General features: G+C 70.0%; 46 protein-coding genes (1 of these 46 running past the window's edge). 23 read left to right on the top strand and 23 right to left on the bottom strand.

All coding sequences use genetic code 11. The features are described 5' to 3' along the window. Positions 1–87: 87 nt before the first annotated feature. From WMF11_RS40480 to WMF11_RS40470, 3 genes are all read right to left on the bottom strand, one after another. Entirely contained in the window at positions 88–675 is a 588-nt protein-coding gene (locus tag WMF11_RS40480; RefSeq protein WP_437974594.1) for a hypothetical protein, read from the bottom strand. Positions 676–1058: 383 nt separating this feature from the next. Further along, complete coding sequence (locus WMF11_RS40475) at positions 1059–1649, bottom strand: GTP-binding protein (RefSeq protein ID WP_012239857.1); 591 nt, start codon at positions 1647–1649, stop codon at positions 1059–1061. An 11-nt stretch (positions 1650–1660) separates the two neighbouring features. Next, positions 1661–2143, bottom strand: a complete 483-nt coding sequence (locus WMF11_RS40470) for a roadblock/LC7 domain-containing protein (RefSeq protein ID WP_012239856.1) — start codon at positions 2141–2143, stop codon at positions 1661–1663. 756 nt (positions 2144–2899) lie between these two features. On the opposite strand from WMF11_RS40470, the gene WMF11_RS40465 reads away from it, so the two are divergent. The 4 genes from WMF11_RS40465 to WMF11_RS40450 all read left to right on the top strand — a co-directional run bounded on the left by WMF11_RS40465 (position 2900) and on the right by WMF11_RS40450 (position 10399). Then, on the top strand, positions 2900–6709 hold the full coding sequence (locus tag WMF11_RS40465; RefSeq protein ID WP_437974593.1) for a DUF3857 domain-containing protein: 3810 nt from the start codon (positions 2900–2902) through the stop codon (positions 6707–6709). Between the two features lie 207 nt (positions 6710–6916). Then, positions 6917–7114, top strand: coding sequence for a 50S ribosomal protein L35 (gene rpmI, locus WMF11_RS40460; protein WP_012239854.1), 198 nt, complete (start codon positions 6917–6919; stop codon positions 7112–7114). 26 nt (positions 7115–7140) lie between these two features. Beyond that, positions 7141–7500 (top strand): 50S ribosomal protein L20, encoded by a 360-nt coding sequence (gene rplT / locus WMF11_RS40455; protein WP_012239853.1) that lies wholly within the window; start codon positions 7141–7143, stop codon positions 7498–7500. Between the two features lie 1414 nt (positions 7501–8914). Next, complete coding sequence (locus WMF11_RS40450; RefSeq protein ID WP_437545108.1) at positions 8915–10399, top strand: sigma-70 family RNA polymerase sigma factor; 1485 nt, start codon at positions 8915–8917, stop codon at positions 10397–10399. A gap of 158 nt (positions 10400–10557) precedes the next feature. Here WMF11_RS40450 and dacB read toward each other — a convergent pair whose 3' ends face one another. Continuing rightward, positions 10558–12132, bottom strand: coding sequence for a D-alanyl-D-alanine carboxypeptidase/D-alanyl-D-alanine endopeptidase (gene dacB / locus WMF11_RS40445; protein WP_437974592.1), 1575 nt, complete (start codon positions 12130–12132; stop codon positions 10558–10560). A 177-nt stretch (positions 12133–12309) separates the two neighbouring features. On the opposite strand from dacB, the gene WMF11_RS40440 reads away from it, so the two are divergent. Further along, on the top strand, positions 12310–12843 hold the full coding sequence (locus WMF11_RS40440) for a hypothetical protein (protein WP_437974591.1): 534 nt from the start codon (positions 12310–12312) through the stop codon (positions 12841–12843). Beyond that, entirely contained in the window at positions 12840–13322 is a 483-nt protein-coding gene (locus tag WMF11_RS40435) for a hypothetical protein (protein ID WP_437974590.1), read from the top strand. The genes WMF11_RS40440 and WMF11_RS40435 overlap by 4 nt, the downstream gene beginning before the upstream one ends. A gap of 46 nt (positions 13323–13368) precedes the next feature. Here the strand turns inward: WMF11_RS40435 and WMF11_RS40430 are convergent, their stop codons facing one another. Further along, positions 13369–14268 (bottom strand): fumarylacetoacetate hydrolase family protein, encoded by a 900-nt coding sequence (locus WMF11_RS40430; RefSeq protein WP_437545103.1) that lies wholly within the window; start codon positions 14266–14268, stop codon positions 13369–13371. A gap of 460 nt (positions 14269–14728) precedes the next feature. Here WMF11_RS40430 and WMF11_RS40425 point away from each other — a divergent pair, with 460 nt between their 5' ends. After that, on the top strand, positions 14729–16414 hold the full coding sequence (locus WMF11_RS40425; RefSeq protein WP_437545102.1) for a CTP synthase: 1686 nt from the start codon (positions 14729–14731) through the stop codon (positions 16412–16414). Between the two features lie 280 nt (positions 16415–16694). Here WMF11_RS40425 and WMF11_RS40420 read toward each other — a convergent pair whose 3' ends face one another. Together WMF11_RS40420 and WMF11_RS40415 are read right to left on the bottom strand one after the other, a co-directional pair. Next, complete coding sequence (locus WMF11_RS40420; RefSeq protein WP_437974589.1) at positions 16695–17657, bottom strand: acyl-CoA desaturase; 963 nt, start codon at positions 17655–17657, stop codon at positions 16695–16697. Positions 17658–17787: 130 nt separating this feature from the next. Further along, positions 17788–18777: a diacylglycerol/lipid kinase family protein gene (locus WMF11_RS40415; protein ID WP_437904468.1), complete on the bottom strand. Its 990-nt coding sequence runs from the start codon at positions 18775–18777 to the stop codon at positions 17788–17790. Positions 18778–18872: 95 nt separating this feature from the next. Here WMF11_RS40415 and WMF11_RS40410 point away from each other — a divergent pair, with 95 nt between their 5' ends. Next, the gene (locus WMF11_RS40410) at positions 18873–20195 is read left to right on the top strand and encodes a hypothetical protein (protein ID WP_437974588.1); all 1323 of its coding nucleotides are present in this window, start codon (positions 18873–18875) and stop codon (positions 20193–20195) included. A gap of 36 nt (positions 20196–20231) precedes the next feature. Here the strand turns inward: WMF11_RS40410 and WMF11_RS40405 are convergent, their stop codons facing one another. The 3 genes from WMF11_RS40405 to WMF11_RS40395 all read right to left on the bottom strand — a co-directional run bounded on the left by WMF11_RS40405 (position 20232) and on the right by WMF11_RS40395 (position 23535). After that, positions 20232–22247: a DUF6029 family protein gene (locus tag WMF11_RS40405; RefSeq protein WP_437974587.1), complete on the bottom strand. Its 2016-nt coding sequence runs from the start codon at positions 22245–22247 to the stop codon at positions 20232–20234. 88 nt (positions 22248–22335) lie between these two features. Then, positions 22336–22860: a TlpA disulfide reductase family protein gene (locus tag WMF11_RS40400; protein ID WP_437295034.1), complete on the bottom strand. Its 525-nt coding sequence runs from the start codon at positions 22858–22860 to the stop codon at positions 22336–22338. 147 nt (positions 22861–23007) lie between these two features. Further along, positions 23008–23535, bottom strand: coding sequence for a TlpA disulfide reductase family protein (locus WMF11_RS40395; RefSeq protein ID WP_437904465.1), 528 nt, complete (start codon positions 23533–23535; stop codon positions 23008–23010). A gap of 407 nt (positions 23536–23942) precedes the next feature. On the opposite strand from WMF11_RS40395, the gene WMF11_RS40390 reads away from it, so the two are divergent. The 3 genes from WMF11_RS40390 (at position 23943) to WMF11_RS40380 (ending at position 28584) form a co-directional block, all read left to right on the top strand. Next, a complete protein-coding gene (locus tag WMF11_RS40390; protein ID WP_437974586.1) occupies positions 23943–25178 on the top strand; it encodes a hypothetical protein in 1236 nt (411 codons plus the stop codon). A gap of 126 nt (positions 25179–25304) precedes the next feature. Continuing rightward, entirely contained in the window at positions 25305–26405 is a 1101-nt protein-coding gene (locus WMF11_RS40385) for a P-loop NTPase (RefSeq protein ID WP_437545093.1), read from the top strand. A gap of 127 nt (positions 26406–26532) precedes the next feature. Beyond that, positions 26533–28584, top strand: coding sequence for a S1 RNA-binding domain-containing protein (locus WMF11_RS40380; RefSeq protein WP_437904463.1), 2052 nt, complete (start codon positions 26533–26535; stop codon positions 28582–28584). Between the two features lie 90 nt (positions 28585–28674). Here WMF11_RS40380 and WMF11_RS40375 read toward each other — a convergent pair whose 3' ends face one another. Genes WMF11_RS40375 through WMF11_RS40360 form a run of 4 tightly spaced genes read right to left on the bottom strand, consistent with a single transcriptional unit; the run spans position 28675 to position 33379 of the window. After that, complete coding sequence (locus WMF11_RS40375; protein WP_437904462.1) at positions 28675–29907, bottom strand: ABC transporter permease; 1233 nt, start codon at positions 29905–29907, stop codon at positions 28675–28677. After that, positions 29904–31124 carry an ABC transporter permease gene (locus WMF11_RS40370; protein WP_437974585.1) on the bottom strand — a complete coding sequence of 407 codons (1221 nt, stop codon included), beginning with the start codon at positions 31122–31124 and terminating at the stop codon, positions 29904–29906. The genes WMF11_RS40375 and WMF11_RS40370 overlap by 4 nt, the downstream gene beginning before the upstream one ends. Then, entirely contained in the window at positions 31121–31918 is a 798-nt protein-coding gene (locus WMF11_RS40365) for an ABC transporter ATP-binding protein (protein ID WP_437974584.1), read from the bottom strand. Before WMF11_RS40365 ends, WMF11_RS40370 begins: the two co-directional genes overlap by 4 nt. A gap of 6 nt (positions 31919–31924) precedes the next feature. Then, a complete protein-coding gene (locus WMF11_RS40360) occupies positions 31925–33379 on the bottom strand; it encodes an efflux RND transporter periplasmic adaptor subunit (protein ID WP_437974583.1) in 1455 nt (484 codons plus the stop codon). A gap of 82 nt (positions 33380–33461) precedes the next feature. Between WMF11_RS40360 and WMF11_RS40355 the strand changes: the two genes are divergently transcribed. The 7 genes from WMF11_RS40355 (at position 33462) to WMF11_RS40325 (ending at position 37942) form a co-directional block, all read left to right on the top strand. Beyond that, positions 33462–34073, top strand: coding sequence for an FKBP-type peptidyl-prolyl cis-trans isomerase (locus tag WMF11_RS40355; protein ID WP_437904460.1), 612 nt, complete (start codon positions 33462–33464; stop codon positions 34071–34073). Positions 34074–34113: 40 nt separating this feature from the next. Continuing rightward, positions 34114–34344 (top strand): hypothetical protein, encoded by a 231-nt coding sequence (locus tag WMF11_RS40350; protein ID WP_437904459.1) that lies wholly within the window; start codon positions 34114–34116, stop codon positions 34342–34344. Then, positions 34341–34643, top strand: a complete 303-nt coding sequence (locus WMF11_RS40345; RefSeq protein WP_012239831.1) for a DUF1844 domain-containing protein — start codon at positions 34341–34343, stop codon at positions 34641–34643. Before WMF11_RS40350 ends, WMF11_RS40345 begins: the two co-directional genes overlap by 4 nt. Beyond that, positions 34640–35788, top strand: coding sequence for a S1C family serine protease (locus tag WMF11_RS40340; protein ID WP_437974582.1), 1149 nt, complete (start codon positions 34640–34642; stop codon positions 35786–35788). Before WMF11_RS40345 ends, WMF11_RS40340 begins: the two co-directional genes overlap by 4 nt. Positions 35789–35901: 113 nt before the next feature. After that, on the top strand, positions 35902–36702 hold the full coding sequence (locus WMF11_RS40335) for a sigma-70 family RNA polymerase sigma factor (protein WP_437974581.1): 801 nt from the start codon (positions 35902–35904) through the stop codon (positions 36700–36702). Next, positions 36699–37424, top strand: coding sequence for an anti-sigma factor family protein (locus WMF11_RS40330; RefSeq protein ID WP_437974580.1), 726 nt, complete (start codon positions 36699–36701; stop codon positions 37422–37424). Before WMF11_RS40335 ends, WMF11_RS40330 begins: the two co-directional genes overlap by 4 nt. Beyond that, positions 37424–37942 (top strand): hypothetical protein, encoded by a 519-nt coding sequence (locus tag WMF11_RS40325; RefSeq protein WP_437545081.1) that lies wholly within the window; start codon positions 37424–37426, stop codon positions 37940–37942. Before WMF11_RS40330 ends, WMF11_RS40325 begins: the two co-directional genes overlap by 1 nt. 22 nt (positions 37943–37964) lie before the next feature. On the opposite strand, the gene WMF11_RS40320 is transcribed toward WMF11_RS40325, so the two are convergent. The 7 genes from WMF11_RS40320 to WMF11_RS40290 all read right to left on the bottom strand — a co-directional run bounded on the left by WMF11_RS40320 (position 37965) and on the right by WMF11_RS40290 (position 49288). Further along, complete coding sequence (locus WMF11_RS40320) at positions 37965–39164, bottom strand: sensor histidine kinase (protein WP_437974579.1); 1200 nt, start codon at positions 39162–39164, stop codon at positions 37965–37967. Then, on the bottom strand, positions 39161–41182 hold the full coding sequence (locus tag WMF11_RS40315) for a PAS domain S-box protein (protein WP_437904455.1): 2022 nt from the start codon (positions 41180–41182) through the stop codon (positions 39161–39163). Before WMF11_RS40315 ends, WMF11_RS40320 begins: the two co-directional genes overlap by 4 nt. Positions 41183–41300: 118 nt before the next feature. After that, positions 41301–42323: a Holliday junction branch migration DNA helicase RuvB gene (gene ruvB, locus WMF11_RS40310; RefSeq protein ID WP_437545078.1), complete on the bottom strand. Its 1023-nt coding sequence runs from the start codon at positions 42321–42323 to the stop codon at positions 41301–41303. Between the two features lie 80 nt (positions 42324–42403). Beyond that, positions 42404–44323, bottom strand: a complete 1920-nt coding sequence (locus tag WMF11_RS40305) for a sensor histidine kinase (protein WP_437711123.1) — start codon at positions 44321–44323, stop codon at positions 42404–42406. Further along, positions 44320–45882 carry a sensor histidine kinase gene (locus tag WMF11_RS40300; RefSeq protein ID WP_437904454.1) on the bottom strand — a complete coding sequence of 521 codons (1563 nt, stop codon included), beginning with the start codon at positions 45880–45882 and terminating at the stop codon, positions 44320–44322. The genes WMF11_RS40305 and WMF11_RS40300 overlap by 4 nt, the downstream gene beginning before the upstream one ends. 93 nt (positions 45883–45975) lie before the next feature. After that, entirely contained in the window at positions 45976–46551 is a 576-nt protein-coding gene (locus WMF11_RS40295) for a GNAT family N-acetyltransferase (protein WP_437545075.1), read from the bottom strand. A 4-nt stretch (positions 46552–46555) separates the two neighbouring features. Then, positions 46556–49288, bottom strand: a complete 2733-nt coding sequence (locus WMF11_RS40290) for a serine/threonine protein kinase (protein WP_437974578.1) — start codon at positions 49286–49288, stop codon at positions 46556–46558. A 661-nt stretch (positions 49289–49949) separates the two neighbouring features. On the opposite strand from WMF11_RS40290, the gene WMF11_RS40285 reads away from it, so the two are divergent. The 4 genes from WMF11_RS40285 to WMF11_RS40270 all read left to right on the top strand — a co-directional run bounded on the left by WMF11_RS40285 (position 49950) and on the right by WMF11_RS40270 (position 53895). Beyond that, positions 49950–50288, top strand: a complete 339-nt coding sequence (locus WMF11_RS40285; RefSeq protein ID WP_012239819.1) for a P-II family nitrogen regulator — start codon at positions 49950–49952, stop codon at positions 50286–50288. 166 nt (positions 50289–50454) lie between these two features. Continuing rightward, positions 50455–51867 (top strand): type I glutamate--ammonia ligase, encoded by a 1413-nt coding sequence (gene glnA, locus WMF11_RS40280; RefSeq protein ID WP_437545073.1) that lies wholly within the window; start codon positions 50455–50457, stop codon positions 51865–51867. Between the two features lie 436 nt (positions 51868–52303). After that, positions 52304–53389 carry a serine/threonine-protein kinase gene (locus WMF11_RS40275; protein ID WP_437545072.1) on the top strand — a complete coding sequence of 362 codons (1086 nt, stop codon included), beginning with the start codon at positions 52304–52306 and terminating at the stop codon, positions 53387–53389. Between the two features lie 158 nt (positions 53390–53547). Further along, complete coding sequence (locus tag WMF11_RS40270) at positions 53548–53895, top strand: hypothetical protein (protein ID WP_272102879.1); 348 nt, start codon at positions 53548–53550, stop codon at positions 53893–53895. Between the two features lie 162 nt (positions 53896–54057). Here WMF11_RS40270 and WMF11_RS40265 read toward each other — a convergent pair whose 3' ends face one another. Next, positions 54058–55914, bottom strand: a complete 1857-nt coding sequence (locus WMF11_RS40265; protein ID WP_437974577.1) for a permease — start codon at positions 55912–55914, stop codon at positions 54058–54060. Positions 55915–56071: 157 nt separating this feature from the next. Then, on the bottom strand, positions 56072–56524 hold the full coding sequence (locus WMF11_RS40260) for a Fur family transcriptional regulator (protein ID WP_437295011.1): 453 nt from the start codon (positions 56522–56524) through the stop codon (positions 56072–56074). 767 nt (positions 56525–57291) lie between these two features. On the opposite strand from WMF11_RS40260, the gene WMF11_RS40255 reads away from it, so the two are divergent. Next, a protein-coding gene (locus tag WMF11_RS40255) for a zinc metalloprotease (RefSeq protein ID WP_437545068.1) crosses the window boundary here: on the top strand, positions 57292–57671 show its start. 529 nt of this gene lie beyond the right edge of the window; 380 of the gene's 909 nt are visible here — the first part of the coding sequence; it begins with the start codon at positions 57292–57294; its stop codon lies off the right edge, out of view.

The raw sequence follows: 57671 nt of genomic DNA, 5'->3' as shown, positions 1-57671 counted from the left end.
TAGCCCTACGCTCGATCGCGGGTCAAGATTCCAGGCCATCTTGGTGTGACAAGGTGAGGCATCTGCGCGGAGAGCAGACGACGTCGATCAGAAGCAGCGACGCATGCACCGCGTGTACTTGCCGGAGCATCCTTTTTCGCAGACGGCGGATTTGCAGTCGTCCTGGCATTCCTTCCAGTCCGTCTGGCACGACGCGCTGCACTTCGCTCCCGGCGGTGCAACCTCCTCCGCGGTCTTCGACGCCGAGGCCGCAGCGCCGCCGTCGTTCGCGTCTGGGTCTGCGTGGGCCTCTTCCGTTGCCGCCGGCGCGGCCACGTCGGCGGTCAGGAGCCTGGGCGGCGGAGCGAGCGCGCTCGTTGGCTCAGGCACGGCAGGGGCTCGGCTGCTCGGCGGAGTCCACTCGCCTTCGTCAAAATCACTGGCGTGGCTGAGCTGCCCGGCCCGCAGCGTGGCGTACTCCACACGGTCGCGCGTCTGGCCGAACGTACAGAACTGAAGCCACTCGTCCCAGCACGCGCGCCGCAGGGTCGGCTTGACGTCGGCCAGCGAGTCAAGCGCCATGCAGTGCTCGAAGCGTACGTCCCCCTCGTAGACCGCGTTGATGCTCGCGCCGCATGCGGTCACCGAGGCGGCGGCTAGGCAGAGGAGGGTCCTGAACCGCACGTCGTAGAACACCGATAGCAGAAAAGCTCGGCCCTGGTGCCGGGGCCCGTCCTATCCGCCGCGAACCTGCCGGTCGCCCGGTCGAGGTGCTCTCAGGTTGAACTTTGCCTTGTGATGCCGTACGTTGCCGCCCCTTCGCACCGGCGGCGGCGGCACGACGCCCCCGCGCCGGGCGCCTCAACGGAGCCTGTTCATGTTCCTCATGTTGTCGAAAGGTCCTCGGAAGACCACGCGCTCCAAGTCGAAGCGCCACCGGTCCAAGCTGAAGGCGAAGAACCGCAACCGGCGCAACCGCATCTACCAGCGCGCCTGATTGTTGCGCCGAGCGCGAGCGAGTCCACGGACTCGCTCGCTGCGCGTTCTTCGAGCCAATCTTTGGGGCCGGCCCTTGGAACCTAGGGGCCGCCCTTCTTCAGCTCGGTCAGCACCAGCTTGGCGACCGCCTTGAGCGTGTCGAACACCCCGACGCCGGTCCGCGCGACCCCCTCGAAATCGGGGACGTTCGTCGGGTTGAGCAGCGAGCGGAGCTCCTCGACGGTGCCGATCTCCGGCAGATCCCGCTTGTTGTACTGGATGACGTACGGGATCTTGTCCAGCGAGTAGCCCTGCTCGGCCAGGTTTGTGCGGAGGTTCTCCACCGACTCCTGGTTCGCCTCGATGCGGCCGAGCTGAGAGTCTGCCACGAAGACCACGCCGTCGACGCCTTTCAGGATGAGCTTGCGGCTCGCGTCGTAGAAGACCTGCCCCGGCACCGTGTACAGGTGGAACCGCGTCTTGAAGCCGCGGATCTCGCCCAGCGCGAGCGGGAGGAAGTCGAAGAAGAGTGTCCGGTCGGTCTCCGTGGCGAGGGAGATCATCTTCCCCTTCGCGTCCGGGTTGGTGCGCTCATAGATGTACTGCAGGTTCGTCGTCTTGCCGCAGAGACCCGGGCCGTAATAGACGATCTTGCAGTTGATCTCGCGCGCCATGTAATTGATGAAGCTCATCGACCGCGCTCCTAGTCGTTGAAGAGGTTGTCGATGTCCTCGTCGGTGATCTCGGCGAACGGCGAGTCGGCGCCCGGCTCCTGCACCTTCTTGAGCAGCGCTTCGAAGATGTGGTTGAGCTCCTCGCTCGCCTTTCGCACCCGGAGCCTCACCAACCCGAGGCTCGACTTTGAGTCGAAGATCACCACGAGGATGACGCGGTTCCCGACCAGCTGGATGTGGATGTTCGCCTTTTCACCCTCGTGGAACTGAGTGGCGAACTCGTTCTCCTTGAGGAGCTTCGCCATCCCGCCCGTAGCGGCGATGTTCCCCGCCGTCAGCGAGGCGAGCGACGTGGTGTCGAGGTTGTCGACGTCTCCGCTCGCGGCGATCAGTTGCCCGTTTTTGTCAACGATGAAGACGACCTTCGCATTGGCGTCCTTGACGAGGCGATCCACCACGCTCTGGATCTGATTGAATTCCTCCTCGTACATCACCATCTGAGGGTTGACCATCGTTCCTCCGCCAGCGCTCTCGCGATGGGGCCCTGGGCATTGCGGGCTCTGTCGCCCTTGTCATCACCGGGCGCCGCACGTGCGGTCCCCGACCATCGTCATCCAACTGGCTTCCCGCTGCGCGGGCTTGCCTTACCACCGGTACCACGTTCGCGGCGTGACGCTCGCTGCCTTGGGACTTGCATGGCCGGTTCGCAGCGCGCAGTGCGGCTGCTCCTCGACCGTGCACCCGTACATCTTGGGACGTTTCTATCCGAAGCAGGTGCGGCGGAGCAAGGCGGCCCTTTCTGGAAGTTGGAGGATCGCACAGCCGAACCTCGCCGAGCCTTGCCGGACCCCGACGGAGCTCGCTCCCCCCTGCCCCCAGGGGAGGCTTGGTTCCGGACCTTTTCCAGGCGCCTGTCCGCCCGGGTCTCCCAGAAGGCCTGCATGATAAATATCGAAGATTGCTATTGTTTCCTTTGTTGAATGCGGTCGGACGGCGCTGCGCCCTCCTCCGGGGGCGCCGGTGTGGGGCGCGCTGCGTCTCATCGGTCTGTACCCGGCAAAAGATCGACCAAATTCGCGGGATCGGCGCGCGCGGCGGGGCGAGCTCATGAAGGTGCGGCCCGATGAACGCGGCCCGGGGGACGACCTCCTGCCGGCGTGCGTTCCGCCGGCTCGTGGGCAGCTCCCTCTTGACCTCGGCCGGTGCGACGCCTCTCCAGCCATGGCTTGTGCTTGACCGATGGCTTCGGCCACGGGATAGCGCCTCGGATGCGTGACGTGCTCAGCCGGGCCGAGCCCCGTGAGATCGAGCTCAACCCGGGGACGACGAGGGGGCGCTCCTTCTGCGCGCTCACCGTGGGGACGGCGGCCTTGACGTGCGCCATGTCGCTCGGCGCCGACGCGCGCGCGGAGCTCGGCGCGGTTCACCCTGAGGTGCTCTCCGCGCACGCGGCTGTCCGCGCGGCGAGGGGCCCCGAGGTCTACGCCGCGTTACGTGAGCTCTGGCGCACGTGGGACCGCGCGGACCCGACCCAGGTCGAGGAGGCGATCGCGTCGATCGCTGAGGCCGGCGCGACCAGCGCGCCCACCCAGGTCTATGCGGAGCTCCTCTCGGCATACGCGCGCAGGCGTCGAGGTGATCTCGACGGAGCGGTCGCGAGGATCCAGAAGCTCGGGTTCATCGGCCGCTGGGCGACGATCGGACCGTTCGACAACGAGAACAAGGGGGGCTTCGAGCGGGCGTTCGGGCCCGAGGAAGATCTCGAGCAGCCGATGGCTGCGGGCAGGACGTACGACGGCAAGGCGCGCGCGGTCCGCTGGCGCGTGCCCCCCGAGGCGCCGCAGTACGGGTGGTTTGATTTCGGCGACTTCATTCGTCCGGTGGAGAGCGTCTGCGGCTACGCGACGACGTTCGTCCGCGCGAAGGCCGGGACGCGCGCTCCCCGGCCGATCTCGATCTGGGTCGGGGCAGACGGGGCGTTCAAGCTGTTCTGGAACGGCGCGAAGGTCCTGGCCGATCCAGGGTACCGCGAGCTCGACATCGATCGGTTCGCCGCGCCGGTGACGCTGCGGCCCGGCTACAACCGCCTGACGGTCAAGGTCTGCGGAGGCGCGTCGGCGCCCAAGTTCGCGCTGCGCATCGGCAACGAGAAGGGGGCGCCGGATCTCGATCTGGATGTGACCTCGGACATCGGAACCCAGGTCACGGCGCCTCAGGGGGAAGCCGCTGACGCGAGGCGCGCGGGCGGGGCGCGGGCGCAGGCCGGAGGGCCAACCTCCGGCGCGAAGCTCGCCGCGCGCGCGGCTGTGATCGAGGGGCCGATGCAGGCGTTCGAGCGAGCCGCGAGCGCCGCTCGGCCTTCGCCCGCCGTGCTGGAGGCGTTCGCGCGGTACCTCATGCTCACCGGCGGCGACGCCGAGGGGGAGCACAGAGCGCGCGATCTCGCGCGGCGCTCCGCCGAGGCCGAGCCGAGCGTGCGTCGCTACCTTCTCGCCGGTCAGCTCTCCGAGGACAGGAACCAGCAGCGCGCGTGGATCGAGCGCGCCGCCGCGCTCGCGGGCGGTCGTGAGGACATCGACGTCCTGCTCTCGCAGGCTCGGCTCGCGCAGACGAGCCCGAACTGGCGGGAGGCGGCTCCGATCTACGAGCGCATCCTGGCCTCCGATCCCGATCATGTCGTGGCCGTCCTCGGGCTCGTGGACCTCTACGTGGAGGCTGGGCTGAAGCGCACCGCGCTCGCCACGCTGGAGCGGGCGCTCGCGCGCCAGCCGAGCAGCGTCTCGCTCCTCCGCGCCTCGGCGGCGCAGCTGCGCGCGCTCGGGCGCGACACGGAGGCCGCCGAGATGGAGGCGCGCTACGCCGCGCTGCGGTTCGACGACTCGAGCTTCCTTCACCAGCAGGTCGAGCTCGCGGTGGCGCGGCGCGATCCTGCCGGCGCGGAGCGCTGGATCGAGCGCTTCCTCCGCAGCGAGCCGGACTCCGTCTGGGCCCGCACGGTCGCGGCGCGCACGTACCGCGCGCTCGGCCAGGGCGATCGCGCCCTCGCGGCCCATCAGCGGGCGCTCGCCATGGCGCCTGAAGACATCGGAACGCTGCGCGCGCTCTCGGACCTCTACGGCGAGGAGGGAAACCGAGAAGCGCAGCTGGAGATGCTGCAGCAGATCCTGGCGATCAGCCCTCAGGCGAAGGATGTGCGCGAGTACATCGAGCACATCGAGCCGCCGAAGCCGCGCGCCGACGAGGCTTACGCCTGGGCGCCCGACCGCTTCCTCCCGATGCGGCGCAACGCTGACCGGCAGTATCCCAAGCGCACGCTGCGCAACCTGACGGTCACCACCGTCTTCCCGAACGGCCTGGCGAGCCGGTTCCGGCAGGTCGTCTTCCAGCCGCTGACGGACGAGGCTGCGGCGAGCGCCCGGCAGTACGCGTTCGAGTACCAGGCCGATCGCCAGACCGTGAGCCTCCGTGCCGCGAAGGTCTACCGAGCAGACGGCAAGGTCGACGGGGCGATCGAGAGCGGCGAATCAGGGGCGAACAACCCGGCGCTCGCGATGTACACATCGGCGCGCACGTTCTACGTCAGCTTCCCGCGGCTCAACGCCGGCGACGTCGTCGAGCTGCGCTACCGCGTCGATGACGTCAGCCCTCGTAACGAGATCGCCGATCACTTCGGCGAGATCGAGTTCCTCCAGGGGGATGAGCCGATCGCCAGCAGCGAGTACGTGCTGATCACCCCGAAGACGAGGCAGTTCCACCTCTTCGCGTCCGACCTCCCTGGCCTCGTGCGCGAGACCAAGGAGGACGCCGACCGGCGCATCTTCCGCTTCTCTGCCGCCTCGGTGCCGCCGGTGGCGCCCGAGCCGGCGATGCCCGCGTGGTCCGAGATCCTCGCGCACGTCCACGTCTCGACCTTCAAGACCTGGGATGAGGTGGGCTCCTGGTACTGGGGCCTCGCGCGTGAGCAGTTCGATGTGGATGATGAGGTGCGCAAGCGGGTGCGCGAGATCACGAAGAACCTTGCCGACGATCGGAGCAAGGTCCGCGCGATTTACAAGTACGCGACCGAGACGCGCTACGTGGCGCTCGAGTTCGGCATCGAGGGGATTCGCCCGAGGAGGTGTGCGCAGACGCTCGCTCGTGGTTGGGGGGACTGCAAGGACAAGGCGACGCTGATCGTCACGATGCTCCGCGAGATCGGCATCCCAGCGACGATCGTGCTCGTGCGCACCCGCATGCGAGGCGACATCGGGCCGGAGCCCGCGAGCCTTGCGCCGTTCGACCACGCGATCGCGTACGTGCCGTCGCTCGACCTTTACCTCGACGGAACGGCGGAGCACTCGGGCTCGACCGAGCTTCCGATCATGGATCGCGGAGCGATGGCGCTTCAGATCAACGAAGGCAAGCCGAAGCTCGTTCGCCTCCCGGAGCCTGCTCCCGAGGCCTCGGTCGTGCACCGGACCGTCGACATCGCCGTCAGCGCTGACGGATCGGCTCAGCTCGGGGTCGACATCCAGGTGTCCGGCGCATCCGCGCCGGAGTGGCGGACCCGCTACATGGCGGAGGGGACGCGCCGCGACCGCGCTGCTCGTGACCTCGCCACGGACTTCGGGGCGGTCGAGCTGGCGCCTGGGAAGGCCGGGGTCGAGGTGAACGATCTCGAGGACATCGAGCAGCCGGCGAAGCTGCGGGCTCGGGGAAGAGCCGTCGCGCTCGCTCGAAGGGAGGGCGACAGCCTGTCGGTCCCGGCTGTCCCCACGCAGCGCCTCGCCACCGAGTTCGCGTCCCTCTCGGCGCGCACCCGCGACGTGATCATCCCCGCGCTGACCACGCGCCGGGATGAATGGACCCTCCGGATCCCTGCCGGGTGGCGTGTCACGAGGGCGCCGCTGCCCCAGGACGTGGACACCCCCTTCGGCAAGTTCTCGCTCTCGGTCGAGCAGTCCGCGGGGAAGATCGTCGTCCGCAGTCAGATCTCCCTCACGAAGTCCCGGATCAAGCCGTCCGAGTACATGGCCTTCCGAACGTTCTGCGAGACGGCGGACCGCGTCTTCGGTCAGCGGGTGGTGTTCGGAAAGTGAGCGCCTGAGTGAGCGACTGAGCGACGCCCTGACCCCCCGGCCCTCCGGCGCGCCGACCGGCCCCTAGCCGCTGCCTGGACACTTGACAACCCCACGCCGGATCGCCATAAAGCGCCCCTTCTACGCATCCCTGCGGCGCAGAACAGCCTCTCCGGTGGTTCGGAGCGGTGGCCGCCGGGAGCGATAGGCATTCGGATCGAGGGCATCATGCCGAAGATGAAGACCAACCGCGCCGCGGCCAAGCGCTTCAAGGTGACCGGCTCCGGCCGCATTCGCCGCAGCAAGGGCGGGCTCAACCACTGCATGCAGGAGAAGAGCAAGAAGCGTCTGCGTCGTCTCCGCAAGAACGACATGGTCGACTCGGCGATGGAGAAGCGCGTCAAGCTGCTTCTTCCCTACGGCTGACCCTGGAGCAGTGAGGTAAATTACCGATGCCGCGTGTAAAGAGAGGCTTCAAGGCCCGTCGCCGTCGCAACCGTGTCCTCAACCAGACCGAGGGCTACTTCCTCGGCCGAAAGAACCGCTTCCGCCAGGCGGTCGAGGTGCTCCGCCACGCCTGGGAGTACGGCTACATCAGCCGCAAGCTCAAGAAGCGGGATTTCCGTCGCCTCTGGATCACCAGGATCAACGCTGCCGCGCGCCTCAACGGCACGACTTACTCCCGCCTCGTCAGCGGGCTCAAGAAGGCAGGCATCGCCCTCGATCGGAAGATCCTCTCGGAGATCGCGATCCACGATCCTGCGTCGTTCGGCGCTGTGGCGAAGCTCGCTTCGCCCGCCGCGGCGAAGTGACGGCTCCGCGGGGTGGTCTTCGGCCCGCCGTTCGACCACCCCGATGCGGAACGGCCGAAACTGGCCAAGGCCGCTCCCCTTCCCTCGCAAGTGCCCGATTATCGTAGTATTTCGTATTTTTGACTCGCCTCCGCTGCGAGCGATCCCTCGGGTTGCATCGCAGACGTAGAGTTCGGGCGCATCCCTCAGGCGGGGACGTGCGGCTGCCGTCGCTGACGGTGATCAGCATCGTCAGTGTGAGGCGAGTAGGCACCGAGCAGATGCGCAGCGTGCATTTCGTGCGCACCTACTATGCACCGCCGATGGCACCCTATGATCGTGTGATCAGGGTAAACTCCGACCCAGCTCAGTCCGCCAGCGACCGATCGTTGTCTTTACAAGAGGCCCTGCGTCCCCAGCCGAGGCCTGACCAACCTAGGGCGTGATCCCGGTCCCCTCTCCGGGGACAGACTTAGCGATTAATTGCGCTGAGGCTGAAATTGTTGCCGGAATTCCCAACTTTCCAGGCGGTCTGTCGCGAAAAATAACCTTCTCCGCCTTCGTCCGTCGGGTGAGGGCTCGACATTGCCATCGGGAGGCCCAGGTTCAGGAAACATCGAAGCTCACTGAGAGAACGGCCTCAGCGGCTAGGTACGGGCTCCTACACGCTGGATAAGACAGCGAAATTCCCTTGCCTAGGCTGCGAGGGCGGACCCACCGAACCGCGGAACGCTGGCGAACTCGAGGTGTCCCCAAGGAGAGCAGGTTGCCGATGTTGTTGCGTCCCCGGAAGCGTACCCAGCCATGCCGTTCGGCTCGGTCGCAGCGAAACGTCTCGCTCGACAGGACATGGACAGCGCCTTCCGCTCTACATAGCGCACCCAGGTCGAGCTCTCAAACGGGAGAAGCGGGAACGCACGCTAAAAAAGGCACTGTTTTTGCTTCGGGAGCTGAGGTGCTACCGGGGACTGGCGCAGGAGCATCATTCTGCAAGAGCAGACCTGCCTCAGGTGAGAAGAGTTCGACCGGAATCAAAAGAAAGCACCAGCGGTTGCCAGTTTCAACAGGGGCTCCTTCGGTCAGCTCCTCCCCTCTGTTTGGCACGAAATCGTCTCGCCCGCCGTCAAAAGGTGGCGAGACATTTCAATCTCGCAAGGTCAGCCGTTTAGAAGTGAACGCCGACACAAAGACCAAGATGAGCACGTCGACCGCCCGCCGTCCAGAAACTGCGCGGAGAAACGCCAAGTCCTCTGCTGTAGGTGCCTCTGCGCGGCTCGCGGCATCCAAGAGCTCGCAGGGGGCCGAGACCGCATCGGCTCCCCGGCGGGGGGCATCGCAGACCACCGAGGTGGAGGTCTCCGAGGTCGAAGATTTCGGGGACAACCAGTCGCCGCGCTCGCACTTTCAAGGAGCTACCACCGTGGAGGGAGCCGCCATGAGGTCGACCAAGAGCAACGCCACTGTAGTGAAGGGCGACCCGCTCGCTCAGGGTGGGACGGCCACGCCGGAAATCGCAGCGCTCGGCCTTCTGGAAGATGACCAGACGGAGGAGACGGCTGTGCGACCCCGCCCGGCCGAGATCCTCGATGAGGAGCGGGCGGCTGACTTCATCGATCTGGACCTCGGACCGCTCGATCGGCTGCCTCAGCCCGAGCGCGCGCGGAACCAGGATCGGGAGCTGAAGGATGTCGAGGACGGGGGCGGTGACTCGATGCTCGCCCGCTATTTCCGCGACATGGCGCTCCACCCCGTCATGGGGCCGGACGAGGAGCTCGACACCGCGCGGGCGGTCGAGCGCACGGAGGTGGAGCACTGGGTGGCTCTCCTCTCCTACCTGCCTGCGGCCGAGTACATCCTCACCGCGCTCGAGGAGGATGTCGCCAAGGCGGGTGAGGACGAGGTGAAGGCTCCTCAGATCGCGGAGCTGCAGAAGCTCGTTCGCCTGGCGAAGAAGCAGAAGGGAAAGCTGCTCGCCGAGCAGGAGAAGCCGTGGACCCAGCTCTCCGAGGAGCTCGCGGCGGCTGTCCGCCTGCCTGACTCGGATCGCCTCTGGATGGCTCGTGCCTTCACCATCGCGCGCGATCTCGTGCGCGAGCCCGACTTCGAGGACGACGTGAGCGATCCCGAGGAGACCCGCCCCACGCGGCCGAGGCTCCCGATGTCTGGCTCCTACCGCCGTTACCTCGATCGGGTCGAGCGATCCTTCCAGGCGCAGCACGACGCGAAGAACCGCTTCGTGAAGGCCAACCTGCGGCTCGTCGTGTCGATCGCGCGGCGCTACAACCGCGGGCGCCTGCCGCTCATCGATCTGATCCAGGAAGGCAACATCGGCCTGATGAAGGCGGTGGAGCGCTTCGACCACAGCCGTGGCTACCGCTTCTCGACGTATGCGTCGTGGTGGATCAGGCATGCGATCAGCCGCGCCTTGGCCGACAAGGGCCGCGCGGTCCGCATCCCGGTCCACATGCTCGATACGTACAACCGCGTGGCGCGGGCGACGCAGGCGATCATCGCGCGCACGGGGCATGAGCCGACCATCGAGGAGCTCGAGAAGGAGACGGGGGTTCCGCGCGAGAAGCTCGACAAGGTGAAGGACTTCTACGCGGAGACGCCCTTCTCGCTCGATCGTCCGGTCGGTGACGAGGATGGACGCAAGTTCATCGACTTCCTCCAGGAGGAGAACGCGCTGTCGCCGTTCGATCACCTGGCCAACAGGAAGTGGAGCGACGAGGTCCGGCGTCTCCTGACCACGCTCACGCCGATCGAGTCGCGGATCATCCGCTGGCGCTTCGGCCTCGACGACGAGGACGAGCTCACGCTCAAGGAGATCGGCGACAAGTACAACCTGTCGCGCGAGCGCATCCGTCAGCTCCAGGAGCAGGCGCTCGGGAAGATCCGCAAGCAGATGCGCGACTACTGAGCGACGAGCTCAGCACGAGTCGGTGAAGCGGCCGCGCGGCGTCATGCTGCGCGGCCGCTTTGCTTGAGCCGCCCGAGCACGCAGCTGCGTGGGGGCGCGCAGACGTGAGCGGGGCCGGGAGCGCAGCGCAGCGGGCCGACACGAGACAACCCGCGCTCTCACGGCGTGCGTGCGTCCGTCCAGAGCTCGTCGGCGAGCGACTCGACGAAGTGGTCGATGGCCCTTCGTGCGGGGTCGATCTTCCCTGGGACGTCGGAGGCGAGCACGGCGAAGGCGATCGGGGAACGACCAGGGGGCGCGAGGATGTAGCCAGACAGGGCCACCACCGAGGCGAGCGTTCCCGTCTTGGCACGGATGGCGCGCTCCTTCGACCACCCGCGGAAGCGGCTGCGCAAGGTGCCGTCGACACCGCCGATCGCGAGCTGCGCGGTGAAATCTGCGCCGAGCGCCGGATCGAGAAGTGCGGCGCGCAGCAGCCGGACGATGGCCTCCGGCGATGCGCGAGCGGCGTCGAACAAGCCCGAGCCGTTCCTCAAGACGACGTCTTGCCCGAACGCATCGAGCTCCCTGAGGGTCTCGCCGACCACCTCCGCGGCACCCTCGGCTGTGCCGGGGCGCCCGCGCTTCTCTGCGGCGAGCGTCTTGAAGATCGTCTCCGCGTAGAAGTTGTCGCTGTCCTTCCCGAGGGCGGAGAGGAGCTCGCCGAGCGGCGCCGAGCGGTGAGCCACCAGGAGCCGCTTCTGGCGCTCACCGCCGAGCCGCACCTCGCCGGAGACGTCGACGCCCACCTCCAGCAGCATCTCCTTGAGCGCATACGCTACGACCAGGCGGGGATCGTCGACGCGCCTCGCCAGGCTCACCGCGCGGCCGCCCTCTGGGACGTGCCCGCTGAGGTGCGCGACGAGGCGCTGGCCGTTCGGCTCGAGCCGGACCCCGAGCTTCTCTGGTGTGCCGCGCCTCGCGGTGGTCACCGTGCCCTGGAGCACCGTGAAGCCCGGGGGATCGATCGCGACAGAGGCAGCCTGCCCTGCCTTCGACGGGCGCACCGTGAAGAGCAAGGCGTTCGCGTTCAGCGAGGCTGCCGCGACCGGGGCGCGAAAGGCCGCCCACTCCTCCGGCTGCTGTTCGAAGGCCGGAGGCACGTAGCGCGTGTCAAAGTAGCCTTGGTCGATCGCGATCGCCGCGACTTTCCGGACGCCGGACGCCCTCAAGGCGCGCGCCATCTCCCAGAGATCACGCGTCTTGAGGGAGGGATCGCCCGAACCCCGGAGCACGAGCTCTGCGACGGTTCCGTTCGACGCGTCCCCGTAGAGGCCGGTCAGGTAGCGGTAGCTCGGCCCGAGCAGGCGAAGCGCGGCGGCTGCCGTGAAGAGCTTCGCGTTGGATGCAGGGTTGTACAGGCCGCGCTGATCGAAGGCCGCGAGCGTCGCGCCGCTGGCGACGTCGAGGGCGAGCACGCCGACCCGTCCCCCCAGGCGGCGCACGTCGGCAACGAGCGTATCGACCTGCGCTCGAGCGCGCTCAGGGTCGATTTTTCGAGGTCCGTGCGACGTGAGGGGCGCTGGAGGCGCGCTCGGCGAGACGGGGGCTCCCTGGGTCGGCCTCGCTGTGGGGGTCGAGCGGTCAGCGGGAGCGGCGCCGCTGTCGAGCGGCTGGGAGCCGCCGGGGCGGGCGAGGAGGGACGAGAGCACGAGCGCGACCGCGGAGACTGTACGGCGGGGATGTCGAGGCATGAGATCTCTCCGCCTCTACACCGCCTTCACCGCGGACGCCTCCTCCGGTCGACCGGTCGTAGCAGCCCGGCGTCGCTCATCGGTGCGCGCGTGTGCGCTCGGGGTTGTCCTCGGAAAGGAGAGCTTGCTAGGGTGCGCGCAGACGCTCCTTCACGCTCTGTTCGAAGGGAGGACACCGTGTCCCAGCAGCATTCGACCCGCGCGCTCTTGCCGCTCATCATCCTCGCGGCTGCAGCATGCTCCGGCGCCAAGCCCAAGCAGGCAGGGGAAGACTACAACTTCGATCAGGCACCGTCCGATGTTGCCGCACCAGCCGAGACGGGGAGCTCCGGCGCCGAGGCGGGCAGCTCCGGCACCGAGGCGGGCGCGTCGGCGGACAGCGGGGGCGGGCTCAACCCCGATCAGAAGAAGCAGATGGAGATCGCCCTGCGACGCGGAGGGGACAAGGCGGCGAACTGCGCCGAGGTCGTGTCCAACGCCCCGACGGGCGAGGGAGAGGTCAAGGTCGTGTTCGACGGCCAGAAGGGACGCGTGACCGACGTGCTGGTCGGGCCGCCCTTCGCAGGGACGCCCGCCGAATCCTGCGTGAAGCGCGCCTTCGTCGGAGAGATCGTGCTGCCGTTCGATGGCGAACCGCTCGAGGTCCCGTACACCGTGAAGCTGCCGTCCAAGAAGTCGGGCGCGGGAGCTTCCGGAACGAAGACGCCATGAAGCTCGCCTCAATCGCCGTCGTCGCCGCGCTGGGGTTGGCCGCCGCCTCCGCCGGCGCGGAGGAGCCGGCGGCGCCTCCGCGGTACCCGCCGTCCTCGGCACGCGTGAAGGTCATCGTCGGCGGGGTGGCCGTGACGGCGCTCGCCTACGGCGCGGCGTTCCTCGCCGCATCGTCATGGCCAGAGGTCCCTGGGGCGAGCGAGCTGAAGATCCCGATCGCCGGTCCATGGCTCGCGCTCGCCAAGAACGGCTGCGCCGCGGACGATCCGGACTGCGGAGCGACGCTGTACGTTCGCGGGGCTCTCACCGCCATCGGTGGGCTCGCGCAGCTCGCCGGTCTGGGTCTCGTCGGCGAAGGGATCTTCATGACCACGGAGGCGCGCTCGGCGCAGCCTTCGACCCCTGCGGCGCTGACGGTGCGGCCGGCCCCGGTGATCACCGCGACCAGCATGGGCATCGGCGTCGTCGGCACGTTCTGAGCTACCGAGAACCACGCGGGCCGCGCGGTGATGCGCCGACGCCCGCTCACCGGCGGCGCCATGGCAACAGCGCGGGGCCGCAGACGGGCTTGCCGATCATCCGTCCGATGCGCTCGATCATCAGCTCGACGCTGGCGCCGTACGGTACGCGCTGATCAGCGCTCCCACCGAAGACGCGGCCTGCTCCGATCACGTCGCCCGCGCGCAGCTCGACGTGGTTGCTGATGTACGCGACGGACTCCGCCAGCGAGAAGGTCCACTCGCCAACGCGCGAACAGGAGCGCGTCTCGGCGTCGACGCGGACCTGGGTCCGCAGCGCCTCGACCGAGCCGAGCTCGTCGGGCGTGACGAGCACCGGGCCGAGCTGCGTTGCAAAGTCCTTCGCCTCCGACGGCGGGAGCCCGCGCACCAGCGATCGCGCCTCCAGGCTGCGCGCGGTCCAGTCGTTCAGCACGGTGTAGCCAGCGATCGCGCGCTCCACCTCCTCCGGGGCGGCGCGCCGCAAATCCTCGCCGAGGACCACCGCGAGGTTCAGCTCGTAGTCGGGCCTGTCCTCGAGCGCGGGGAAGGGGATCTCGGCCGCGTGTCCGAGCAGCGCGCGGCTGTTGCCGAACCGATACCAGGGGCGCTCGGCGCCGTGCGCGTAGGGGCCGAGCTGGATGTACGCCGCGCGATCGGTGGCGCAGGGAGGCAGCCACAAGATCGTGGCTGGGTGCAGGTGCGTCGACGCGGGACGATCTCCGCTGAGCAGCCGATCATCCAGCGCGTGAAGGCCGGCGCAACGGAGCGCCACCACGCGCGTGTGGAAGTCCGACACGCCGCGGATGTCCGCGAGCTTCGTCCCGAAGTGGCGCTCTAGCTCCGCGACGTCGTAGAGCGCCCCGTCCCGTTCGAGCGCTACGATCGGGGTGGACGTCGCGAGCTGGAGCACGTGCGCGATTCTCATGGCGTGACCAGGCCCGCCGGGCGCCGGCGGAGCGTACCATCCCGGTCCGCCGACGCTCTCAGGCCGGCGGAGCCCCCAGCGCCTACGCCTGCGGCCGGCGGTCGGCGCCCGATCCCGAGGGACTCGACCCTTCTTGGGACATCGGATTGTCCTTTGCATTGACGCGCTGGGAGAGCGGCCTAGAATGCCGGCGGATTCAGAGCGGCATCACGTCGCGCAGGCTTGCCGTGGGTCCCTGCCGGTTGCAGATGGGCTCGTACGGCAGGTCAGGTTCTGTTGCCGGCGCGGGGTTCCCCGTCGCGGGGTTTCCTCCGGCTTCGGTCCTGCTGACGGGGCCGTGCGGCTTGTAAGCCGGGCAAGGTATTTGCCGTGGACAGCCGACCCTTGGCGGCGCTCATCTTGGAGCGCCGCTCGAGGGACTGGTTACAGGCGCGCACACGGCGCAGCGGAGCGATGGGTCATGAGCAAGCGGACCAAGTTCGTCTTCGTCACAGGCGGAGTCGTATCGTCGATCGGCAAGGGACTGGCTGCGGCCTCGATCGGGGCGCTGATGGAGTCCCGTGGGTTGAAGGTCACCCACCTCAAGCTGGACCCGTACATCAATGTCGATCCCGGCACGATGTCCCCCTACCAGCACGGCGAGGTCTTCGTCACAGACGATGGAGCGGAGACCGATCTCGATCTCGGGCACTACGAGCGCTTCACGCTCGCCCGGATGAGCCGCCAGAACAACTTCACCACCGGCCGCGTCTACGAGGCGGTCATCTCGAAGGAGCGCCGCGGCGAGTACCTCGGGGCGACGGTGCAGGTGATCCCGCACGTCACGGACGAGATCAAGCTGCGCATCCGTTCTGCTGCGGACGGGGCTGACGTTGCGATTGTCGAGGTCGGCGGCACCGTGGGGGACATCGAGTCGCTTCCGTTCATCGAGGCGATCCGCCAGCTCAAGGTGGAGTCGGGCGCGCAGAACGCGATCTCGGTGCACGTCACGTTGGTGCCGTTCATCGCGACGGCGGGCGAGCTGAAGACGAAGCCCACCCAGCACTCGGTGAAGGAGATGCGCGAGATCGGCATTCAGCCGGACATCCTCCTCTGTCGCTGCGATCGGCCGCTCCCGCGCAGCATGAAGGAGAAGATCTCCCTCTTCTCGAACGTCGCCGTCGACTGCGTGATCGCGGCCGTCGATGTCGACTGCATCTACGAGCTCCCCCTCGTGCTCCACGCCGAGGGGATCGACGAGAAGATCACGGAGCTGCTCAACATCTGGGCGAGGCAGCCGGACCTGTCGCCGTGGCAGCGCATCGTCGAGCGATTCAAGAAGCCGTCCCGCGGCATCGTGAAGATCGGCGTCGTCGGCAAGTACGTGCACCTGCGCGACTCCTACAAGTCGCTGCACGAGGCGCTCGTCCACGGCGGGCTCCACAACGACGTGCGGGTCGAACTCGAGTACATCGACTCCGAGCAGATCGAGGCGCGCGGCGCGCCCGAGCTGCTGTCAAACTTGGACGCCATCCTCGTGCCCGGCGGCTTCGGCGATCGCGGGACCGAGGGGAAGATCGAAGCCATCCGCTACGCGCGCGAGGAGAAGATCCCGTTCTTCGGGATCTGTCTCGGCATGCAGCTCGCGGTCGTCGAGTACGCGCGCCACGTCTGCGGCATGACGGGAGCCAACTCCGTGGAGTTCGATCGCAACGCGGCCGACCCGGTGATCGATCTGATGCCCGACCAGAAGGGGGTCGTCGAGAAGGGCGGGACGATGCGCCTCGGCGCGTACCCGTGCGTCCTGGACAAGGGGTCGATCGCCGCGGAGGCGTACGGGCAGACGAGCATCAGCGAGCGGCACCGGCATCGGTACGAGGTGTCGAACAAGTACCGCGAGGCGATGGTGCAGAAGGGGCTCGTGCTCTCCGGGACGTCGCCCGACCAGCGCCTCGTCGAAATGATCGAGCTGCGCGAGCACCCGTACTTCGTGGGCTGTCAGTTCCATCCCGAGTTCAAGAGCCGCCCCCATAGCGCGCACCCGCTCTTCGCGCGCTTCGTGCGCGCCGGTCTGGAGCGCCAACGCGAGCGCAACAAGGCCGAGAAGCCGAAGCCCGGCGATTCCGCCGCCGCGCACACCCAGCAAGCTGCCTCGTCCGTCAACTAGAGCGGGGTGCACAGGTTCGTGCGCTACGGGCTCGGCCGCTAGGCGGGCGAGTAACGCGTACGAAGCTACGCCGAACGACGCGGATGAGCGCGCAGCGCACGAAGATGCGCCCGCGCTCTAGCGGCCGGCGCCAGAGCTCCCGAGGGGCCCTGGCCGCCGCATCGACGGCGAGCCGGGCGGCGCTGCGATGGTCGCCGAGGGTTTTGTCGCGAGCTCTTGCGGACGAAGGCGGCCCTGCAGCCTCCGTCCGCAGATCATCGATGACGAACGCTGCGCGCGATCAGACGTCGCCGAGGCTCGGCCGGCCCAGCGGCGGGGCGTCAAGGGGCTCGGCGTTCGTGGTCTGAGGGGCGAGGAGCGGCGAACGCTCACCGACCTCCTTGATCAGGTTCCGCTGCAGCACGTGCGCCGGCGCGGTCCTGAGCTCCCAGATCAGGCCGAGCTTCTCCATCGCGCGCAGGACGTAGAAGCTGACGTCGATCTCCCACCAGAAGAAGCCCTGGTTCGCGCTGCTCATGTAGTGGTGGTGGTTGTTGTGCCAGCCCTCGCCGAGGGTGATCAGCGCGAGCCAGAAGTTGTTGCGGCTCGTGTCGGTCGTTGCGTAGCGCCGCGAGCCAAACACGTGCGCGAGGGAGTTGATCGTGAACGTGCCGTGCATGAGCGCGCACGTCGACACGACATAGCCCCACAGGAACGCGTCGTAGCCGCCCACCGCGAAGAGCAGCGCCATCATGCCGAGCGGCCCGACCACGTGGTAGCGGTCCAGCCAGCGGAGCTCAGGGAAACCCGCGAAGTCAGGGATGCGCTTCAGGTCGAGCTCCTCGTGCTCGCGGCCGAGCCACCAGCCCATGTGCGCGTACCAGAACCCCCTGCGGAGCGGGCTGTGGACGTCGCGCTCGGTGTCCGAGTACTTGTGGTGGACGCGGTGCGTCCCCCCCCACCACAGCGGGCCCTTCTGGGTCGCCGTGGTGCCGAGCAGCGCGAGCAGGAATTGCAGGCCGCGGCTCGTCTTGTAGCTACGGTGCGAGAAGTACCGGTGGTAGACCGCCGTGATCGCGAACATCCGGACGACGTACGTGGCCGCGGCGAGCGCCGCGAGCTTCCACGTGGCACCTCGGAGGATGGCGACCACGGTGCCCACGTGGATCGCAGTGATCCCCAGCACGTTGAAGATCTGGCCGAGGCTGGGGCCAGGTTTCGGTACGACGACCCGTGTAGGGCTCGATGCAGGCGCTTGCGTCATGGGTTCCAAAGTGGATGGAGCATCGAGCACGCCCGTCACTGGGGCTCACGACGCTGGTCATGATTCCGTCATGCGATGCGGCCGCCGGCTCGCCGACGGATCGGCGCAGGGCGTCGACGAGCGCGCGATCTCAGGGGCGCAGGGAGAGGACGTCGATGGCTGGCCCGGCCGAGACCCGGATCTCGCTCGCTCGGAGGGGATCGCCGTCGAGGATGTAGGGGCCGTCGCCGATCGAGGTCGCGCTGGCCTCGGCGCCGAACCGGACCGTGAAATCTTGGACGAGGTCGTCGAAGTGGTCCTTGCCGCCGATCCGGCGGCCCGCGAGGACGAGCGGAGCGCGCGGCCCGAGCTCTCGAGGGGGCAGGGCGCTGGCGACGAGGTGAGGGCGATCGAGATCCTCCCCTGCCCGGTAGGTGACCAGCATGTGGATCCCGAGGTCACGCACTGCAGACGAGCAGATGAGCGACCAGGCGCGTGGGGCGAGCTGCCGCCCCTCCACCTCGATCGTGCACGGCAGCGGGTCGAGGACGCGGCGCGCGTAGGCGCCGCCGTAGAAGGACTCGATGAACACCCGCGCCACGATGCGCGCAGCGGCGCCGTAGCCGTCGCCTCCGCGCTCGTAGTAGACATCGAAGAAGCTGGCCACGAGCCCGGTGCCGAAGATGAAGCCGATGCGCTCCTCGACGCCGCTGCGGGTCGTCGCGCGCACACGCAGGGTGGGCCGGCGGACGGCGCTCGGGATGGCCGCGCCGCTCGGGAGGCCGCGAACCTCGCTGACCGTCCGCGCGAGGAGCGCAGCCGGATCGCCGGTCATGCCCCAGTTCCGCGCGACGGTCGCCACGGTGCCGCCTGGCAGCAGGGCGAGACGCGGCAGCGAGCGATCGCCGAAGGCGCGCGCGAGGGCCGTGACGCCGGCCATGAAGCTGCCGTCGCCGCCCGAGAGCGCGACGAGATCCGCGCCTCGCCGGGCGAGCCGCTCGCAGACCTCCGCGAGCTCCGTGACGTTCGAGGTCGGGTGGAGCTCCGCCGCGCCAGCGCACGCGGCCGCCATGCGGTCGATGAGCGACGGCCTCGCCCGGTACCGGCGCGCCGTGGTGTTGACGATGACGTCGATACGCATGGTGCCGGAACGTGACCGCCCTATAAAACGGATTCCCCGGGTGGTCGAGCCGAAGGGGCTTCGAACGCGAACTTCGGCGCGGTAAGAGGCGCGTCATGCGCCGCGTGCTCTCCCGGTCGATCCTCGCCGGCCTCCTCTCGTTCGCCGCCGTCACCGGCTGCGCGAGCTCGGCCTCCCTACGCGCAGCCGAGGCGGGCAGGTTCGACGAGCTGCGGCGCACGTTGAGCGATGAGCTTCGCCGCGGCACGCTGGACAGCGACGACGCACGAGCGATCGCCCGCGCGGTCGCGCAGGGGGAGATCGCGCGCGCGACGCCGCCCTCGGGGACCGATCGGCTGCGCGAGCTCCGGACATGCGCGCGCGCGCTGGAGGACGCGCTCGCCGAGCGCGCCGCGGGCTCGGACGCGATCGCGACCGCCGCGGCGATGATCCTCCTCGAGGCGGGGCTCACCGACCCGGAGAGCGTGAAGCGGTACGCAAGCGACGCGGCGGCGGGGCGATACCCCGGCAAGGACACGGCGCTCCGCGCGCTGGAGACGCGGGCGCTCGTCACAGCCGAGGACGGCGCGGTGCGCCGCTCCCGGATGCTCGACGGAGATCAGGAGGTCCGCGTCTCGGCGCTTCGCGCCGCCGCCGCGGCGGCGGACCCGAGCGATCGGGAAGCGCTGCTCGAGGCGGCGCGGCTCGATCCTTACCCGCTCGCGCGGACGCTGGCGATCCGCGCCGCCGGGGCGCTCGGCGGTCAGGATCTCGTGCTGGCGCTGCGCGATGTCTGGACCCTCTCGGATGAACCCGGGCGCGAGGCGATCGCCGAAGCGTGGGCGACGCCGCGCGCGCTGGACAGCGGCGGACGCGCGCAGCTGCGCTGGGCGATCTCCACCCAGCGCGGCGCGCCCGCGATCGCCGCCGCGCGCGCGCTGGTCCGCGCGGGAGGCGAGGGCGTCGGCGAAGCGATCGCCGTCCTCATCGGCTCCATCCGCTCCAGCCAGAGCCGGGATCGCGTCTACGCCATCCTCTCCGCGCCGCTCCAGGACCCGGCGGTGCGATCTGCGCTCATCGAGGCGCAGGGCGATCCGGATGAGGCCGTGGTCTTCGCCGTCCATAGCCGCCACGTCGACGCCGCGCCGCGGGACGTCGCGGCGCGCGAGCGCTCCGCGGCCGTCGCTTGGCTGATGAAGCTCGCCGCGGGGACGTCGACGCGCGCGGTGCTCGCGCGGGGAGTCCTCGCACGTGCAGGAGTCCGCGCGGTCGTGCCGCTGCTGGAGCGCGACGTCCGATCCCGCGAGATCCCGGTGCGCGAGGCGGCGGGGGCGGGCCTGGTCGCGCTGGGCGAGATCCCGCGCGCTGCATCGCTCCTCGCCGACGCCGAGCCCCAGGTCAGGAACTCGGTGGCCTGCGAGATCCTCGAGGCGTTCTGAGCGTTGCCGAGGCTGCGCCCGAGGTGGTCCGGTCGCTCAGAACCTGGAGACGAGCTCGAGCCGTGCGCCCTCGAACGGTGGGAAGAACCGGCACACGCCCGAAACGCATCGCAGGCCCCCGCGTCGCTGGCCCACGAAGAGCTGTGCGGTATCGACGATCCGGTCGAGCGTCGTCCTCCTCGACCCGGCCTTCCACTGCAGCCCCCCGTTGAAGAAATGGCAGAGCTCGGTGTCCTTGCCAGGCTCACACCCAGGCTGTGAGGTGTACTCGTAGCCGAACATCGCCGCGAGGTGGGGCGACCACTGGAGCGCGAGGTAGTTGTCCCCTTCGACCCAGGAAGATTCGAAGTTCTCTGGCCTGTAACGGCGACGGCTGTTGCCTTGCGCCTGGATCGAGAACGCGCCGGCGAGGTGCTTCACGACGTCGTAGCGGACGTAGCCCTCGCTATAGAAGACGTGGCCAGTGTCGGCTTCATCGGATTGCCGGACTCCAGCCCAGGCGCGCACGTGCGATCGGCTGCCGTCGAAATCGATCTCGGTGCCTGCCGCGGTGTCCCAGGTGTCGGTCCTGTTCGCGTCGTCCGTCTTGCAATCATCGTTCGCCTGGCGCTCGGAGAAGCTCACGTAGCGACCGAGCCAGGCATAAATGGCCGCGCTCCGGGTGAAGCGATAGTCGACGCGCCCGCGCCCGCCGGTCACGCAGACGTTGGGCGCTCCGATCGGCTCGACGTAGATGGGCTCCGCCGTCGGAGGCTGGTTGTACGCCACACCGTCGAACTCCGGCGCATTGAACCCCGGGTTCGACAGCGAAGAGACGTCGATGTTGGCCGAGAGCGGGAAGAATCGCCGGTAGTGCTTCCCTTCGACGGCGACGGCGAGCGGACCGCCGCGCCCGTTCGCCGCCAGATAGACCGCATAGCCGGACACGTCCTTTGCCGGCACGTCATCACGGTCGAGATGACCGCCACGGAGCTGCTGACCGGCAACCTCGACGTAGACGTCCCCGCGCTCCGCGATGGACGGAATGCTCACCGAGCCGCTGAACGTGCGGATCGTGTTGTGCTGCCGCGCAGGGGAGGCGCTGACGACATTGAACTCCGGGAATTTTCCGCCGCACAGGCGCAGCGCGACCTGAAGATCTGCGCCGCCCTCGTCCAGGCATCGGTTGAACTCTTCGGTGTATGTCTTGCGCAGCAGCAGCGCGCCGTTCACCGCGAGCTCCACGCCCTTCAGGCTTGCCTCCAAGCGTCCGCCGAGCACGGTGTCCTCCAGGTAGTTCGGCCGTGCCCCTTCGGTGACATCGCGGGTGCGAGGGTTTCCCTGCGCATCCACCGTCGTCTCGCGCGTGACAAGGTCGTCGGCGCCAGGGAAGCCGAAGAAGAGCGGCGACCCGTCGCCATGGAGCCGCCTGCCGCTCGCGTCATCGACGCGCAGCGGGTTCATCTGCCCGGCGAAGGCGGTGGCTTCGAGCCTGAATAGCTGGAAATCCTTGTCGAGCACGAGCCTGCCGCCCCTCACGGTCGTGTCGATGGCGAGCTCGTCCATCTTCCGCACGCTGAAAACGAGGCCGCGTCCGAGTTGGGCGTAAAAGTCGCCTGCTGTTGCCTCGATGCCCGGCTGCGTGTAGGTGAGCCAGAGCTTCGCTGGATAGACGGTCGTCAAATAGCGGGAGTGAACCTCCCGCGTGGCGTCGTTCAGATTGAACGAGACCTCGTCGTTGAGGACCTTCTGTTGCAGCTCGAAGCTGGTCGCCGAGGGCCTGGCTAGGTAGAAAGAGGCGTTGAGCCGCGTCCCGAGCTGGAGGCGCCACCAGTTGAGCTGAGCGTCGACCCGATCGACGATCTCTCCGTAGTTGTCGTCGAGATAGCGTGCGGGATAGCGGCGATCGTCGTTGCGATTGTCGAAGTGGTAGCTGACGGCCGCGGTGTTCACGACATCGAGCGAGAGCGGTTCGCCGCCGACGTTCGGGAGATCGACCGCCGCCGCCGGCGAGGCCGCGAGGAGGAGCGTCGCTGTCAGGCAGGAACGGACGAAGAGGAGCGGGCTGCGCACCGCCCGATCTCTACCATGGACCTCGCCGCCGTGGAGCGAGCGAGCCGTCGATCGCGCCGAGAAGGCGCGCCGGACGGCCGCCCCGGCGCTACAGGCCAAGCGCCTTTTCGACCTGCTCGGTGAGTGCCGCCTCGTCGCCGGGCTGGTACCCGCCGCGCTTGTGGAGAATCGAGCCGTCTCGGCCGATGAGCACGGAGAACGGAAGCTCGCGCTTCGGATTGTACCTGGCGGCCACGGTCGTCTCCTCGTCGAGGAGCACAGGGAAGATCATCTCCCTGTCGTGGACCGTGCTGCTCACCTGCGCCCGCGACTCCGGTCCGTCGAGCGACACGGCGAGCACGACGAACCCCTTGTCCCTGTGCTTCTTGTAGAGCTCGACGAGGTGGGGCATCTCCGCCAGGCACGGATCGCAGGTGGTCGACCAGAAGTCGATCAGCACCACGCTCTTGCCGGCATAGTCCGAGAGCCTGACCGTCTTGCCGTCGAGGGCGGGGAGCGAGAAATCCGGGGCCGGGCTCGCCGATGAGCCGCCTGAGGCCGCTCCGCACGAGGCGGCGGCGAGGCCGAGGACAATGAACGCCAGCGAGAGCGCGCAGCGGGTTTTTCTGTTCATTGGGTTTCCGTCGCGAAGGGGTCGGACTGAGCGCCCGACCGGCATAAGGGCTCAACGTCGCGGGCGCCCTCTGCGGCGCCCTGGCAGATTCTCCCTACACGCGCGCGCCGACCGGTGGTTCGACGACGCGCCCACGGCGAAGCTCGTTCAGAGCTCGCCGTTCATGATCTTCTCAAAGGTTCGCCAGAAATTGCTGTCTTCCTCGGGCACGCCAGCGACGATCTCCATGATCGTCATGTCCTGCGTCCTGACGATCATGTTCGCCGGGAACGCGTCGGCCTGGAAGAGCGCGCCGAGCTTGTACGAAGGGTCGATCGCCGACGGGTACTGCACGTCGTATCGGGTCGTCCAGCGGTACAGGTCGTTCGGGACCGCCGCCTCGCCCGGGGTCCTTCCGTCTGCGAGCTGAACAAGGAACTCGCCGCCCTGAGGTTGATACTTCTTGTAGAGCTCGGGCAGGACGGACTCTGCCTCGATTTTGCAGGGGCCGCACCATACGGACGAGACGTCGATCAGCAGCACCTTCGGCTTCGGCTCTCCCGCGCCGTAAAGCGAGCCTTCCGGAAAGACCTCCGTCCCGGTCGGGTTGTAGAAATCGGCGAGCTGAATCGGCTGCATCGTGTCGTTGTGTTCGGCGGCGTTGGCGTACCCGACGAACTGATAGTTCGCGATCACCCGGTGGAGGCTCACCCCATACGGCCCAGCCGGATATCGAGCGTTCGCAGCTTGACCCGTCCCCTCGGGAAAAGGAGGAGCAGGAATGGGATCCTCTTCTGCGCAGCCGACGAGCCCTAGAGCCGCCACGACGAAAAGGCCCATCCCACCGAGAACCGCGTCGATTCGCATGATGCCACCGCCTGAAGTATGGTGTAGGAGTGCTCATTCTTCTGGGCGGCACGGGGGGCGTCAAGGGCAACCTTGGCGTCGCCGCTTCGCTCGGGAGCGCGTTTCCGCAATCTCCGGCCAGGCCCGCCGTGCCTGCCCCGATCCGCGGGTGTTTCCCGCGCTGAGGTCCTATGCAGCAGGTTGTCGCTTCTCACAGCGCCCGTCGGCCCCGTCTCCGTAGTATCCACGCCTTCCTGATGCTGTGCTGCCTGGCGAGCGGGGCGGCCATCGCGAGCGGCGCATGCTCGTCGGGCACGCCACAGGACAGATGCTTCGGGGGGGTCATCGTCGACGGCAACTGCGAGGGCAAATGCGAGCCAGAGCTCTGCCTGGAGGGCAACACCTGCGTCGGCAACCGCTGCGTGCTCAGGTGCAGCAGCCACCGCGAATGTATTCCAGGCATCCAGGACTGCGCGCCGGCCGAGGAGGACGACACGAAGGCCGAGATCCTGGTCTGCACGCAGAAGGAGAAGATGGTGGGCTTCGGTGCGCCCTGTCCATTCGGCACCGAGTGCGGCCAGTTCGGTCGCTGCCCCGACGAGACGCCGTGCAACCCGATCCAATGCAACGGGAACCCAGGCGAGTGCAAGCGCGACACGGAGCGGTGCGGCGACGATCCCGCCTGCTCCGCCGGCAAGTGCAGCGACGGCAGCGCCTGCGTCGTCCCGGCCTGCTCTCCCGACCAGTGCACCTCGCTCGGCCTGGAGTGCCTTGGCAAGGGGCAGGGCGACGCCGAGGCCTACTGCACGATGCCGCACTGCATGGGCGATGCGGACTGCCCCGGCGGCTTCGAGTGCGCCGTGTCCCGCGATCCTCACGCGATCTGCGGCACGGACAAGGGGGATGACGGCTTCTGCGGTGAGACCGACGAGGAGTGCATCGACCCGTCCACGTTCGGGGACGGCAACACCTATGTCGAGGGCCCGGTGTGCCTGCTGCGCAGCACCTGCGTCAAGCGCACCCAGTGCGCGCCGTGCAGCACCGATTTCGACTGCTCGTTCGCCGCGGAGCAGCGCTGCGTCGCGATCGACGGCGAGCGCCGGTGCGCCAGGTCCTGCAGCGAGGACTCCGACTGCGACCTGGACTACCGGTGCGACGAGGGCGCGTGCATCCCGCGGTTCGGCGCCTGCACCGGCAAGGGCAACTTCTGCGAGCCGTGCCGCAACGACATGGACTGCGGCGACGCGGACTCCACGATGGAGTGCACCACCACGCTGCGCGGCGAGCGGGCGTGCCTGGACGCGGCGCTCCCCATCCGGTGCACCGCGGAGAACGCGGCTGAGGTCTGCCCGAAGTCGCCCAGCGGGCTCGTCGGCGCGTGCGTGTGCGTCGAGCAGAGCTCGAGCGGGGACTGCGTGGACTCGCGGTGCTACCTGCCGTCGCGCCAGCTCGATCGCGGCGACCCCGATTCAAGCGTCTCCACCTGCTGGTGACGGCGCCGGCCGGGCGCACGAACGGCCTGTGTCGCGCCGCGCCCGGCCAGGCCAGAGCCAGCGCCCGCGGCGACGCCGCGCTCGCCGGTTGACGGGAATCCCGAGCAGTCCTAACTCCTTCGCCCCATGCCCATCACGAAGGACGCCGCGCTCGCCGCGCTGGCAAAGGTCATCGCGCCGGACCTCCAGCGCCCCATCACCGACCTCGGTCGCGTCCGGGAGCTCTCGGTCGAGGGCGAGGCCGTCTCGCTCACCGTCGAGCTGACCAGCTACTTCAAGCAGCGGCTCGCGGCGGACATCGAGGCGGCTCTGAAGGGCGCCGGCGCGAAGGGCGTCCGGATCGCGTGGGACGTCGGCATCCCCACGCGCACCATCCTTCAGGACGACCCGTCCCCGGGCGTGCGGAACATCATCCTCGTGATGAGCGGCAAGGGCGGCGTCGGCAAGAGCACGGTCGCCGCGAACCTCACCCTGGCGCTCAGCCGCGAGGGGGCCAAGGTCGGCCTCCTCGACGCGGACATGTACGGGCCGAGCGTCCCGACCATGCTCGGCGTGATGGGCCGCCCGACGTCGGCCGATGGACAGAAGTTCCTGCCGCTCGAGCGCTTCGGCGTGAAGCTCATGTCGATCGGCTTCTTGCTGGAAGATCCGAGATCGGCGGTCGTCTGGCGCGGGCCGATGCTCCAGAACGCCCTGATCCAGTTCATGCGCGATGTGGAATGGGGTGAGCTCGACTACCTCGTGCTGGATCTTCCGCCCGGTACCGGCGACATCGCGCTGACGATTTCCCAGAAGATGAGGACCACGGGCGCGATCGTCGTGACCACGCCGCAGGAGGTGGCCCTCCAGGACGTGTATAAATCGGTCTCGATGGCCCAGAAAGTCGGGATCGCCCTGCTCGGCGTGGTCGAGAACGAGAGCTACTTCGTGTGCGACGGGTGCAGCAAGCGGCACGAGCTCTTCGGGGCCGGCGGCGGGCAGAAGATCGCCGAGTTCGCCGAGGCGCCGCTGCTCGGCCAGATCCCGATGGATCCGGCCATCCGGGAGTGGGGCGACGCCGGCACGCCGGTCGTACAGGCTGCCCCGAGCAGCCCGATCGCGCGCGCTTTCGTGGATGTGGCGGAGCGGCTGGCCGGCCAGGTCAGCGCCCACAACCTCGCGAGCGGGGGCGGCCTCCGCATCGATCGGAGCGGGGGGACCAACAAGCACCTGCCCATCATGCGGTAGGCTCTCGCGTAAACGTCCCGGATACGATATGGTTCCGGCCCCTTCCCCCCATTCAACCGAGGGGGCCGCTGGAGAGAACGCGAGCACGTTTCGCCCCCATCGGCATGCGTTGTCGCGCGAGGCGCGGATGAATACCCACGAAAATACCACCACGCCGGCGGACGCGCCGGGAGCTCCGGCCGACCAGGGCGGCCCGCTCGAGTCGTCGAACGCTGCGCCCGAGCAAGCAGCCCAAGCCCATGAAGGGGGGTCCACCCCCCCAACCGAAGCGAGCCACGAGCCCGGCGCAGAAGCGTCGTCGCAGGCGAGCTCGGCCCAGTCCGAGGCGACACCGGCCGCGGCGGCGACCGCCGCCCCGGCGAGCGCTGCCGACGACGAGTGGGAAGAGCAGCCGGGCGACAACATCGGCAACCGCGTTCCAGGCCTGCCGCGGGATGATATCGGCAACCGCAAGCCGGGGTTCTCGCCTGGCAAGCGGACCGCTCCGGCGGCCGCGAAGCCGGCGCCGGCCGCGAAGCCCGCGCCGGCCGTGAAGCCCGCGCCGGCCGGAGAGGCCGGTGCGGCCGCGCAGACCGAGGGTGGCGCTGGAAAGAAGCGCCGTCGCCGCCGTCGCCGCAAGGGCGCGGAGGAGGCCGGCCAGCCCGAGGGCGAGGCAGCTGAGGCGGCCGAGGCCAGCGGCGCGGAGGCGGCCGACGCGGCAGAAGAAGACGAGGGCGAGGAGGAGCAGGCGGCCGACGAGGCAGGCGGGCAGCCGCAGCCTGGTGGCGAGAAGCGCAAGCGGCGCAAGGGGCAGGGCGCGCCGCCGCCGCGCGAGCGCCCGGCCTTCAGCATCGGCGAGGAAGTGTTCGGCAAGGTCAGCAAGATCACCGACCATGCCATCTGGATCGACATCGCCGGGAAGGCGACGGGGCTGTTCGACCGTCGCGAGATCCTCGAGGAGGAGCCGCCCGTCGAGGGGGATCAGTTCATCGCGACGGTGGCGAGCACCGGCGTGCGCGGAGGCATGCTCCTCCTGTCGAGGGCGCCGGTGCAGCTCGATCAGGCGCGCGCGCGCGCCGAGGCTGCGCTCCAGAGCGGCGAGTCGATCGAGGGGTTCGTGACCGGGGCGGTGAAGGGCGGGCTCGAGGTCGACCTCGGCGGCCTCCGCGCCTTCGCGCCGGCGTCGCACGTCGATCTGCGCCACGGCGCCGACCTCAACTACCTCGTGGGCCAGCGGCTCGACTTCGGCGTGACCCAGTTCGCGAAGAAGGGGCGCGACATCGTCGTGTCCCGCCGCAAGATGCTCGAGGAGGAGAGCCGGAAGGCGCGCACCGAGGCGCTCACGTCGATCGAGCCCGGCTCGCTGCACAAGGGCATCGTGCGCAAGGTCGTCGCGTGGGGCGTGTTCGTCGCGCTCCCCGACGCCGGCGGCGTCGAGGGGCTGGTCCACATGAGCGAGGCGAGCCACGACCGCGGCGCCAAGCTGGCCGACCTGTTCAAGCCGGGCGCGGAGATCGACGTGAAGGTCCTCCGCGTCGACGACAAGGGCAAGCTCTGGCTGAGCCGCAAGGCCGCCACGGTCGACCCGTGGGACGCGGTGAAGGAGAAGTACGCGGTCGGCACGCGCCACAAGGGCAAGGTCGCTCGCCTGCAGCCGTTCGGCGCGTTCATCGAGCTCGAGCCGGGCATCGATGGGCTCATCCACACGGCCGACCTCTCGATGAAGCCGATCCAGCACCCGGACGAGGTCGTGAAGGTCGGTGACGACGTCGACGTTGTCGTCGCGACCTGCGACGCCGCGGGCCGGCGCATCGGGCTCCACCCTGCTCCGCCCGAGGGCGAGGAGAGCGAGCCGCGCCAGCGCGTTCAGCAGGGAAAGGCGGTGAAGGTGTCCGTCACGCAGGTGACCGAAGGGGGGCTCGTCGTCCGGGTGCTCGGCACCACGGGGCGAGCGGCTCGCGGCTTCATCCCGGCCGGCCACACCGGTACCCAGCGTGGCACCGACCTCCGGAAGGAGTTCCCCATCGGGACCCAGCTCGACGCGAAGGTCATCGAGGTGGATCCGCGTCGGGGCGAGGCCAAGCTGTCGATCCGCGCCCTCAAGGAGGACGCCGAGAAGCAGGCGTACCAGCAGTACCGCGCGGGGGTCGCGCGCGAGGCCAAGTTCGGCACGTTCGCCGACCTGATGAAGAAGAGCTGATCCCGGGGAGGCGCGCGCCGCCCGTGCGGCGGCGCCTCCTCCCTCCTCCTCCAGCCACCGCCCGCGGTCCGGCGCGCTCCGCGCTCCGCGCTACTCGCGCCCTAGCGCGTTCACGGGATCCATGCGCGCGGCCCGCCGCGCCGGGAAGAACCCGAAGACGATCCCGATCGCCGTGCTCACCCCGAGCGCGACCGCGAGCGCACCCGGCTCGAGCCTCATCGGCCAGCCGAACGCGCGCGAGAACCCGAGGATGACGCCGTACCCGAGCGCGCTGCCGACGACGCCGCCCAGCGTGGCGAGCACGAGCGCCTCGAGCAGGAACTGCAGCAGGATGTCGATCTCCCGGGCGCCGATGGCCATCCGGATGCCGATCTCCCGGGTGCGCTCGGTGACGCTGACCAGCATGATGTTCATGACGCCGATGCCGCCCACGACGAGCGACACCGCCGCGATGCTGACGAGCAACGCCGAGAGCGCCGCGAAGATCGCGTCCTGCATGGCCTGGAACTCCGCCTGGCTCCGGACGGCGAAGTCGTCCTCGTCGTTCTCGCCGATGCGGTGCCGCTGGCGGAGGATCGCCTCGGCCTGCTGCCTGGCGCGCTCCGACGTCTCGGCCGACGTCGAGCTCAGCAAGATGGCGTGAACCTCGCCGGGCCGCGTGGCGATGACGTGCGACCGCATCGTGGTGATGGGCATCAGCACGATCTCGTCCTGGCTCTGCCCGAAGGGCGACGCCCCCTTCTCCTCCAGCACGCCGAGCACGCGGTACATCTGGCGGCCGATCCGCACCATCCGGCCGACCGGATCGAGCGATCCGAACAGATCGCGCGCGGTCTGAGCCCCGATCACGACGACCTTCTCGGAGAGGTTCTCCGAGGCGGGGCTCCACGGCTCTCCCTGCGCGACCTTCCAGCTCCGGATCTCGAAGTAGTTCAGGCGCGTCCCGACGAGCGTCGGGCTCGCGTTCTGGCCCTCGTGGATGACCTGGGCGCTCGACCTGAGGAACGGCGCCACGAGCCGGATGCTCGTCGACTCGCGCGCGAGCGCCTGGCCGTCGAGCTCCGAGAGCTTGGCGCCCGCGGTGCTGCGGACGCCCGAGGCGCGGGCGGAGCGGGCGAAGACGATGAGCGAGTTGGAGCCGAGGTTCGAGATCTGCGCGTTGACGTTGGCGCGCGCGCCGCTCGCCAGCGCCGTGACGGTGACGACGGCCGCGACGCCGATCGTGATCCCCAGGATCGTGAGCCCGGCGCGGAGCTTGTTCCGGCGGACGGCGCGCAGCGCGATCACGACCGCCGAGAACACCCGGGTGAGCGTGGCGCTCATTCGTGCCTCAGGGCGGCGATGGGATCCTGACGGGCCGCGCGGCGGGCCGGGAAGAACCCGAAGACGATCCCGATCGTCGCGCTCGTCCCCACCGCGACGACGACCGCGCTGGCCGGCAACGTCATGTTCCAGCCGAGCGTCGCGGCGAGGGCCTTGATGACGCCGAGCCCCGCGCCGAGCCCGAGCACGCCCCCGATGAGCGACAGGGTGATGGCCTCGACGAGGAACTGGACGAGGATGTCTCCCTCGGAGGCGCCGATGGCCATGCGGATGCCGATCTCGCGCGTCCGCTCGGTGACGCTGACCAGCATGATGTTCATGACGCCGATCCCGCCGACGAGGAGCGACACCGCGGCGATCGAGGACAGGAGCATCGTCAAGGTGTCCAGGATCCGCTCCTGGGACGCGCGGAACTCCGCCTGCGTGCGGATCACGAAGTTCGGCTCGTCGTCCGGCGCGATCTCGTGGCGCTGCCGGAGGATCCTGTCGATCTGCTCGACCGCGCGATCGACGGTCCGCTCGCTCGTGGCGGCGGCGACGAGCATCTGCACCCTGCCCGGCGCGCTCGGCACGATCCGCGACCGGAAGCTGCCGATCGGCATGAGCAGCCGGTCATCCTGGTCCTCGCCGAAGGGCGATTGCCCCTTCTTCGCGAGCACCCCGATCACCCGGAACGGGTGCTTGCCGATCCGGATGTACCGGCCAACGGCCTCGCCCGAGCCGAACAGGTTCTCACGGACGGTCTCGCCGATCAGGCAGACCTTCGCCTTGAGCTGCTCGTCGGCCTCGGTCCAGCCCTCGCCCACCCCGACGCTGTACGAGAGGATCGAGAGGTAGCTCCGGGTCACGCCCATGACCTGGGTCGCGACGTTGGCCTCTCCAGCCACGACCTGCGTCGACGTCGAGCTGAACGGGCTCAGCGCGGCCACGCTCGTCGACTCCTTCAGGATGGCGATCCCGTCGGCCTCCGACATCCTCGCGTTCTCGCGGCGCTTCAGCCCCGACGCCTGCGTCGACTGCGGGAAGATGTAGATCGAGCTCGCCCCCATGCCCGAGATCTCGCCCAGGACGCGGTTGCGCACGCCCGTCCCGAGCGCCACGACGATCACCACGGCCGAGACCCCGATCAGGATGCCGAGCACCGTCAGGGCGGCGCGGAGCTTCGAGCGGACGATGGCGCGCAGCGCGATCCGGACGGCGGCGAGGTAGCCGCTCATGGCGAGAGCTCGTCGCTCTCCGCCGCGGAGAGCGGCAGCGCGGCCAGCGCCGCGGCCGCGTCGACGGGGCGATCGTTCCTGAGATCGCTGCGGATCTCGCCGTCGCGCATCGTGATCACGCGGCTCGCGCAGGCGGCGATGTCCGGCTCGTGCGTCACGAGGACGATCGTGATCCCGCCCCGGTTGAGCCGCTGCAGCAGCCCGAGCACCTCGTAGCTCGTGCGCGTGTCGAGGTTGCCCGTGGGCTCGTCGGCGAGGAGCAGCGGCGGCGAGGTGACGAGCGCCCGCGCGATGGCGACGCGCTGCTGCTGCCCGCCCGAGAGCTGGTTCGGCGTGTGGTGCAGGCGCTCGGCCAGCCCGACCGCGCCGAGCGCGTCGAGCGCCCGCTCGCGCCGCTCCGCGGCGCCGACGCCCCGGTAGACCAGCGGCAGCTCGACGTTCTCGAGCGCCGTGGTGCGCGGCAGCAGGTTGAAGCCCTGGAAGACGAACCCGATAAGGCGGTTCCTGACGATCGCGCGCGCGTCGTTGCTGCGCCAGGTGACGTCGAGGCCGTCGAGCCGGTACGTGCCATGCGTCGGCCGGTCCAGGCACCCGATGATGTTCATCAGGGTGCTCTTGCCCGAGCCGCTCTGCCCGACGATCGCGACGAAATCGCCGTGCTGGATGGTCAGATCCACGTGCCGGAGCGCCCTCACGATGACGGCCTCGGTCGTGTAGTCCTTGCCGACGCTCGAGAGCTCGATGAGCGGCTCGTCTCGGGGCGCCGCGGCGACGTCTTGGCTCTGGGGCAGCATCACGCCTCAGAACAGCCGAGGGCCGCGCCCCCTGCCGCTCGCTGATGGATCGTCGTTCTCGTCGGTGACGACCTTGAGCGGCCCGAGATCGGACCCGAGCGCCGTGAAGATGCCGTCGGTGATCCCGACGTCGACGACGCGCGGCTCGATCTTCTCCGCCCCGGGGGTCGCGTCGGTCAGCACGTAGATCCGGCCCTGCTTCGGCGGGAGCGGCTCGAGGGGCGGCGCCTTGATCTCCTTGCCGTCCTTGTCCCGCGCCGGGGCGGGCTTGAACCGGAGCGCCGCGTTCGGCAGCCGCCGCACCCCCTTGGCCTCGGCGGACCGGACGCTCACCGTCGCCGTCATCCCCGGCCGGAGCTTGACGTCGGGGTTGTCGACCTCGACGACCGCCGCGTACGTGACGACGCCGGACTGGCTCAACGGGCTGTAGCGCACCTGGCTCACCGTCCCTCGGAACGTCTCGCCCGGGAACGCATCGACGCTCACGTCCGCCGTCATGCCCTCGCGGAGCCGCCCGACGTCCGCCTCGTCGATGTCGGCGAGCACGCGCATCTTGCGGAGATCCTGGGCGATCACGAAGAGGGTCGGCGCCTGGAAGCTCGCCGCCACGGTCTGCCCGGGGTCGATCGCGCGGCTGATGACGACCCCGTCGATGGGCGAGAAGATGCGCGTGTACTGGAGGTTCGTCGTGGAGGAGCGGAGCACCGCCCTGAGCTGCGCCACCTGCGCCTTCGAGGCCGCGAGGTCGGCGAGCGCGACGTCGTAGGCGCCCTGGGCCGTGTCCAGATCGGCCTGCGAGCCCACCCCCTCCGCGACCATCTTCCTCGCGCGCTCGAGCCGCTGCTTGGCGGTCCCCAGCGACGCCTCCGAGCGCACGACGCTCGCGCTCGCCGCCGCGATCTGCGCCTGGTTCGAGTCGATCTGCGCCCCGAAGAGCGTCGGATCGATCTCGGCCAGCACGTCGCCGGCCTTCACGATGCTGTTGAAGTCCACGTAGACCTTGGTGATTCGCCCCGAGACCTGGGCGCCGATCTGCACCTCGGTGAGCGGCTTGACCTGCCCCGTCGACTGGACCACTTCGAGCACGTCGCCCGTGGTGATGTCGCCCGTGACGTAGCGCGGCGGCGGCGGGGGCCTCGTCCGGATCCGCCAGACGACGATCCCCGCGACGAGCGCTGCGATCGTCGCGAGGACGCCGAGGCGAGCGAGCCAGCGCTTCGTGCCTACCCGGGAGAGCTCCTGCTCCAGGCTCTCTCCCCCACGTCGAGGACGCGGTCCGCCCTCACGCAGGCCCCGGGCTGCCGCGCCGCCGGGCGGCGCCGGCGCGGTCGAGGCCGGTCGCGTCTCGCCCGGCGCCGCCTCTCCGGGACGGAGGCGCTCCGTTTCCGTGGTGGCCTGCGCAGCAGGGGGCGGCGCGTCGAGGGGGTCGCGACCGGTCGCCCGAGCCATGGAGTCGGCCATCGGACGTCCTCATAGCATGCTGCCGCGCGAGCGCGCCTCGCTTGAAACCGCGGAACCGCCGTGGCAGACCAACCGCCGCCCCATGGAGTCGCTGCCCATCGCAACGGATACGGTCGTCACGCTGTCCTACGTCCTCTTCAACGAAAGCGGAGAGACGGTGGATGAGGCATCGACCGCGGAGCCGCTCGTCTACACGCACGGATATGCTCAGATCGTGCCTGGGCTGGAGCGCGCGCTGGAAGGGCTGCGCGCCGGCGAGCAGCGCGAGATCACCGTCGAGCCGGAAGATGCGTTCGGCGAGCGCGATGACGCCGGCGTCTTCGAGGTGGACAAGGCGGATTTCCCCGATGGGGGCGCTGTCGAGGTCGGCGACGAGTTCGTCGCCCAGGGCCCGGACGGTTCGCCGATCGCGCTCCGGGTCATCGAGATCCTCCCCGAGGGGTTCCGGGTGGACACGAATCACCCTCTAGCGGGCCAGAAGGTGCGCTTTCAGGTTCAGGTCAAGGACGTGCGCGCCGCCAGCGAGGAGGAGATCGCGCAGGCTCAGGCCGAGCTGGAGGAGCGCATCGAGGATTCCGAGGGCGAGGGCTGCTGCGGTCACGACCACGACCACGACCACGACCATGATCACAGCCACCATCACGAGCACGGCGATGGTGGGGTGCTCGTGACGCTCTCGAAGAAGTCGTCATAAGCCCACCGCGAACTGGTGGGTTGTCCGAGGAGATCACATCATGACCGTAGGTGAGAAGGGCAAGCTGACCGAGCTGCAGCTCGATCGCCGGGTGCGCGAGCGCCTCCTGGCGAGCGGGACGCTCAACGCGGGGACCATCGAGGCGCACCTCGCGGGCTTGCCGGACCTGGAGGAGCACGCCGAGGGGATCGCCGTCGATCAGCCGGCGCTCGGCGCGTCAGCGCATGGGTCGCGGATCGAGCCCGAGCTCGACGACGAAGGGGCAGAGTGAGCGACGCGAAGAATCGCGAAGAGCTCCCTCCGCCGGGGAGCCCCCCGGAGCTGCCGACGCTCGACTTCTCGACCTTCGTGCTGTCGATCATCGGCTCCGCGTACGTGCACCTCGGCGACGCGCCGAGCCCCGACGGCAGGGAAGAGCAGAACCTGATCCTCGCGCATCAGGACATCGATTTGCTGTCGCTCCTCCAGGAGAAGACGAAGGGGAACCTCTCGGGCGACGAGGAGAGGTTGCTCGAGCAGGCGCTCTACGATCTGCGGATGCGCTACCTCGAGGTCTCGAAACGATCGTGACCGTTGGCGCCAGGGCTCTCCTGTGGGTCCTCCTCGCCTCGCTGGTCGCCTCGTGCAGCAAGGCCTCTCCTGGCCACTCTTCCAGCGCAAGCAGCGCCACCGTCCCCTCGGGCGCCGTGCCGGTGGCGATCGCTCCGCCTCCGTCCGCGCCGCCTCCTCCTCCGATCGTCCGCTCCGAGGGCATGCCCGGCTCCTTCGCGCCGCTCGCGCGCAGGGCCGATCCAGCGGTCGCGACGGTCAAGGCGCGCGTCGAGCGGCAGCAGCAACCGGGCGGCCGCCGCCGCACGGTCGCCGAGGGGCTCGGGACCGCCTTCGTCTATGATCCAGAGGGCTTCCTGCTGACGAACAACCACGTGATCGAGGGCGCGACCGACATCCTCGTGAGCTTCGTCGACGGCCGCGACATCAAGGCGACCGTCATCGGCCGCGACAAGCACACGGACGTCGCCGTGCTGAAGGTCGACGAGAAGGGGCTCCCGTCGCTCCCCCTGGGCGACTCGGACACCATCGAGGTCGGCGACTGGGTGGTCGCGATCGGCAACCCCTTCGGCCTCTCCCACACGGTCTCGGCGGGCATCCTCTCCGCCAAGGGCCGCACCCGGGACGACGTGAAGGGGCTCGACCCGAGCGGCTACTTCAACTTCCTCCAGACGGACGCGAGCATCAACCCCGGCAACTCCGGCGGCCCGCTCCTGAACCTCAAGGGCGAGGTGGTCGGCATCAACGCGGCCGTGCGCGCCAACGCGAACAACATCGGGTTTGCGATCCCGATCAACATGGTGCGGCAGCTGCTCCCGATGCTGCTGCGCGACGGCAAGATCCGGCGCAGCCAGGTCGGGGTGATCGTCGACGTCCTGAACTCGATCGAGGCGGGGCGGCTCAAGCGCCCCGATCGAAAGGGGGCGTGGGTGAAGACCGTGGTGGCGGGGGGACCCGCGGACCGGGCTGGCATCGCGCCGGACGATGTGATCCTCGGCTTCGAAGGAAAGACGATTTCCGACCCGAACGAGCTCCGGTGGATGGCGAGCATCGCCGGGGTGAACAAGGTCGTTACGCTCCGCGTCGCGCGGCTGGAGCGGGTCTTCGATGTCCGCCTCACGCTGGGCGAGCTACCCGAGCTCAGCGACGAGTCCGATGAGCCGTGAGCCGAACGGCCGCCGTCTGCCGCCCGGCACGTCCGTTGGTTGCCGCGCGCCGTGCGTGGCCGCCTGCTCCGCGACCTCCCTCGTCCCCCAGCCTCCTCAGGTAAGCTGACCCCGTGGCCATTGCACCTTCTCACCCGGACGAGCTCGAGCCGGTCGCACCTCCCGGTGATCCCGGCGAGGGCGACGCGGAAGGCGACGACCTGTCCGCGGAGGGCGACCACCCCGAAACGAAGCAGATCCACCCGCGCCTGAATAGCGCTTCCGCCAGTGCGTCCAATCGCGAGGCGCGACGGCGGGAAGCGGAGGAAGATCGTGAGCTCATCGAGCGAGCGCAGAAGGGGGACCAGGCGGCTTTCCGCTCGCTCGTGGAACGGCACCAGCGCAGGGCGTTCGCGATCGCGATGGGGCTCGTCCGCGACGAGAACGACGCGCGCGAGCTCGTGCAGGACGCCTTCCTCCGGGTCTACAAGGGCCTCGGCTCCTTTCAGGGGGGCTCCTCGTTCTTCACCTGGCTCTACAGGATCGTCACGAACCTGGCGATCGACCTCATGCGGAAGCCGGGACGCCGCGACCTCGAGCTCCAGGAGAACCAGGCGGCGGACGAGCAGTCCGACTTCCCGCTCGTCGCTCGGATCGACGGCGCGGACCCCCTCAACGTCGTCCGGCGGCGGGAGATCGCCGGGCGCATCCAGGCCGCGCTCGACGCGCTGCCGCCCTACCACCGAGGCGTGATCCTGATGCGGGAGGTGGAGGGCATGTCGTACGAGGAGATGGCTCAGGCCATGGGGGTCTCGAAGGGGACGATCATGAGCCGCCTGTTCCACGCCCGTCAGAAGCTTCAGCGCGCCCTCGCCGACTGTTACGCGGAGGAAGAGGGCAAGGCCCCAGCAGAGGACCCGGAGGAGATCGCGTGAGCACCGCCAACAGCAGCAAGGCGAATCACGGGGAAGCGAGCGCCCCGCCGACGGATCTGGAGCTGATGCTCTATGCCGACGGTGAGCTCGATGAAGCTCGTCACCGGCAGGTGGAGGAGTACGTGCTCCACGACCCGCGCTGCCGGGCGAAGGTCGCAGCGCTCGTCACCGCGGCCGACATGGTCCGGGACAGCGCGCTGGCCTCCAGCGCGGCCGACGGCATCGCCGATGGGGTGATGGCGAAGATCCTCGAAGGGCAGGCGGGCGCCGCGCGGGTCGACGGGGTCGGCGCCGCGCGGCCGCTCGCGGCGCCGCCGTCGGGCGAGCCGCCCCGCGCTCGGGCGCGGCTCCAGGGATCACCGGCGAACGACAACGCGCGCGGGATCTTCGCGCTGACGGCGCTCGCCGTGGCGGCGGCCGCCGCCTTGATGGTCTGGGGCAAGATGGGCGTGGAGACGCCCACCGCGGAGCTGACGGCGCAGGCGCCCTCCGCGTTGCTCGCCCCGCCGCCCGCGGCGCCCTCCGCGTCGCTCGCGGCGCCGGCGAAGGAGCCGGACGCCGCGCCGAGCTTCGAGGGGGAGGTCGAGCCCGGCGTCGAGATCGCCGCGGTCGACTTCGGGGCACGCATGGGCACCATCTTTTACGTCCCGCAGGAGGCCGTGGCTTCAGGCCCGACGACCACGGTGGTCTGGCTCTCCGATGACGGTCCGGGAGGACAGTGATGAGATTTCTTGCGAGTGCGATCACCGCGACCATGGTCCTGGCGCTCGGCGTGAGCCCTTCCCCTGCCGTCGCGCAAGAGCAGGCGCCGGCCCCCCCGCAAGCGGCGCCGTCGGACGCCGAGGTCACGTCCGAGATCGTGATCCTCCACGCGACGAACGATGGGAAAGGCATCGACCCGAAGATCGGCAAGATGCCCGAGCTCGGGAAGCCGCCGTTCTCGTCGTACAACAGCTACAAGCTCCTCGAACGGCTGAAGGTCACCCTGCAAAAGGGGAAGCCGACCACGACGAAGCTGCCGAACGGCAGCGTCCTCATGGTGTCGCTGAAGGACGTGGTCGCCGCGAAGAAGAAGGACGAGCCGAGGCGCTTCGTCGTCAGCGCGAGCATCCAGAAGCCCGGCGGCAACTCGTTTCTGCCCCTGCTCGAGGTGAACGCCAAGGCCGGCGAGAGCTTCTTCGTCGCGGGTCAGCAGCACATGGGCGGCGTGCTGGTGCTGGGCATCAAGGTCGCGCCCTGAGTCGAGGGGATCTCGCCCCTGCTCAGCGGCGGGCCGAGGACGGCAGCGCGATCGGCAGATCCAGAGAGAAGACCGTCCCGCGCGGGGCGCGCGCCTCCGCGCGGATGCTGCCGCCGTGTGAGGCAACGATGTTCCTTACGATGCTCAGGCCGAGCCCGGTGCCGGTCCCGTCGGTCTTCGTCGTGAAGAAGGGGTCGAAGATCCTCGGCAGGTGCTCGGGCTCGATCCCGTGCCCGTCGTCGCGGATCGTCACCGTGATGTAGCCGTCCTCCGGCGACATCGCGGTGGAGATGCCGAGGCAGCCGCCGCGCTCGTTCATCGCGTGCGCGGCGTTCGTGAACAGGTTCACGAACACCTGCGTCAGCGGATCGATGACGCCGCAAACCGGAGGGATCTCGTCGAAGCGCCGCTCGACGGTGACGCCCGTCTGGTCGAGGAGGTGCTCGCAGAAGACGAGCGCGCGCTCGATGATGTCGTGGAGCGAGACGGCGCCCGGCTTCTCCGTGGACGGCCGCGCGTAGGCGATCAGGTCGCGCGAGAACCGGCGGATGCGATCCGCCGCTTCGTTGATCCTCGCGAGCCGCTCGATGTCCGAGGGGTCGAAGCCGCCGCGCTCGCCCTTGCGGCGCAGGTACTCGGAGTAGGCGAGGATCGAGGTGAGCGGGTTGTTGAGCTCGTGCACGACGCCCGCGGCCATCTTCCCGAGCGAGGCCAGCTTCTCGGCCTGCATGACCTGAGCGCGCAGCGACTCGTGCGCGCGCGCCTCGCGGAGCGACGCGCCCAGGGTGAGCACGAGCCGGTCGACCAGCGCCTGTACAGGCGCGCTGTCGAGGTACGCGGCGTCGTCGGCCGCGATGTGCATCGTCGAGCGACCTCCGGGCTCGATCGCCACGACGCGCTCGAAGGCGAACTCCGGGAGGAGCCGCGCCGGATCGCGGCCGTCGTCGCGGCGAGCGCGCGGCGAGACCCGGACGGCCACCTGCGCCCCCGTCGCGCCGGGGATGTAGACGCCGAGCCCGCAGGCCGTGAGCACCTTCGCGGCCGCGCCGAGCAGCGTCGAGGCGCGCTGCTCGATGGAGGCCGACGGATCCAGCTCGCTCGACGCGATGAGCAGGCTGTCCACCCACTCGAGCGGGATGTCCCGGGTGAGGGGCTTCCGGAGCGTGACGGGAGCGTCGGACAATGGCTGCTCCCCCAGGCGCTCCGCGGTCTTTCCGCTCACCCGATCACCCTGTTCGGGTCGTCGCCGCTCGATCGGTCGAGATCGATGATCTTCGCGGCGCCGACATAGGATTTCGTCTCATAGCGGGTGATCTTGCCGATCTTGCGGACGATCTCCGCCATCCGCTCGGCTTCGCTGCGGATCGTGGTCGCGGCCCCCTTGATGGGGGACGCGTCGTCGATCCGGCGGCAGATCAGCTCGGCGTAGCCGAGCACGCTGGTGAGCGGCTGGTTCAGCTCGTGCGCGGCCGCGCCCGCGAGCTCGGCGATGATGGCCTGCTTCTCGCGCGCGCGGAGCTCCTCCTGCGCCTCGGTGAGGCGGGCCTCCATCCGCATCCGCTCCCGCAGGTCCGTGAAGATGCCGACCGAGCCGACCGGGACGCCGTTCTCGAAGATCAGCGCCGCGGAGAGGTGCACCGGGATCCGTGACCCGTCCCTGGCCAGGACCTCGGTCCGGTAGCCCTCGAGCCGGCCGGGACCACCGTGCTCCTTCGCGTGGATGAGCCTCATGATGTGCTCGGCGTTGTGGTCGGGGTAGAGCGCGCGGGCGTTCATCGCGCCGACGACCTCCTTCGCGTCATACCCGTAGATCCGCTCGGCGGCGCGGTTGAAGAGCAGGACGACGCCCTCCATGTTGGCCGAGACGATCGCGTCGACCGAGCTGTCGATGACGCGCTCCAGGAACTCCTTCGTCTTGGTGAGCTCCGCCTCGGTGGCGCGCTCCGTTGTGACGTCGCGGAAGCTGACCAGGACGGCGCCGCTCTCCTCGCGAAGGACGCTGCTGAAGCTGAAGCTGAGGATGAGCCGCTCGTGCTCGCCCCGCCGCACGGTGAAATCCACCATGTGCGGGAACGATCCCTTGGCGAAGCCGGCCCGGATCTCCTCGAGGAGAGGGTGCTCGCGCGCGTCGACGAGATCGGCCAGGTTCGCCCTCTCGAGGTCCTCCGCCGTGCGCCCCGTGATCGCCTGCGCGCGCGGGTTGGAGAAGAGGATGTGACCGTCGGGATCGACGACGACGATGCCGTCCGCCGTCGAATAGAAGAAGTCGGCGTAGCGCTGGAGCGCCTTCAGCCGGCGCTCCGCCTCGAACCGCGCGAAGGTGCTCTGCTGCGTCTGGTCGCGGAGCGACTGCAGGATGCGCGCGTTGCGCAGGGCGATCGCGGTGGCGCTCGCGACCGTGCGGGCCAGCGAGAGCTCGTGCGCGTGGGGCGCCACCGGCTGCCGGCCGCGCAAGAAGAGCACGCCGAGCGGCTTGTCCTCGAACAAGATCGGCAGGAGCGCCAGCGAGCGGAACGCGTTCTCCGGGAGCTCCGCGCGCACGAGGTCGAACAGCGGGTGCGCCTTCGCGTCGTCGATCACGAGCACGTCGCCCGTGCGCATGACGCGCTGGATCTCGGGGTACTTGCCGAGATCGATCGGCAGATCCCGCAGCTCCTTGTCGTCGCTCGCGGCGACGACGTAACCGACGTCGCCCGCGTCGCGCACGAGGACGATGCTGCAGCGGTCGACGCGCGCCACCTCGGCGATGCGCCGCACGACCGTGAAGAGGATGTTCCGGAAGTCGAGCGTCGAGGAGAGCGCCTGCGTGAGCTCGAGGACCACCTTCGCGTCGTGCTCTTTGCGCGCGAGCGCGTCGACGTAGTCCCGGATCCGGAGCTGACCGCGGATGCGCGCGATGAGCTCGGCAGGGCGGAACGGCTTGCGGATGAAATCGTCCGCGCCGAGCTCGAAGGCGCGGGCGACCTCCTCGTCCGCGTCGAGCGCGGTCAGCACGACGACGGGGACGTCCTGCGTCCGGGGGGCGTCCCGCACGGCGCTGAGGACCACGTAGCCGTCCGGGGGTGGCATCACGAGGTCGAGCAGCACGAGCGCGGGCACGCTCGCCTTGAGCCAGGCGAGCGCGTCCGCGCCCGAGGTGACCGCGACGGCCTCGATGCCCGCGTCGGCCAGCGCGTGCAGCAGCATCTGCCGGCTGACGGCGTCGTCGTCCACGACGAGCACAGGATCACGGCGAGGCACACGCCAAGCTTAGCGACTCCAGGCTGGAGCGATGAGAGAATTCCGGGCCTCGGCGCGGCGCTGGCGCGGCGTTGCGCGGCGTTGCGCACCGCATTGCGCTGCCCGCGCGGCGCTGGGATCAGGAGAAGAGATCCCCCTGCTTCGTCGCAGGAGCCGCGAGGCCCAGGTGCTCGTAGGCGCGGCGGGTCGCGACCCTGCCGCGCGGCGTGCGGCCGACGAAGCCCTGCTGGAGCAGGAACGGCTCGTACACGTCCTCGATCGTGTCGCGCGGCTCACTGAGCGCCGCGGCCAGGGTGTCGATGCCCACAGGGCCGCCGTCGTAGTGATCGACGATGACGCGCAGCAGCCGGCGATCCATCTCGTCGAGGCCGGCCGCGTCGATCTCGAGCCGCTCCGCGGTCTTCCGCGCGATCTCCATCGTGATCGCGCCGTCGCCCAGCACCTCGGCGAAGTCGCGGACGCGACGCAGGAGGCGGTTGGCGACGCGCGGCGTCCCCCGCGCGCGCGCCGCGATCTCGCGCGCTCCGCCGGCGTCGATCGGCACGTCGATCAGGCCGGCGCTGCGCTGCACGATGCGCTCGAGCTCCTCGACGGGGTAGAAGTCGAGGCGGACGACGTGGCCGAAGCGCGACAGCAGCGGCGCGGTGAGCAGCCCGGTGCGGGTCGTCGCGCCCACGAGCGTGAAGGGCTTCAGCGCGAGCTGGATCGTCGTCGCGTAGGGGCCGTCACCGGTCATGATGTCGATGTTGAACGACTCGATCGCGGGGTAGAGGCTCTCCTCGACCGCCGGCGTGAGCCGGTGGATCTCGTCGATGAACAGCACGTCGTTGCGCTCCAGCTTCGTCAGCAGGCCGGCCAGCGCGCCCTTGTGCTCGATCGCGGGTCCGCTCGTCACATGGAGGGCGACGCCCATCTCGCGGGCGATGATGTGGGCGAGCGTGGTCTTTCCCAGGCCGGGCGGGCCACAGAACAGCATGTGGTCGAGCGGCTCGCGGCGCCGGCGCGCGGCCTCGACGAAGACCTTGAGGTTCTCCGTGTGCTTGGCCTGGCCGACGTACTCGGCGAGCGAGGCAGGCCGGAAGAGGCGGTCGAAGCGATCGTCGTCGCCTGTCTCGGCAGGAGAGAGCGCCCGTTCAGGCATGCCACGGGCGTACCGCGTGCAAGCAGCGAAGGGAAGCGATCCGCGCGGCGGCGTGGGTCGCCGCGGGGCGCTGTTCGAGGTCAGCCGAGCGCAGGGACAGAGGACAGGCGGGGGCGGCGGGGGGGCGGGATGCGCGGCAGACGAGCGCGGCAGAGCGGCCGCCCGTCGGGGGCGCCGTCCACCTCGAGAGAGCCGCCGTGGAGCTCGATCACCGAGCGCGCGTGGCTGAGGCCCAGCGTCAGGCCGCGCCCGCGCGCCGTGGTCTGCCGGCTGAACAGGGCCTCGAGCTCGTCCGGCGGCACGTCGCGGCTGCCGTACTCGATGTCGATGCGGACCTCGTTGTTGAACTCGCCGGCCATCGTCGCCGTGAGGCGCACGAGGCGCGCCGACGGGTCGGCCGCGCCCGTCCGGAGCGCGTGCGCGACGATGACCGCGATCGCGCGCGTCGCGTAGGCCTGATCGACGGGGATCAGCGGCAGGGTGTCGCCGACCTCGATGACGACCTCGCCGCCGGCGTCGCTCGCGAGCTCGCGCGCCTTGCGGAGCGCGCCCGCGATGAGCCAGCCGACGGACGTCGGCTGAGGCTCGAGCGTGAGCTGCCCGGCCTCGACGCGGGCGGCGTCGAGGATCGACTCGATGAGGCCAAGGAGCTCCCGGCCGCGCGTCGCGATGAGCTCCAGGCTCTCGCGCTGCGCGGGGGTTAGATCCTCCTGGCCCACGAGCTCGGCGAACCCGAGGATGGCGTTCAGCGGGCTCTTGAGGTCGTGGCTCACGCTCGCGAACAGGAGGCCGCGCATGCGCTGCGCCGCCTCGCGGGACTCGAGCGCGCGCTCCTGCGCCGCGGCGAAGACGCGGAAGCGCTCGGCGAGGTCCTCGATGGCGTGCCCGAGCCGGGCGACGACGGCGAACCGGGCGGGGCGCGCGATCTGGGTGGCGCCGCGCAGCACGCTGTCCGTGCCGAGCAGGCGGACCTGCTTCGTGGCGTGCACGAGATCGGCCGCGAGGACGCGGCCGAACAGGTTGCCGAGCGCGCCGGCGACCAGCACCGCGAGCAGCGCGACGAGCGCGCCCCAGATCGCGGCAGAGGGCTCGAGGTCGGCGGAGAACCGGGTGTTGACGCAGCCGTAGTCGAGCGGCGTGATCACGGCGATCTGCCCGTCGGCCTCGCGGCCGAAGGAGGGCTCCGAGCCCACGCAGTCGTGCTCCAGGCGCGCGAGGAACCCGAACTCCGCCGCCGAGGCCACGACGTCGTTGCGGCCGGCCGCGTCGATGGCCCCGAGCGACGGGTCGAGCGCCGTGCGCGCGATGAGCCCCGCGGTCGAGCGCCGGCTGCGCTCGATGAACGTCTGGAGGTGCGCGTTCGCGATGAGCACCGCCCCGACGCCGACGAGCAGCACCGGCGTGGCGACGGCCAGGAGCAGCTTGGAGGTGACCCGCCGGCGCGGCGTCTGGTAAAGCTCGGCGGTCTCGAGCAAGGCGCCGATCGCCTCGGCCGGGCTGATCTCGAAGAGGCTGAACGCCGCGGCGCGCGTCAGCACGTAGTGCGGGATCGCGGACGCGCTGAGGATCGTGATCGCGAGGATGAGCAGGCTGACCGCGCGGCCGTCGTCGAGCTTCTCTGGCCTGATCCCGGGGATCATCATGAGGCCCGAGATCGTCGAGCTCGCCAGCACGAAGCGCAGCGCCAGCGAGGTCGGGAGCCCGGCGAACCGCTCGAGCTCCTCGTGATCGATGTCGCGCGAGCCGATCACGAGCGAGCGCAGCAGGTTCTCGTGGGTGCGCAGCCGGAGCAGCGTCAGCAGCGTGGTCGCGCAGATCGCGGCGAGCGCGATCTTGGCGCCGACCGAGAGCACGCTGGCGGCGACGCGCTGCTCGAGGATGAGCAGCTTCGGCGCGAGCGCCGCGATCGCCCCGAACGCGGCGACGCCGACCAGCGCCTGGCGGACGAGCACGCGCCTCGCGAAGTGGATCGCGTCGTCCCTCATGCGCTCCTCGGTCATGCGATCCTCCCCTGGGGGCCGCCGGCGCCGGGGTCGTTCCCGGGCGGCGCCGCCACGTCGGGCGTGGGCGGGGTCGGCGCGAACAGGGGCTGCTGCACGATCCACATCGGCAGGGTGATCGTGAAGGTCGAGCCCCGCCCGAGCTCGCTCTCCAGCTGGATCGTCCCGCCGTGCATCAGCACGAGGCGCCGCGCGATCGAGAGCCCGAGCCCCGTCCCGGCCCGGCGCGAGCGCACGTCGCCGGTCTGCCGGTACTCCTCGAAGACCGCCGACGTCTCCTCCGGCGGGATGCCGGGGCCGGTGTCCTGGACGACGATCGCCGCGTAGCGGCCGCGCCCCGTGATGTTGACCGTCACCGAGCCGCGCGCCGTGAACTTGACGGCGTTCGAGACGAGGTTGGTCAGGATCTGCCGCACCCTCCGCGGATCGGCGTGCGCGACGAGGGCGTGGTCCCCGGTGACGCGCAGCTGGAGGGGCTTGTCGCGCGCCGCCGCGGACGCCTCCCGCATCACCTGATCGACGAGGGCGCGGAGGTTGACGGCGCGGCGGGAGAGCTGGAGCTTGCCCGTCTCGAGCGCCGAGAGGTCGAGGATGTCGTCGATGAGCGTGCGCAGGTGCTCGCCGCTCTGCCGGATGACCGACAGCGCCTCGCGCGCGTCCTGGCTGAGCGGGCCGTCGACCTCGCTCTCGAGGACGTGCGCGAACCCGAGGATGGCGTTGAGCGGCGTGCGCAGCTCGTGGCTCAGCCCCGCGAGGAACGCCGAGCGCTCGCGGTCCATCGCGGAGGCCTGCTGGAGGTCCGCCCGGTAGGTGCGCTCCGCCGCGGCGAAGCGGGTGATCAGGAGGTTGAAGGCCGCTGTCAGGAGGCCGACCTGGTCGAGCGACCTGATCGGCACGGGCTCGGCCCGGATCACGTCCGTGGGCAGCGCGCTCTGGACCTGTCCGCGCGCCATCGCCGTGATGCGCTCGCGCAGGTAGTCGACATCGTCGCGCGCCGACTTGGTGAACGAGAGCGCGACCGCGACAGCCACGCCGAGCAGCAGCACCGTGAGCGCCGCGACGGCGTTGCCGAGCGCGATCGAGTCGGGCGGCGGGCTCGGCGCCGAGACGAAGGTGAGCACCGAGAGGTGAGAGAGCGGCGGGTGCAGCGGGCGCGCCGCGAACCGGACACGGCCGAGCGAGGTCGTCGTCTCGCCCTTGCCCAGGGTGAGCATCTGGACGATGCCGGCCCTGGCCGGCGCGCTGAAGCTCTCGTTGATCAGCACGTGGCCGCCCTGATCGACGAGCAGGATCTCCGACCCAGCCCGCCGCGCCGCCTCCCGCAGGAACGCCGCCCGCTCCCCCTCGATGGTCCCGCGGAGCCGCGCCGAGAGCGTCGCGGCCAGCACCTCGGCGCGCAGGCTCGCGGACTGATCGCTCATCTTCGCGAGCTGGCCGATGCCGATCAGCGCGATCGCCACCGCCGTGGCGATCCCCACGACGATCACGATCGCGGGCGCGAGCGGCACGAGCGGCGTCGTGCCGCGGGGCCAGCGGATGAGGCGACGACGGCGGGCCACGGCGGAGTCAGGATGCTAGCGCGCTTCGGGCGGCGCACGGGCTACCTCGGGCGCGCGGAGGGAACTAGCGAGCGAGCGCCCTCGTGGGCGGCTCTACCTGGGATCGGTCGCCAGGAGCGCGAAGACGGAATGGTCGAGCCAGCGGCCGTCGCACCACTCGGCCTGCCGGGCGATCCCCTCGAAGCGGAAGCCGAGCCGGCTGATGACCGCGAGGGAAGGATGGTTGTCCGTCGCGGCCGCAACCCGCACGCGGTGCGCGCCCATGTGGCCGAACGCGAACCCGAGCGCGGCCCTCGCGGCCTCGGTCATGAGCCCGCGCCCGGTCGCCTCCTTGCGGAGCCAGTAGCCGAGCTCGCAAGAGCGGTGCAGGTGGACGCACGCCTCGAGCCCGACCACCCCGGCGAGCGAGCGGTGCGCGCGCTCGCGGATGACGAAGCGCAGCGCCCTGCCGTGATCCCAGTCGGCGGCGCACGCCTCGGCGAAGCGCACGCTCGCGGCCGGATCCGTGTGGAACTGCACCCAGGGAAGCCACCGCTGGAGGGTCGCGCGCGAGCCGTTGACCGCGAGCCAGAGCTCTGGCCCGTCGGACGGGTCGATCGGCACGAGGATCAGCCGCTCGGTCTCGATGGGACGGGCGCGGACCTCGCTTCGAGGTGGGAGGATGAGCATGGGGTCACCGGCACTGGATGCGGGCGGCGTAGGGCTCGAGATGACCCGCCTCGTAGTCAAGCCAGGCGACATACCACTCTCCGGGCTTCGCGCCGGGGCTGATCGAGGGCGCCGGCTGATCCCCGCTGATGCGGGCGAACTTCGTGGGCGCGCCGATGCCGTCGCGGTTGATCGACGCGGTGAGCAGGCGGCCCCCCTCGAACCAGACCAGCTGGGCCTGCCCGCTCGGCGCGATCGCGATCGACGGGCGCGCGCCCGACTTCGAGAACCGCTTGCGCCAGAGCGGCTGGCCCTTGGCCGGATCGATGTAGGCGGCCGATGCGCCCCCGAGCGGCGCCTCGCCGTGCCAGACGACGAAGCAGCCGCCCGCGCCGCAGGCGAGCGAGGGGCTGTCGCTCCGGACCCGATCGCTGTTCACGAGCGACAGGTCGCCGAGCGCGCGGTCGGCGCGCTTGCCAGGGCTGGCCGGCGGGAGCCCCTTGTTGGCGTTCGCGAGCGGGAGGCGCATGTACTGGATGACGCGCGTCGGCTCGCGATCGAAGCGGAAGGCGAGGTGCATCACGTCGTTCGCCACCGCCACCGAGGGGAAGCGGACGCGCGGCTTCGAGGGGCCCGTCGGGGTGACGTCGGTCAGCCGGATGATCTCGCCCGCCGGATCGAGGTTCGGCGAGAGGCGGCGCATGAAGAGGTCCTCGGAGGCGTTGTCGCCGTCGTCCGACCACGTGATCAGGAACCCCTCGGCGGCGCGCGCGAGCGAGGGCCACGAGTTCCCTCCGCGAGGGAAGGGCGCGACCATCACGGCAGGGCCGTCGATCCGCCCGTTGGCGTCGAGCCAGCGCACGTGCACGCCGGCCTCCGGCCCCTTGCCGTCCCAGTACGTGAGCACCAGCCGATCGCCCGCGGAGGTCAGCTCGGGGCGTCCGATGGCGCGGCCCTCGGGCGTCACGTCGAGCGCCGGCGACGACGGCCGCAGCGCGCCGTCCAGCGTCGTCGTGTAGGCGTGCTCGGTGCCGCCCTCGTGCGAGTCCGTCCAGGTGACCACCGCGCCGCGCGGCCCGAGCGCGATCGAGGGCCGGCTGGCCCCGACGACGCGGCCGCCCTCGCGCACCAGATCGTGCGTGCGCGGCCTCGCGAGGCCGGTGAGCGCGCAATGCGCCTTGCCGCTCGCGTCTTTCAGGGCGACCTGCACGTGCTCGATCAGGGTCCGGGGCACGGGGTGGTTGCCCTTGTCCTGAGCGTCCTTCAGCAGCCTGAGCGCGGCCTTGAGATCGCCGGCGGCGACCGCCTCCTGCGCCTGCGCGACGAGCGGCGGCCACGCCAGGGCGGGCGGCTCGACGCGGGCGTCGGTGCGCGCCGGCACGTTGGCCCCGGCGGACGCCGACGCCGAGGGGGAGCTGGTCGCCGACGGCGCTGCGCTGCTCGACGAGACGGGCGGCAGGGCCGTCGGCTTGAGGAACTGGCGGTAACCCGCGTAGGCGCCGCCCGCGACGAGCGCGAGCACGCCGAACACGACGAGCGCGCGTCCCGCGCCGCCTCGCTTCGGCGTCGATGCGTGCGCCAGCGGATCGGGGACCGAGGTCTCGCCCGAGCCCCCGGAGAACGTGATCTGCTGCCCCGCGCCCTGGCTCATCCGCCCGGCGATCGCGGCGCCGGGCGCGCCCGAGGTGTCCAGCCCGGCGAACGGATCTCCCCCGCGCTCCGCCGGACCCGACGGGACGGTCCGCCGCGATTCGTTGGGGGTCACACGGACGACCCCCGGCGGGTCGAACGACAGGTCGGCCGGCGGGTCGCCGCCCGGCATGACGAGCCCCGCCTGGGACGGCTCCGCGCCGCGCGGCGGCGTCGGCTGGGCGACGCCGAGCGCGACCGACAGCTCGTCGGCGAACTCCCTCGCGGTCTGGAAGCGGCGATCGATGGAGCGGTCGAGCGCCTTCTCGAACCACGTGGTGAAGCTCGCCGGGAGGTCGGGGCGGAGCGCCGCCGGCTGCGGCAGGGGCGCGTTGGCGATCTGCGCGAACGTCATCGCGACGCCCTGCTCGGTCTGCCAGACGGTGCGGCCGGTGAGGCACTCGTAGGTGATGCAGCCGAGCGCCCAGAGATCCGCGCGGTGGTCGACCGCTCCCTGGCCGCGCACCTGCTCCGGGCTCATGTACGCCGGCGTTCCGAAGACCGCGCCCTCGCGGGTGAGGCGCGCCTGCGCGTCGCCGCCGTCGACCGGCGCGTAGAACTTCGCGAGGCCGAAATCGAGGATCTTCGCGCAGAGCCGGCCCTCCTCATCCTTCGTGAGGAAGATGTTCTCCGGCTTGAGGTCGCGGTGGACGATGGAGGCGGCGTGCGCCTTGGTGAGCCCTCGACACACCTGGGACACCACCGTCACGGTGGTCTCGGGGTCGAGGTACCTGATGACGGTCATCCGCTCGTACAGCGACTCGCCTTCGAGGAGCTCGAGCACCAGGAAGGGCCGCCCGTCGTCGAGCTTGCCCGAGTCGTAGACGTCGCAGATGAAGGGGCTGCGGATCGACGCGGCGGCCCGGGCCTCTCGGAGAAAGCGCTCGACCACGACGGCTGAGGTCGTCAGCTCCTGGGCGAGCACCTTGATCGCCACGCGTTTGCCGATGTCGATGTGCTCGGCCTCGTACACGGCAGCCATGCCGCCGCGCCCGATCTCGCGTGTGATGCGGTATTTTCCGGCGAGGACCGTGCCTACCGGGATCTTCGCTTTGTTCGGCAAAGCCATCAGGCAGGGCTGTCCCGCGACTGGATTCGCCAGCGCAGCCTATTCGAGCCGCGTCACAAGAACAATGGCGAGCGCAGCATGACCGGTCGGGGAGGGGCCCGATCCTCTCCATGGCGCCGCGCGAGCGGGCTCAGCGGTTCCGGAACGGCACCGTAAAAATGGATTCCACCCCGGGACGGCATCATTCATAAGGAGGGGGCCACCTCCGGCGTCGCGGTGCGTAAGCGAATTCTCACCCCCCGGCGCGCCGCCGCGCAAGCGAGCTCTGCCTTGCCCAGGTGGAGCTGTGAAAAAAGTAAGCGGGCTCCGATTTCCTGACGTCCGATGCACTTTTCTCACGCTCGCGCGGTGCGCGAAACATTCCGGAAACATGAGCTTGGGTACACCAGCCTGGACCTTCGGTCGCGCGCCAGCGTCCGGGGTGAAGGGTCGCCGATCCGGCTCCGCTGGATGGGTCCCTGAGTCGTTGACAGTGGCGGGCAAGGCTCGGTGGACCGGGCCGCCCCCGTCACGGATCGGAAGCCGGGCGGCGCCCGGCACATCGATGGGAGGCCGCCGGCGGAGGTGTCCCCCCTTTACCAGCTCTGCTCCGGCGGGGCCTTTCGGGTGAGCGCCCGGGTCTTCCACCCTGGCGGGCACCCGGTCACCACAGGCGTGCGCAATGAAAAAGGTCGAGGCGATCATCAAGCCGTTCAAGCTCGACGAGGTCAAGGACGCCCTCGCCGAGGTCGGGATTCAGGGCATGACGGTGACCGAGGTAAAGGGCTTCGGTCGGACCGGCGGCAAGAAAGAGGTCTATCGAGGGTCGGCGTATGTCGTCGACTTCGTGCCGAAGGTGAAGGTCGACATCGTCGTGCCGGACAGCATGGTCAGCGACGTGATCGACGCCATCGAGAAGAGCGCCAAGACGGGTCGGATCGGCGACGGCAAGATCTTCGTCGTCCCCGTCGAGGAGGCCGTGCGGATCCGCACGGGGGAGCGCGGCGAGGACGCCATCTAGGAGGCGCGCCGCCGGCAGAGCGTCACAGGGCATTCGCGGCGGGTCACAGGCTCGAGGATCGACAGCATCGACAGATCGGCAACCGACAACCGAGAAGCGAGCACGAGCCCGCGCACCGTCGAGTCACATACAGCGAGAGCAGCGAGTCAGCGAGGTAGAGAAGATCATGAAGGCGAAAGATGTCGTCGCGTTTGCGAAGGAAAACGACGTAAAATTTGTCGATCTCAAGTTCATCGATCTGCCCGGCATCTGGCAGCACACGACCATCCCGGCGTCCCGCCTGAACGAGGATCTCTTCGAGGAGGGGATCGGCTTCGACGGCTCGTCGGTGCGCGGATGGCAGCCGATCAACGCGAGCGACATGCTGATGACGCCCGATCCGTCGACGGCGAAGCTCGACCCGTTCCATGCCCAGAAGACGCTGAGCATGATCTGTAAGATCAGCGATCCGGTGACCGGCCAGCCCTACGGCCGCGACCCGCGTTACATCGCCCAGAAGGCCGAGAACCACCTCCGCGCGAGCGGCATCGCCGACACGTCCTACTTCGGGCCCGAGGCCGAGTTCTTCGTCTTCGACTCGGTCCGCTACGAGAGCTCGCAGCGCGGCGCCTTCTACGAGATCGACAGCGACGAAGCGGTCTGGAACTCCGGCAAGGCCGGCCCGAACCTCGGGCACAAGATCCGGTCGAAGGAGGGCTACTTCCCCGTCGCGCCGACCGACACGCTCGGCGATCTGCGCGGGCAGATGATGTCCACGCTGATCGAGACCGGCATCGGGGTCGAGGTCGGCCACCACGAGGTGGCGTCGGCCGGCCAGTGCGAGATCGGCATCAAGTTCTCGACGCTGACGGCGATGGCCGACAACCTCATGTGGTTCAAGTACGTCATCAAGAACGTCGGCCGCAAGAACGGCAAGTCGGTGACGTTCATGCCGAAGCCGCTCTTCGGCGACAACGGCAGCGGCATGCACTGCCACCAGTCGCTCTGGAAGGAGGGCAAGCCGCTCTTCGCCGGCGACGGCTATGCCGGGATGTCCGACACGGGCCTCTGGTACATCGGCGGCATCCTGAAGCACGCGAAGGCGCTCGCCGCGCTCACCAACCCGACGACGAACAGCTATCGCCGGCTCGTCCCGGGTTACGAGGCGCCCGTGAACCTCGCGTACTCGAGCCGCAACCGCTCGGCGTCGATCCGCATCCCGCTGGCCCCGGGCAACAGCCCGAAGGGCCGCCGCATCGAGGTCCGCTTCCCGGACGCGAGCTGCAATCCGTACCTCGCCTTCGCCGCCATGATGATGGCCGGCCTCGACGGCGTCCAGAACCGGATCGATCCGGGCGACCCGCTCGACAAGGACATCTACGCGCTCTCGCCCGAGGAGCTCAAGGAAGTGCCGCACATGCCGGGTTCGCTCGACGAGGCCCTCGGCGCCCTCGAGCGCGACCACGAGTTCCTGCTCCGCGGCGACGTCTTCACCCGCGACATCCTCAAGACCTGGCTCGACTACAAGCGCGAGCGCGAGGTCGACGCGGTCCGGCTCCGCCCGGTCCCGCACGAGTTCTTCCTCTACTACGACGTCTGATCGCCCACCCCCGAGGGCAGCGCAGGGGCCGGCGCACAAGAAAATTGCGCTGTGCCCCTCGCTGCCCAGCCTCTTCATCGCTCGCCGTCGTGCTCGGCGAGCGCCGATGACGCCGAGTCGAAGCGTCGCGGTATCGGAAAATCCACGGATCTCTGCGCCCCCGGGGGCGGCGAGGCGGGTTGTCGCCCCCTCGCGCCGCGAACTTTTGCTTCCTGCTGGAGCGCGCCGCACCGCGGTACCGCTCGTCCATGGCTCGGGTTATCCTGCGGTCCGGATCCGACGGGGGCGGCGTAAAGCCAGCTCCTCCTCGGTTCCTCGGTTCCTCGGTTCCTCGGTTCCTCGGTTCCTCGGTTCCGCGGTCCTCTGGCCCGCCGGTTCGTCCGTATCCTCGGTTCCCTCAGTTCCTTCAGCTCCCCAGCGACACCTCGGCGCAGCAGTGAACCCCGGCGATCTCATCCAGTCTCGCTACCGGCTCGTGAAGCTCCTGGGCCAAGGCGCCAGCGGGTCGGTGTGGGCCGCGAAGAACGTGCTCATCGATCGCGACGTGGCGCTCAAGGTGATGAGCCCCGAGGTGGCCGGGGACGCCGTCGCGCTCCAGCGCTTCTTCAACGAGGCGAAGGCGAGCGGGCGCCTGCGGAGCCCGAGCATCGTCGAGATCCTCGACCTCGGTCAGGCCGAGGACGGCTCTCCGTTCCTCGTGTTCGAGCTGCTCGTCGGCGAGGGGCTCGACGAGTGGCTGCGGCGCGAGGGCACCATCGAGCCGGAGGTGCTGGTCGAGCTCTTCCTCGGCCTCGCGCGGGCGCTCGACATGGCCCATCAGCAGGGGATCATCCACCGCGATCTGAAGCCCGCGAACATCTATGTGCATCGCAACCACCTGGGCGAGCTCGTGGGGAAGATCCTTGACTTCGGGATCAGCAAGGTCCTGGAGAAGGAGCACAACTTCTCGCTGACCCGCACGGGCTGCGTCGTCGGCTCGCCGGCGTACATGTCGCCCGAGCAGGCCGCGGGGCGCGAGGACGTGGACGCTCGCGCCGACATCTGGTCGCTGGGCGTCGTCATGTACGAGGCGTTGACCGGGACGACCCCGCATCAGGCGCCGAACTACAACGCGCTGATGGTCCGGATCCTGAGCAAGGACTGCGATCCGATCGCCGCGCGCAGGCCAGGGCTCCCGCAGCACCTCTGCCAGCTCGTCGAAGCGTGCCTCCGCCGCGAGCGCGACGAACGGATCGCCTCGGCGGACGCGCTCGCGAAGGAGCTCGAGGCCGTTCTCCGCGAGCTGCGCGCCGAGCGCTTCCGGGGACAGAAGGGGCGGCGCGCCTCGGATATCGGCCTCAGCGGCGACGTCGGCCTCGCGCCGGAGAGCGCGGCGGCGCGGGGCGGCGACGCCGCCGGGACGCTGGGACGGCTCGTGCAGCACGGCAGGCGCCTGCCAAAGGCCATGCTCGTCGCGGCGGGCATCGGGGTGGTGCTCTGGGCAATGGCGCTCGTGCTCATCGGCAGGTACTGGATCCGCTGAGCGCCGCGGCGCCGCAGGGCGAGCGAGCGTGGTCGGCTCGCCCACGGCATGCGCGCCAGGTTGCTCCTTGCGGCGGTGCGCGTCGGGGCCCCATGTTGGCCCCACGTCGAGCCGTCACCCGAGCTCGAAGCGAGCATTGATGGAAAGGATGCAAGTCGATGGACGACCACCAGACGCATGAAGCGCACGCCCATGTTCATGGGCAGGGATGTGGACATCAGGCGTTGCGGCATGAGGACCACGTCGATTACCTGCACGACGGACACCTGCATCACCCGCACGGCGATCACTTCGATGAGCACGTGCTCTCGGTCGGCAAGGAGAACCCTGACGCGTGCACGCCGAGCCATGCATGCGCCGATCACGAGAAGGCGCACACGCACGGGGCAGGCTGCGGCCATCAGGCCGTGCCCCACGGCGATCATTTCGATTACCTCGTCGGGGCGCACCTGCACCATCCGCACGGCGATCACTGCGATCACCACGGCTCGGTCCAGCTAGGGTGATCGCCGCGCCGCCCCGCGCCGGAGCTCCGGCGCGTGAGGTGGAGGCCGCGGGACGACGCGCGAGGGAGACCGGCGAGCGGCGCGCGAGGGAGAGCGGCGAGCGGCGCGCGAGGGAGAGCGGCGAGCGTGAGCTCCTGGAACGACGTTCCGGGGAGCCCGGCGTCACGCGGGCGGCGCGCCGTGGTCGCCCGGTGCGCCGCTCGCGCTGCAGCGATGTGCGCCTGCGCAGGGCGCAAGCGGCTCCTCCGGCCCGGACGCACCGATGTCGCCGGCGCCGCGCATGCCGCCGAGCCATGCGCGAGGGCCGAGCCTCATGAAGCTCGAGAGCAGGAGCGCGCCGAGCGCGGCCGCGCAGACCCACGCGATGGTGGAGTGCTCCTGGGGCGCGAGGTCGTGGAGGTCCGGGATCGCCGCGAGGGGGACGAAGGCGTTCGCGACGAGGCCGAGCGCGACCGCGAAGGCGACGCTGAAGAGCGCGGCGGCGGCGGCGGCGCGCGCTCCGAACGCCCGACGCAGGCCGCCGAGCGCCGCGATGTGGGTCGCCGGTCCCGCCACGAGGAACGCGAGCGCGGCGCCGACCGGGAGCCCCTTGTGGATCATCACCGCGGCGAGCGGCGCCGCGCCGTGCGCGCACACGTGAGCGGGCACCGCGAGGAGCGCGCTCACGAGGACGTCGTCCGGCGCGCCGAGCGCGCGCGCTGCGGCCGGCGCGATGGCCGCCTCGAGGACGGCGGCGAGCAGGAGGCCCGCGACGTACCAGGCGGCCATGTGATCGAGCGCTGGACCGACGGCCTCGGCGACGGCGGCGCGGAGCCGCGCGCCCGGCGATGCCACGGTCCGGGCGACGACGGGCGGCGCGCCGCCGGAGGGCGCAGCGCTCGAGCCAGGCGTCCTGGCCACCCTGGCGACGAGGAGCGCGACCAGCACAGCGAGGAGCGCGCCGCCCGCGACGCGCGCCGCGGTGAACGGCAGGCCGAGCATCCGCAGCGAGAGCAGCGCGCCGGCAGGATCGAGCGCCGGCGCGCAGAGGACGACGGCGACGACCGCGGCGACCGGCGCGCTCGCGCGCGAGAGCCGCTGCATGCGCGGCGCAACGCCGCAGGTGCAGAGGGGCAGCGTCGGCCCGGACGCCAGGCTGCGGGCGGCCCGGGGCAGCGCCGCGCCGCCGCGCAGCGAGCCGGTCGAGCGATGCAGGACGATCGGAGAGAGCGCGCGCAGGAGCCCTGCCACCGCGAGCCCGGCGAGCACGGCGGGCGCCGTCTCGATGAACAGCGGGCCGAGCGACTCGGCGAACGACAGCTCGGACGCGTGCGCGCTCGTGAAGGAGCTCTCCGGGCTGGGGAGCGCGAGCGCGACGCAGAGCCCCGAGGCGAAGGCGATCGCGCTCGCCGTCCGCGCGCGCGCCCCCCGGGGCGGCGCCTCGTGCGTGTGGACCACGAGCCGCAGGAGGACGCCGAGGCCGAACGCGATGAACACCTCGAACGACTCGTGGGGGAGGCTCTCCACGGCGCCCTGGCCGAGGAGGGCGCCGAGGACGGTGAGCAGCCCGAGGAGCCCGAGGCGCGCTCCGAGCTGCCGCCAGCCCCAGGCGGGCAGGAAGCGCGCCGCGAGCGACAGCCCCTCGGGCAGCCGGTGCACGACGACGGCGCTCGCGAAGAGCACCCCGTCCGCGCCGCTGTCGGCCGCGGCCACGGCCAGCGCGAGCCCGGCGCCGTCGAGCAGCCCGTGCACGGCGAGCGCCGAGAACGCGATCTCCCGCCCCAGCACCTCGCCGGTGTCGCGCCGCCGGTGCTCCGTGAGCCCGAGCGCCGCGTACCCGAGCGCCGCCCAGAGGAGCGCCTGCGCCCCGATCTCCTCGACGACGTGCGGCAGGTGGCGCGTGAGGATGAGCGCGGGCACGAGGCCGAGCGTCAGCCCGTCGAGCGCCGACGTCGGCAGCGCCTGGCGCCGGCCGAGCGCCACGAGGAGCGGCCCCGCGGCGAGGCCGGCGATCGACAGGACGACGACGAGCGCGAGCATGGGCGCGGTGGGCTATGCCCGAGCCGCGTAGCCTAATCAATATCAAATTGGTGTTGCAACCAGGATGCGGACAGGCGTCTGTCGTCGCTGAGCGCCGCCGAGCGCCGCGTCATTCACGCGGCACGGGGCCGCCGGTGGCCCGGGGCTGCTCCGCCGCTCAGGCCTGCACGCACCGATCGCAGCGGCCCTTGATCTGGATCTGGAGTCCCTTGCGCCGCAACGCGCGCGGCGCGCCGCGCGCCGCCTTGATTTCGATGCTCTCGTCAGGGAGGCAGAGCACATCGCCGCATGTGTCGCACATGAAGTGCGGGTGCTCGTCCGCCGCGTGGGCTCCGGTGGACTCCCGCAGCTCGAACCGCCAGAGGTGGTCGCCCATGTCGGTGCGGCGCACGAGCCCGGCGTTGGTCAAGTCGATCAGGTTCCGGTAGATGGTGGCGCGATCCCACCCTTTGGGGGCGAGCTCAGCAGCGAGCTCCGCGTGGCTGACGGGCGTCCGCGAGCGGCCGAGGCTGTGCAGCACCGCGATGCGCGGCGAGGTGGCCCGCAGGCCGGCCGCCCGGATCTGCTCACGGAGCTCCTCCGCGGACTGACCTGCTTTCGTACGCGCCATGCCAGACATCTACCGTCGCCAGGAGAGTACTGCAATCACGATGCATCGCGCCCGTCGGCCGCGCAGCGCCCGGGTCGGCCGCGTGCCAGTGTGAGCGAGATCGCAGGGGCGCCGCCGAGCCCGCCGCGCCACCGCCCGCGAGAACGCTGCGTCTGCCCTCGTGCGGGCCGCGTGTGCGCGTGTCCGGCGCGGCCCCGACGAGAGGGCCGGCGGCGGCGAGCGCCGACCCGGCTCCGAGAGGATGTGGCAGGCGGAGAGTTTGGATAACGCCGTGCACCTGGCTTCGAGCGTCGCTCGATCTGCACAGACCAGGCGGATGGGCGCGCGGCGCGGCGCTCCTCGGGAAAGCGCCTCGAAATCGGGGTGAGCTCCGCGGGCCCTGATCCCGAAGGCGCGGAGGACATGGAACAGGCGGAACAGCCAGGTCCCCGTCGTCGTCTGATCTCGAGTCGCGGGGCGCTCCCTCGGTCCGCGCCGCTCTCGACGTGTGCTCCATCATGGAGCGATCGATCCACGTTGGAGCAATCGGCGTGTCCGTTCCACACGGGCCGCTGCGCCTCGTCATCGCTCTGCGTGTCCGGGGGCCTGTCGGCGTTCGGCGAGAGAGCGCAAGACTCGTAAGACGACCAGAACGACCAGAACGACCAAGACATGGAATCTTCCTTGGTCGTCGCGAGTGGAATCAGCCCTTTTGGAATTGAACCGATTGTGATCGCGGATATATATTCATGCTTCCTTTGCGGGGAAATGAACCAAGGAGAGTGTCCATGCGAGCTCGGACGTGCGCGGAAGTATTTGCCTTAGTCTTGATCGCTGCCTTGGGCGTCGCGTGCGGCGCCGACCCCTCGACCCCCGCGGAGGATGCGCCGGCCGTCGTCGACGTCGAGCCCGAGCAGGTCGAGGCGGCGCCGGCGCCCCTGCGGCGCGGCTGCGCGACCGTCGAGCTGAGCGACGTTGAGAAGGAAGCCGTCGAGCAGTCCGTCCGCAGACAGATGGCGCTCGGGTTCTCGGTGGGCGCGGCGGTCGAGATCCCCGTGCACGTCCACGTCATCAACAAGGGCATCGGCGTTTCGAACGGCGACGTGACGGACCGGATGATCGCGGAGCAGATCGAGGTGCTCAACGAGGCGTACGCGAACACCCGCTT

The organism is Sorangium sp. So ce295, from assembly GCF_051527405.1.
Classification (GTDB): domain Bacteria; phylum Myxococcota_A; class Polyangia; order Polyangiales; family Polyangiaceae; genus Sorangium; species Sorangium cellulosum_B.
The sequence above is the reverse complement of the archived record's forward strand: the minus strand, read 5'-3'. Positions and strand labels throughout refer to the sequence as shown.

Excerpts from the sequence above, each read along its gene's own strand:
- WMF11_RS40295 (WP_437545075.1), bottom strand. The coding sequence starts at position 46,551 with ATGCTCATCCTCCCACCTCGAAGCGAGGTCCGCGCCCGTCCCATCGAG.
- WMF11_RS40365 (WP_437974584.1), bottom strand. The coding sequence starts at position 31,918 with ATGCTGCCCCAGAGCCAAGACGTCGCCGCGGCGCCCCGAGACGAGCCG.
- WMF11_RS40370 (WP_437974585.1), bottom strand. The coding sequence starts at position 31,124 with ATGAGCGGCTACCTCGCCGCCGTCCGGATCGCGCTGCGCGCCATCGTC.
- WMF11_RS40475 (WP_012239857.1), bottom strand. The coding sequence starts at position 1,649 with ATGAGCTTCATCAATTACATGGCGCGCGAGATCAACTGCAAGATCGTC.
- WMF11_RS40355 (WP_437904460.1), top strand. The coding sequence starts at position 33,462 with ATGGAGTCGCTGCCCATCGCAACGGATACGGTCGTCACGCTGTCCTAC.
- WMF11_RS40325 (WP_437545081.1), top strand. The coding sequence starts at position 37,424 with ATGAGATTTCTTGCGAGTGCGATCACCGCGACCATGGTCCTGGCGCTC.
- WMF11_RS40420 (WP_437974589.1), bottom strand. The coding sequence starts at position 17,657 with ATGACGCAAGCGCCTGCATCGAGCCCTACACGGGTCGTCGTACCGAAA.
- WMF11_RS40305 (WP_437711123.1), bottom strand. The coding sequence starts at position 44,323 with ATGACCGAGGAGCGCATGAGGGACGACGCGATCCACTTCGCGAGGCGC.
- rpmI (WP_012239854.1), top strand. The coding sequence starts at position 6,917 with ATGCCGAAGATGAAGACCAACCGCGCCGCGGCCAAGCGCTTCAAGGTG.
- WMF11_RS40290 (WP_437974578.1), bottom strand. The coding sequence starts at position 49,288 with ATGGCTTTGCCGAACAAAGCGAAGATCCCGGTAGGCACGGTCCTCGCC.
- WMF11_RS40425 (WP_437545102.1), top strand. The coding sequence starts at position 14,729 with ATGAGCAAGCGGACCAAGTTCGTCTTCGTCACAGGCGGAGTCGTATCG.
- WMF11_RS40415 (WP_437904468.1), bottom strand. The coding sequence starts at position 18,777 with ATGCGTATCGACGTCATCGTCAACACCACGGCGCGCCGGTACCGGGCG.
- WMF11_RS40390 (WP_437974586.1), top strand. The coding sequence starts at position 23,943 with ATGCTGTGCTGCCTGGCGAGCGGGGCGGCCATCGCGAGCGGCGCATGC.
- WMF11_RS40470 (WP_012239856.1), bottom strand. The coding sequence starts at position 2,143 with ATGGTCAACCCTCAGATGGTGATGTACGAGGAGGAATTCAATCAGATC.
- WMF11_RS40350 (WP_437904459.1), top strand. The coding sequence starts at position 34,114 with ATGACCGTAGGTGAGAAGGGCAAGCTGACCGAGCTGCAGCTCGATCGC.
- WMF11_RS40265 (WP_437974577.1), bottom strand. The coding sequence starts at position 55,914 with ATGCTCGCGCTCGTCGTCGTCCTGTCGATCGCCGGCCTCGCCGCGGGG.
- WMF11_RS40400 (WP_437295034.1), bottom strand. The coding sequence starts at position 22,860 with ATGAACAGAAAAACCCGCTGCGCGCTCTCGCTGGCGTTCATTGTCCTC.
- WMF11_RS40435 (WP_437974590.1), top strand. The coding sequence starts at position 12,840 with ATGAAGCTCGCCTCAATCGCCGTCGTCGCCGCGCTGGGGTTGGCCGCC.
- WMF11_RS40375 (WP_437904462.1), bottom strand. The coding sequence starts at position 29,907 with ATGAGCGCCACGCTCACCCGGGTGTTCTCGGCGGTCGTGATCGCGCTG.
- glnA (WP_437545073.1), top strand. The coding sequence starts at position 50,455 with ATGAAGGCGAAAGATGTCGTCGCGTTTGCGAAGGAAAACGACGTAAAA.
- WMF11_RS40260 (WP_437295011.1), bottom strand. The coding sequence starts at position 56,524 with ATGGCGCGTACGAAAGCAGGTCAGTCCGCGGAGGAGCTCCGTGAGCAG.
- WMF11_RS40450 (WP_437545108.1), top strand. The coding sequence starts at position 8,915 with ATGAGGTCGACCAAGAGCAACGCCACTGTAGTGAAGGGCGACCCGCTC.
- WMF11_RS40410 (WP_437974588.1), top strand. The coding sequence starts at position 18,873 with ATGCGCCGCGTGCTCTCCCGGTCGATCCTCGCCGGCCTCCTCTCGTTC.
- WMF11_RS40385 (WP_437545093.1), top strand. The coding sequence starts at position 25,305 with ATGCCCATCACGAAGGACGCCGCGCTCGCCGCGCTGGCAAAGGTCATC.
- rplT (WP_012239853.1), top strand. The coding sequence starts at position 7,141 with ATGCCGCGTGTAAAGAGAGGCTTCAAGGCCCGTCGCCGTCGCAACCGT.
- WMF11_RS40360 (WP_437974583.1), bottom strand. The coding sequence starts at position 33,379 with ATGGCCGACTCCATGGCTCGGGCGACCGGTCGCGACCCCCTCGACGCG.
- ruvB (WP_437545078.1), bottom strand. The coding sequence starts at position 42,323 with ATGCCTGAACGGGCGCTCTCTCCTGCCGAGACAGGCGACGACGATCGC.
- WMF11_RS40270 (WP_272102879.1), top strand. The coding sequence starts at position 53,548 with ATGGACGACCACCAGACGCATGAAGCGCACGCCCATGTTCATGGGCAG.
- dacB (WP_437974592.1), bottom strand. The coding sequence starts at position 12,132 with ATGCCTCGACATCCCCGCCGTACAGTCTCCGCGGTCGCGCTCGTGCTC.
- WMF11_RS40380 (WP_437904463.1), top strand. The coding sequence starts at position 26,533 with ATGAATACCCACGAAAATACCACCACGCCGGCGGACGCGCCGGGAGCT.
- WMF11_RS40465 (WP_437974593.1), top strand. The coding sequence starts at position 2,900 with ATGCGTGACGTGCTCAGCCGGGCCGAGCCCCGTGAGATCGAGCTCAAC.
- WMF11_RS40285 (WP_012239819.1), top strand. The coding sequence starts at position 49,950 with ATGAAAAAGGTCGAGGCGATCATCAAGCCGTTCAAGCTCGACGAGGTC.
- WMF11_RS40430 (WP_437545103.1), bottom strand. The coding sequence starts at position 14,268 with ATGAGAATCGCGCACGTGCTCCAGCTCGCGACGTCCACCCCGATCGTA.